Annotated in this window: 52 protein-coding genes (1 of these 52 running past the window's edge); 18 read left to right on the top strand and 34 right to left on the bottom strand. The window is 71.8% G+C overall.

The window, feature by feature from the left end; genetic code table 11:
* Positions 1–35, bottom strand: partial view of an NAD(P)/FAD-dependent oxidoreductase gene (locus tag RUR_RS00805; RefSeq protein WP_283132871.1) — the beginning only. 1117 nt of this gene lie to the left of the window's left edge; the window shows 35 of its 1152 coding nt (coding positions 1–35); it begins with the start codon at positions 33–35; its stop codon lies beyond the left edge, outside the window.
* 191 nt (positions 36–226) lie between these two features.
* Here RUR_RS00805 and RUR_RS00800 point away from each other — a divergent pair, with 191 nt between their 5' ends.
* Positions 227–1225, top strand: coding sequence for a COX15/CtaA family protein (locus RUR_RS00800; protein ID WP_283132870.1), 999 nt, complete (start codon positions 227–229; stop codon positions 1223–1225).
* Between the two features lie 71 nt (positions 1226–1296).
* The gene (locus tag RUR_RS00795; RefSeq protein ID WP_283132869.1) at positions 1297–1887 is read left to right on the top strand and encodes a SanA/YdcF family protein; all 591 of its coding nucleotides are present in this window, start codon (positions 1297–1299) and stop codon (positions 1885–1887) included.
* Between the two features lie 5 nt (positions 1888–1892).
* On the opposite strand, the gene RUR_RS00790 is transcribed toward RUR_RS00795, so the two are convergent.
* The gene (locus RUR_RS00790; RefSeq protein ID WP_283132868.1) at positions 1893–3029 is read right to left on the bottom strand and encodes a PrsW family intramembrane metalloprotease; all 1137 of its coding nucleotides are present in this window, start codon (positions 3027–3029) and stop codon (positions 1893–1895) included.
* A gap of 402 nt (positions 3030–3431) precedes the next feature.
* Here RUR_RS00790 and RUR_RS00785 point away from each other — a divergent pair, with 402 nt between their 5' ends.
* Positions 3432–3779: a PASTA domain-containing protein gene (locus RUR_RS00785; RefSeq protein WP_283132867.1), complete on the top strand. Its 348-nt coding sequence runs from the start codon at positions 3432–3434 to the stop codon at positions 3777–3779.
* Positions 3780–3831: 52 nt separating this feature from the next.
* On the opposite strand, the gene RUR_RS00780 is transcribed toward RUR_RS00785, so the two are convergent.
* The gene (locus tag RUR_RS00780; protein WP_283132866.1) at positions 3832–4812 is read right to left on the bottom strand and encodes a heme o synthase; all 981 of its coding nucleotides are present in this window, start codon (positions 4810–4812) and stop codon (positions 3832–3834) included.
* Between the two features lie 365 nt (positions 4813–5177).
* Here RUR_RS00780 and tkt point away from each other — a divergent pair, with 365 nt between their 5' ends.
* The 9 genes from tkt (at position 5178) to RUR_RS00735 (ending at position 16360) form a co-directional block, all read left to right on the top strand.
* Positions 5178–7211, top strand: a complete 2034-nt coding sequence (gene tkt, locus RUR_RS00775; protein WP_283132924.1) for a transketolase — start codon at positions 5178–5180, stop codon at positions 7209–7211.
* Between the two features lie 117 nt (positions 7212–7328).
* Positions 7329–8459 (top strand): transaldolase, encoded by a 1131-nt coding sequence (gene tal, locus RUR_RS00770; protein ID WP_283132865.1) that lies wholly within the window; start codon positions 7329–7331, stop codon positions 8457–8459.
* A 2-nt stretch (positions 8460–8461) separates the two neighbouring features.
* On the top strand, positions 8462–10015 hold the full coding sequence (locus RUR_RS00765; protein ID WP_283132864.1) for a glucose-6-phosphate isomerase: 1554 nt from the start codon (positions 8462–8464) through the stop codon (positions 10013–10015).
* The gene (gene zwf, locus RUR_RS00760; protein WP_283132863.1) at positions 10012–11535 is read left to right on the top strand and encodes a glucose-6-phosphate dehydrogenase; all 1524 of its coding nucleotides are present in this window, start codon (positions 10012–10014) and stop codon (positions 11533–11535) included. Before RUR_RS00765 ends, zwf begins: the two co-directional genes overlap by 4 nt.
* Positions 11536–11558: 23 nt before the next feature.
* Entirely contained in the window at positions 11559–12479 is a 921-nt protein-coding gene (gene opcA / locus RUR_RS00755) for a glucose-6-phosphate dehydrogenase assembly protein OpcA (protein ID WP_283132862.1), read from the top strand.
* Between the two features lie 70 nt (positions 12480–12549).
* Positions 12550–13308 carry a 6-phosphogluconolactonase gene (gene pgl / locus RUR_RS00750; RefSeq protein ID WP_283132861.1) on the top strand — a complete coding sequence of 253 codons (759 nt, stop codon included), beginning with the start codon at positions 12550–12552 and terminating at the stop codon, positions 13306–13308.
* A gap of 62 nt (positions 13309–13370) precedes the next feature.
* Positions 13371–13970: a Clp protease N-terminal domain-containing protein gene (locus RUR_RS00745; RefSeq protein WP_283132860.1), complete on the top strand. Its 600-nt coding sequence runs from the start codon at positions 13371–13373 to the stop codon at positions 13968–13970.
* Between the two features lie 32 nt (positions 13971–14002).
* Positions 14003–15637 (top strand): amidohydrolase, encoded by a 1635-nt coding sequence (locus RUR_RS00740; protein WP_283132859.1) that lies wholly within the window; start codon positions 14003–14005, stop codon positions 15635–15637.
* A gap of 60 nt (positions 15638–15697) precedes the next feature.
* Positions 15698–16360: a TetR/AcrR family transcriptional regulator gene (locus tag RUR_RS00735; RefSeq protein WP_283132858.1), complete on the top strand. Its 663-nt coding sequence runs from the start codon at positions 15698–15700 to the stop codon at positions 16358–16360.
* Positions 16361–16423: 63 nt separating this feature from the next.
* On the opposite strand, the gene RUR_RS00730 is transcribed toward RUR_RS00735, so the two are convergent.
* The 15 genes from RUR_RS00730 to uvrA form a co-directional block, all read right to left on the bottom strand.
* Positions 16424–17911 carry a glycoside hydrolase family 3 protein gene (locus tag RUR_RS00730; protein ID WP_283132857.1) on the bottom strand — a complete coding sequence of 496 codons (1488 nt, stop codon included), beginning with the start codon at positions 17909–17911 and terminating at the stop codon, positions 16424–16426.
* Positions 17912–18198: 287 nt separating this feature from the next.
* Positions 18199–18543, bottom strand: coding sequence for an RNA polymerase-binding protein RbpA (locus RUR_RS00725; protein WP_283132856.1), 345 nt, complete (start codon positions 18541–18543; stop codon positions 18199–18201).
* A gap of 90 nt (positions 18544–18633) precedes the next feature.
* The gene (gene secG, locus RUR_RS00720) at positions 18634–18864 is read right to left on the bottom strand and encodes a preprotein translocase subunit SecG (RefSeq protein ID WP_283132855.1); all 231 of its coding nucleotides are present in this window, start codon (positions 18862–18864) and stop codon (positions 18634–18636) included.
* 111 nt (positions 18865–18975) lie between these two features.
* A complete protein-coding gene (gene tpiA, locus RUR_RS00715; protein WP_283132854.1) occupies positions 18976–19749 on the bottom strand; it encodes a triose-phosphate isomerase in 774 nt (257 codons plus the stop codon).
* Positions 19749–20903 carry a phosphoglycerate kinase gene (locus RUR_RS00710; protein ID WP_283132923.1) on the bottom strand — a complete coding sequence of 385 codons (1155 nt, stop codon included), beginning with the start codon at positions 20901–20903 and terminating at the stop codon, positions 19749–19751. The genes tpiA and RUR_RS00710 overlap by 1 nt, the downstream gene beginning before the upstream one ends.
* A 54-nt stretch (positions 20904–20957) precedes the next feature.
* Positions 20958–21962, bottom strand: coding sequence for a type I glyceraldehyde-3-phosphate dehydrogenase (gap, locus tag RUR_RS00705; RefSeq protein ID WP_283132853.1), 1005 nt, complete (start codon positions 21960–21962; stop codon positions 20958–20960).
* An 89-nt stretch (positions 21963–22051) separates the two neighbouring features.
* Positions 22052–23443, bottom strand: coding sequence for an MFS transporter (locus RUR_RS00700; RefSeq protein WP_283132852.1), 1392 nt, complete (start codon positions 23441–23443; stop codon positions 22052–22054).
* A complete protein-coding gene (gene whiA / locus RUR_RS00695) occupies positions 23440–24420 on the bottom strand; it encodes a DNA-binding protein WhiA (RefSeq protein WP_283132851.1) in 981 nt (326 codons plus the stop codon). The genes RUR_RS00700 and whiA overlap by 4 nt, the downstream gene beginning before the upstream one ends.
* A 128-nt stretch (positions 24421–24548) precedes the next feature.
* Entirely contained in the window at positions 24549–25466 is a 918-nt protein-coding gene (locus RUR_RS00690; protein WP_283132922.1) for a gluconeogenesis factor YvcK family protein, read from the bottom strand.
* A gap of 8 nt (positions 25467–25474) precedes the next feature.
* On the bottom strand, positions 25475–26350 hold the full coding sequence (gene rapZ, locus RUR_RS00685; RefSeq protein ID WP_283132850.1) for an RNase adapter RapZ: 876 nt from the start codon (positions 26348–26350) through the stop codon (positions 25475–25477).
* Positions 26347–28290 carry an excinuclease ABC subunit UvrC gene (gene uvrC, locus RUR_RS00680; RefSeq protein ID WP_283132849.1) on the bottom strand — a complete coding sequence of 648 codons (1944 nt, stop codon included), beginning with the start codon at positions 28288–28290 and terminating at the stop codon, positions 26347–26349. Before uvrC ends, rapZ begins: the two co-directional genes overlap by 4 nt.
* A gap of 429 nt (positions 28291–28719) precedes the next feature.
* Positions 28720–29205, bottom strand: coding sequence for a Rieske (2Fe-2S) protein (locus RUR_RS00675; protein WP_283132848.1), 486 nt, complete (start codon positions 29203–29205; stop codon positions 28720–28722).
* Positions 29206–29330: 125 nt separating this feature from the next.
* The gene (locus RUR_RS00670; protein ID WP_283132847.1) at positions 29331–29744 is read right to left on the bottom strand and encodes a Rieske (2Fe-2S) protein; all 414 of its coding nucleotides are present in this window, start codon (positions 29742–29744) and stop codon (positions 29331–29333) included.
* A 230-nt stretch (positions 29745–29974) separates the two neighbouring features.
* Positions 29975–31063 carry a threonine aldolase family protein gene (locus RUR_RS00665; protein ID WP_283132846.1) on the bottom strand — a complete coding sequence of 363 codons (1089 nt, stop codon included), beginning with the start codon at positions 31061–31063 and terminating at the stop codon, positions 29975–29977.
* Between the two features lie 16 nt (positions 31064–31079).
* A complete protein-coding gene (uvrA, locus tag RUR_RS00660; protein ID WP_283132845.1) occupies positions 31080–33926 on the bottom strand; it encodes an excinuclease ABC subunit UvrA in 2847 nt (948 codons plus the stop codon).
* 862 nt (positions 33927–34788) lie between these two features.
* On the opposite strand from uvrA, the gene RUR_RS00655 reads away from it, so the two are divergent.
* Positions 34789–35433 carry an MBL fold metallo-hydrolase gene (locus tag RUR_RS00655; protein WP_283132844.1) on the top strand — a complete coding sequence of 215 codons (645 nt, stop codon included), beginning with the start codon at positions 34789–34791 and terminating at the stop codon, positions 35431–35433.
* A 27-nt stretch (positions 35434–35460) separates the two neighbouring features.
* Here the strand turns inward: RUR_RS00655 and pssA are convergent, their stop codons facing one another.
* The 12 genes from pssA to RUR_RS00595 form a co-directional block, all read right to left on the bottom strand.
* Entirely contained in the window at positions 35461–36453 is a 993-nt protein-coding gene (gene pssA, locus RUR_RS00650) for a CDP-diacylglycerol--serine O-phosphatidyltransferase (protein ID WP_283132843.1), read from the bottom strand.
* Positions 36440–37075, bottom strand: a complete 636-nt coding sequence (locus tag RUR_RS00645; protein WP_283132842.1) for a phosphatidylserine decarboxylase — start codon at positions 37073–37075, stop codon at positions 36440–36442. Before RUR_RS00645 ends, pssA begins: the two co-directional genes overlap by 14 nt.
* A gap of 132 nt (positions 37076–37207) precedes the next feature.
* Positions 37208–38200 carry a TerC family protein gene (locus tag RUR_RS00640; protein ID WP_283132841.1) on the bottom strand — a complete coding sequence of 331 codons (993 nt, stop codon included), beginning with the start codon at positions 38198–38200 and terminating at the stop codon, positions 37208–37210.
* 219 nt (positions 38201–38419) lie between these two features.
* Positions 38420–39496 carry a glycosyltransferase gene (locus RUR_RS00635; RefSeq protein ID WP_283132840.1) on the bottom strand — a complete coding sequence of 359 codons (1077 nt, stop codon included), beginning with the start codon at positions 39494–39496 and terminating at the stop codon, positions 38420–38422.
* Between the two features lie 165 nt (positions 39497–39661).
* A complete protein-coding gene (murJ, locus tag RUR_RS00630; RefSeq protein ID WP_283132839.1) occupies positions 39662–41344 on the bottom strand; it encodes a murein biosynthesis integral membrane protein MurJ in 1683 nt (560 codons plus the stop codon).
* The gene (locus RUR_RS00625; protein WP_283132838.1) at positions 41319–42377 is read right to left on the bottom strand and encodes a hypothetical protein; all 1059 of its coding nucleotides are present in this window, start codon (positions 42375–42377) and stop codon (positions 41319–41321) included. Before RUR_RS00625 ends, murJ begins: the two co-directional genes overlap by 26 nt.
* The gene (locus RUR_RS00620) at positions 42374–43342 is read right to left on the bottom strand and encodes a copper transporter (RefSeq protein ID WP_283132837.1); all 969 of its coding nucleotides are present in this window, start codon (positions 43340–43342) and stop codon (positions 42374–42376) included. Before RUR_RS00620 ends, RUR_RS00625 begins: the two co-directional genes overlap by 4 nt.
* Positions 43339–44544: a putative cytokinetic ring protein SteA gene (steA, locus tag RUR_RS00615; RefSeq protein WP_428846886.1), complete on the bottom strand. Its 1206-nt coding sequence runs from the start codon at positions 44542–44544 to the stop codon at positions 43339–43341. Before steA ends, RUR_RS00620 begins: the two co-directional genes overlap by 4 nt.
* A 45-nt stretch (positions 44545–44589) precedes the next feature.
* The gene (recN, locus tag RUR_RS00610; RefSeq protein ID WP_283132835.1) at positions 44590–46308 is read right to left on the bottom strand and encodes a DNA repair protein RecN; all 1719 of its coding nucleotides are present in this window, start codon (positions 46306–46308) and stop codon (positions 44590–44592) included.
* 231 nt (positions 46309–46539) lie between these two features.
* On the bottom strand, positions 46540–47442 hold the full coding sequence (locus RUR_RS00605) for an NAD kinase (protein WP_283132834.1): 903 nt from the start codon (positions 47440–47442) through the stop codon (positions 46540–46542).
* Positions 47439–48257: a TlyA family RNA methyltransferase gene (locus RUR_RS00600; protein ID WP_283132833.1), complete on the bottom strand. Its 819-nt coding sequence runs from the start codon at positions 48255–48257 to the stop codon at positions 47439–47441. Before RUR_RS00600 ends, RUR_RS00605 begins: the two co-directional genes overlap by 4 nt.
* Positions 48254–48475: a hypothetical protein gene (locus RUR_RS00595; RefSeq protein WP_283132832.1), complete on the bottom strand. Its 222-nt coding sequence runs from the start codon at positions 48473–48475 to the stop codon at positions 48254–48256. The genes RUR_RS00600 and RUR_RS00595 overlap by 4 nt, the downstream gene beginning before the upstream one ends.
* A 146-nt stretch (positions 48476–48621) precedes the next feature.
* On the opposite strand from RUR_RS00595, the gene RUR_RS00590 reads away from it, so the two are divergent.
* A complete protein-coding gene (locus tag RUR_RS00590; protein ID WP_283132831.1) occupies positions 48622–48969 on the top strand; it encodes a hypothetical protein in 348 nt (115 codons plus the stop codon).
* On the opposite strand, the gene RUR_RS00585 is transcribed toward RUR_RS00590, so the two are convergent.
* Both RUR_RS00585 and RUR_RS00580 read right to left on the bottom strand, forming a co-directional pair.
* Positions 48966–49979, bottom strand: a complete 1014-nt coding sequence (locus RUR_RS00585; protein ID WP_283132830.1) for an HAD-IIA family hydrolase — start codon at positions 49977–49979, stop codon at positions 48966–48968. The genes RUR_RS00590 and RUR_RS00585 overlap by 4 nt on opposite strands.
* On the bottom strand, positions 49976–50407 hold the full coding sequence (locus tag RUR_RS00580) for a tetratricopeptide repeat protein (RefSeq protein ID WP_283132829.1): 432 nt from the start codon (positions 50405–50407) through the stop codon (positions 49976–49978). The genes RUR_RS00585 and RUR_RS00580 overlap by 4 nt, the downstream gene beginning before the upstream one ends.
* An 84-nt stretch (positions 50408–50491) precedes the next feature.
* On the opposite strand from RUR_RS00580, the gene RUR_RS00575 reads away from it, so the two are divergent.
* Both RUR_RS00575 and RUR_RS00570 read left to right on the top strand, forming a co-directional pair.
* Positions 50492–51862 carry a DUF1015 family protein gene (locus RUR_RS00575; protein WP_283132828.1) on the top strand — a complete coding sequence of 457 codons (1371 nt, stop codon included), beginning with the start codon at positions 50492–50494 and terminating at the stop codon, positions 51860–51862.
* 61 nt (positions 51863–51923) lie between these two features.
* The gene (locus tag RUR_RS00570; RefSeq protein WP_283132827.1) at positions 51924–52850 is read left to right on the top strand and encodes an MBL fold metallo-hydrolase; all 927 of its coding nucleotides are present in this window, start codon (positions 51924–51926) and stop codon (positions 52848–52850) included.
* Here the strand turns inward: RUR_RS00570 and RUR_RS00565 are convergent, their stop codons facing one another.
* Positions 52851–53687, bottom strand: coding sequence for a hypothetical protein (locus RUR_RS00565; RefSeq protein WP_283132826.1), 837 nt, complete (start codon positions 53685–53687; stop codon positions 52851–52853). It abuts the gene before it with no gap.
* A 3-nt stretch (positions 53688–53690) separates the two neighbouring features.
* On the opposite strand from RUR_RS00565, the gene RUR_RS00560 reads away from it, so the two are divergent.
* Complete coding sequence (locus tag RUR_RS00560; RefSeq protein WP_283132825.1) at positions 53691–55319, top strand: hypothetical protein; 1629 nt, start codon at positions 53691–53693, stop codon at positions 55317–55319.
* A 215-nt stretch (positions 55320–55534) separates the two neighbouring features.
* On the opposite strand, the gene RUR_RS00555 is transcribed toward RUR_RS00560, so the two are convergent.
* The gene (locus tag RUR_RS00555; protein WP_283132824.1) at positions 55535–56002 is read right to left on the bottom strand and encodes a MarR family winged helix-turn-helix transcriptional regulator; all 468 of its coding nucleotides are present in this window, start codon (positions 56000–56002) and stop codon (positions 55535–55537) included.
* An 81-nt stretch (positions 56003–56083) separates the two neighbouring features.
* Between RUR_RS00555 and RUR_RS00550 the strand changes: the two genes are divergently transcribed.
* Positions 56084–57502 carry an MFS transporter gene (locus RUR_RS00550; protein ID WP_283132823.1) on the top strand — a complete coding sequence of 473 codons (1419 nt, stop codon included), beginning with the start codon at positions 56084–56086 and terminating at the stop codon, positions 57500–57502.
* Positions 57503–57671 lie beyond the last annotated feature (169 nt).

Here is a 57671-nt window from a genome sequence, read left to right as displayed (position 1 = left end):
ACGACCCCCGATCCGATCACGACGACGTCAGGCACGCTTCCTCGGCTTCCCTCCAGGCGACACACAGTAATATGTCACATAGCGTCTGTCGGATCAACCGGTACCCGCCCAGGTTAAGCAGGGAACACACCCCCGGAACCGGTGAGGGGACGTCCGATTCATCCGGATCCGGGAATCGCCCGGATCGGATCGGTGACCACCGGTCACTCCCCCTACCATGAAGAGCGTGCCCACCCTCACCCGCCTCGCCGCCCCCCTGGTCGCCCTCTGGCTCGCGATCCGATCCGCCGTGTGGAACCCCACCCCGCAGTCCATGCGCCGGATCGCCTTCTGGTCGATCGTGGTCAACGCCGGGATCACCGTCACGGGTGCCGTGGTGCGGGTCTCCAAGTCCGGCCTCGGCTGCCCCACCTGGCCCGGATGCACGGCCGACAGCTACATCCCCGTCGCCCACCCCGAGCATTCGCCGCTCAACATGGCGATCGAGTTCGGGAACCGGCTGCTCACCTTCGTCGTCCTCGCCTTCGCGGTGGCCGCCCTCATCGCCGCGCTCCGACTGGCCCCGCGCCGCCGTACCCTGGTCCGCCTGGCGTCCCTGCAGCCGCTCGGGGTCGCCGTCCAGGGGCTCTGGGGGGGTCTGGTGGTCGGCACCAACCTCAACCCGGTCACCGTGCAGATGCACTTCGTCTTCTCGATCGCTCTCATCGCGGCCTGCGTCGGGCTGTACGTCCGGGCCGGGGAAGGCGACGGGCCGCCCCGGCGGATCGTGCACCAGGACATCCGGCGCCTCGGACACGTCCTGGTCATCGCGGTCTTCGGCCTCCTCCTCGCGGGCACCGTCGTCACCGGCACCGGGCCGCACTCCGGCGACGAGCGGGCCTCCCGCTTCGACTTCGACATCGAGACCGTCGCCAGGATCCACGCCGACTTCGTCTGGGCCGTGGCCGGCCTCACCTTCGCCCTGCTCTTCGCGCTGCACGTGAGCAACGCGCCGGGCCGGGCGAGACAGGCGGCGTTCACCCTGTTCCTGGTGGAACTCAGCCAGGGGGTGATCGGGTACGTGCAGTACTTCACCGCGCTGCCCGCGTTCCTGGCCGGTCTGCACGTGCTCGGCGCGGTCCTGGTCTGGATCGCCACCCTGCGGGTGGTCTACCTGCTCAGAGAGCGCGACCCGGTCGAGGCGGCGGCACCGTCGCGCCCACTCGCGGAGGCGGTGTCCGGCTGAACCCCCGACGCGCCCGCCTCCGCCGCGCCTACCAGGCGTCGGCCGTCCTCAGCGCCCTCGCCCTCACCCCGATGACCTGGGCCTGGCTCACCGGTGCCGCGCACACCCGGCCGGCGGCCGCCGTCCCCGCCACCCCCGTCGCGCTCGTCCTCGGCGCGGGCATCCCGTACGGAACCCCCTCGCCGATGCTCGCCAGGCGGCTCGACCTGGCGGCCGACCTCTACCGGACCGGCAAGGTCCGCGCGATCCTGCTCTCCGGCGACAACGGCCGCAAGGACTACGACGAGCCCACCGTCATGCGCGACTACCTGACCGCCCGGGGCCTGCCCGCGCACAAGCTCGTCCTGGACTACGCGGGATTCGACACCTGGGACTCCTGCGTCCGGGCCCGGGAGGTCTTCGGCGCGCACCGCCTCACCGTGGTCTCCCAGAACTTCCACCTCCCCCGGGCCGTCGCGCTCTGCCGCGCCGCGGGCCTCGAGGCGTACGGCGTGGGCGACGACTCGGCGCGGGTGTGGCCGGAGCTCACGTACGGCTACGCGGCCCGGGAGTTCCTCGCCGCGGGCAAAGGCTTCCTCGACGCGGTGGTCCTCCGCTCCGAACCCCGGTTCCCCGGACCCCCGGAGACCACCCTGACGACGGCGCTGGCCTCCGCCCCCTGAGCCGCCTAGGCGACGTTCGGGAACGCGGCGCGGGCCACGGCCATCGCGTGGAGCAGACCGCTCTGCTGGACGGAGAAGCCCGGCGGGTCGACCACCTTGCGTTCGAGCCGCTGGTGGAGGAGGACCAGCTCGGTCGCGGCCTGCTGGTAGTCGCCCATCGCGCGGGCCGCCGCGACGCCGCCGTGCGCCCGGGCCCACTGCCGGGCCTCGCGCCGGGCCCGGAGCGAGGAGAGCATGAACAGGTCCACCGAGCCGACCAGCCCGGTGCCCTGGTAGGCGGGCATGTAACGGGCGATGAGCCGGAGCAGGCGGCGGCGCTCGGCGATGACGATCGCGATGAGCAGGACGAAGATGACCATCAGGATCAGATAGGCCGTGATGAGCCCGACGTATCCGGCGTAGGAGGCGAGCCCGTTCCAGAGTCCGTGCAGGATCATGGCGCCCGCCCAGCCCGCCGCGATCACCCAGATGCGGATCGGCCCATGACGCTGAGCCGCGTAGGCGACCGCGATGCCGATCAGGGAGGTGAAGAGCGGATGGGCGAACGGGGACAGCAGCCCGCGCAGGACCACGGTGACGGCCAGGTCGGCGGCCCCGGTGTTGAGGGCGGAGGCGTAGTAGCCGACGTTCTCGCTCATGGCGAAGCCGAGCCCCACCATCGAGGCGTAGATGATCCCGTCGGTGGGGCCGTCGAGTTCCTGGCGGCGGAAGCGGAGCATCCCCAGCAGGACCAGGCCCTTGAGGGTCTCCTCGACCACCGGCGCGCCGAAGGTGGCGGCCAGGCTGCGCGCCTGGGTGGGGTTCAAGTCGACCTCTTTGACGAGGTAGAGCAGCCCGAGGGTGTTGAGCAGCCCCGCCACCAGGACCGCGATCCCGGCGCCCCAGGCGAACGCGAAGATCAGATTCCCGCGCGGCTCGGGCTCCAGCCGGTCCAGGGCGAGGACCGCGGCGAGCAGCAGGGGCACCGGCGCCATGGCGAGCGCCAGCGCGATGGTGAAGTTGACCGCCCCGCCGTTGACCACGTCGAAGCCGAGCGAGACCAGCGCGCAGAGTCCGGCGACGACGAGACCGACGATCAGTCTCCGGCTCGGCCGGCGGGAGGGCTGCCCTTCGTCCAGCGCCCGAGATTCGGCTCTCGTCACCAGGCGAGCGTATCGGATACCTCTGACGCCATGCCCTTACGCCAAGGGGATTCTCTTGACTGAGAGGTATTTCACTCAGTCATGTTCTGCTGTGTCGGATGGGACTCGAGGTCCTGGGGAGGTGCGACGACGCGAACCTTCTCCACATACACCGCTGTCAACTGCGGAGAGCAGGCCCATCGCGATGTGACGCGAGGGGTTCCACCGCACGGGTACGGGCGGCGCCTGAGTCCGTACCGCCGGCGGGACCGGCCAGGCGAGGGGGGGACACCTCCGCCGGTGGCGGCGGGATATCGCCGGGTCGACCGTCCCGGCGGGCACCCGGCCGGTCTCGCGACAGCCACCGATAGCGAAAGTGTGCTATTGCTTGAAATTTCCGGACAGGTGTAACAACCATGGACGGTGCAGGAATCGCGGCCTCCCCCGAACGGCGAAGGACGGAAGCCCGGCAAGACGGAGGATCCCGACATCACGGTCCCGGACTTCCGCGGCATGCAGGCGCTGGACGCCTGGCTGGCCGGCCACGAGATCGGCCTGCTCCTCCAAGGTCCCGACCCCGACGGCCCCCAGCCGCTCACCCACGGCCGTGTGGTCGGCCAGCACCCCTTCCCCGGCACCCGGGTCCCCCGCTGGTCCGTGGTCACCGTCACCCTCCGCGACGACCCCGGCAACGCCGGCGTCCGCGAACCCCGCCGCCCGATTCCCCCCGCCGGCGCCATAGGCGCCGAAGCCCTGCCCGAGGCCCCCTGACGCCACGCCCGTCGAGAAGGCGCCGCGCACCCGGCCCGATCGGCCGGGAAGGTCAGGTCAGGAGGGCGTCGACGGCGACGCTGAGGAACAGCAGGGCCAGGTAGGCGTTGGACCAGTGGAAGAACCGCATCGGGCGGAGCGCGACGCCGGTGAGGCCGGCGCGGACCCGGAAGTGGAGGCGGTGGACCTCGACGAGGCAGATCGCGCCGAGCACCGCGGCGACGATCGGGTAGAAGAGGGTGGTGCCCGCGACCGGCCACAGCAGCAGGGAGCAGGCCACGGTCGCCCAGGTGTAGGCGATGCTCTCCAGAACCACCCGGCGGTCGCCGGCGACCACGGGGAGCATCGGTACGGCGGCCGCGGCGTAGTCCTCCCGGTACCGCATCGCCAGGGTCCAGGTGTGCGGCGGCGTCCAGAAGAAGACCACGCCGAACAGGATGAGCGGGGCCCAGTCGAGCCGGCCGGTGATCCCCGCCCAGCCGATCATGACGGGCATGCAGCCCGCGATGCCGCCCCAGACCACGTTCTGGGCGGTGCGGCGCTTGAGCACCATGGAGTAGACGAAGACGTAGAACAGGATCGCGGCGAGCGAGAGCCCGGCGGCGAGCCAGTTCACGGCGAGGCCGAGGCCGAGGGTGGAGAGCACCCCGAGGACGACGCCGAAGACCAGCGCGTTGCGCGGCTCGACCACGTCGCGGGCGAGCGGGCGGCGCCGGGTGCGGCGCATGGCCTTGTCGATGTCCCGGTCGATGTAGCAGTTGAGCACGTTGGCGCTGCCGGCCGAGAGGGTGCCGAAGACCAGGGTGGCGACGGCGGTGCCGAGCGGGGGGAGCCCGCGCGCGGCGAGGAACATCACCGGGAGCGTGGTGATGAGCAGCAGTTCGATGATCCGCGGCTTGGTCAGCGCGACGTAGGTGCGGACCGTGGCGCCGAACGACCGAGGCCCGACCGGCTCCGCGGCCGTCTCGGAGACCTGCTCCGAGCGACTCGCCGTGCCGACGGGGGTCGCGGGTCTGTTGGTGAGCACCGTCACGGGGCGTCCAATACGTGCGGGGTCAACGCGTAACCTCTGAAACGAGCGGTCCATGGAAGAGCGTGGCAGACGCCACGCTTGGAGAGTCACTGTAGTCGGCGAAGGGGTCGGATCCTGAACCGGGGCCGAACGGCCTTCCGGCGCCCTATGCCGATCTTGGCGAATGGGACCTTCCTGTGCCGCCTGCCCCATGTGAACCGACGGAACCGTTAAGGTCCGAGGTGGGGGAACACCGCAATGGCGCGAACCGTGCTTCGAAACCACAATCTAGATCCGGAGATCGAGAGTTGAGCAGCGAACTGGTGTCAGGCTTGGAGTGGACCGACCTCGACAGGCGTTCTGTCGACGTGGTCCGCGCTCTGGCGATGGATGCCGTCGAGAAGGCGGGCTCAGGCCATCCCGGCACCGCGATGAGCCTTGCCCCGGCCGCATACCTGCTATTCCAGCGAGTCATGCGTCACGACCCGTCCGACCCGAAGTGGGTGGGCCGTGACCGCTTCGTCCTGTCGTGCGGGCACTCCAGCCTCACCCTGTACATCCAGCTCTACCTGGCCGGGTACGGCCTGACGCTGGAGGACCTCAGCAGGCTGCGCCAGTGGGGCAGCGTCACCCCCGGGCACCCCGAGTACGGGCACACCGTCGGCGTGGAGACCACCACCGGGCCGCTCGGCCAGGGCATCGGCAACGCGGTCGGCATGGCCATGGCCGCCCGCCGCGAGCGCGGCCTGTTCGACCCCTCCGCGCCGGAGGGCGAGAGCCCGTTCGACCACATGATCTGGTGCGTCGCCTCCGACGGCGACATCGAGGAGGGCATCTCCCACGAGGTCAGCTCGCTCGCCGGCCACCAGCGCCTCGGCAACCTGGTCGTGATCTACGACAGCAACCACATCTCGATCGAGGACGACACCCAGATCGCGCTCTCCGAGGATGTGTCCGCGCGCTACGAGGCGTACGGCTGGCACGTGCAAAGCGTGGACTTCACCGCCACCGGGCGGTACGAGGAGGACGTGCAGGCGCTGTACGCGGCGCTGGAGGAGGCGCGGGCCGAGACCGACCGGCCGTCCCTGATCAAGCTCAGGACCATCATCGGCTGGCCCGCGCCGAACAAGCAGAACACCGGCAAGATCCACGGCTCTGCGCTCGGCGCCGAGGAGGTCGCCGCCACCAAGCGGGTCCTCGGGATGGACCCCACCAAGAGCTTCGACGTCCCCGACGAGGTGATCGAGCACACCCACCGCGCCGTCGCCCGGGGCAGGGCCGAGCGCGCCGAGTGGAATGTGGCCTTCGAGGCGTGGCGGGCGGCCCATCCGGACCGCGCGGCCGAGTTCGACCGGATCTCCCACCGGCACCTTCCCGCCGGCTGGACCGAGGCGTTCCCCCACTTCAAGGAGGGCGCGGACGTCGCCACCCGGAAGGCCTCCGGCGAGGTGCTGAGCGCGCTCGCGCCGGTCCTGCCCGAGCTGTGGGGCGGCTCCGCGGACCTGGCGGAGAGCAACAACACCACGATGAAGGGTGAGCCGTCGTTCATCCCGGAGGAGTTCCAGACCAAGGAGTTCCCGGGGAACCGGTACGGCCGGACGCTGCACTTCGGCATCCGCGAGCACGGGATGGGGGCGATCCTCAACGGCATCGCGCTGCACGGCGGCACCCGCCCGTACGGCGGCACCTTCCTGGTGTTCAGCGACTACATGCGCCCCGCGGTCCGGCTCGCCGCGCTGATGAAGCTGCCGGTGGTCTACGTCTGGACGCACGACTCGATCGGCCTGGGCGAGGACGGGCCGACCCACCAGCCGGTGGAGCACCTGTGGGCGCTCCGGGCGATCCCGGGCCTGGACGTGATCCGGCCGGCGGACGCGAACGAGACGGCGGCGGCCTGGCAGAAGGCGATCGAGCACGTCGACCGGCCGTCGGCGCTCTGCCTCACCCGGCAGAACCTGCCGACCTACGCCGGAACCGCAGATGTCGATAAAGTGGGACGTGGAGGATATGTCCTTGAGGACGCCTCGGACGGGCAGCCCTCGGTGATCCTCATCGCCACCGGCAGCGAGGTCCACCTCGCCCTGGCGGCCCGGGAGCGGCTGGAGGCCGAGGAGATCACCACCAGGGTCGTGTCCATGCCGTGCGTCGAATGGTTCCACGAGCAGGACATCGCCTACCGGCAGACGGTCCTGCCCCCCTCGGTCCGGGCCCGGGTCTCGGTGGAGGCCGGCGTCGCGCTGGGCTGGCGGGAGTTCGTCGGCGAGCACGGGGAATGCGTGAGCCTGGAGCACTTCGGCGCCTCCGCTCCGCAGGCGACCCTGTTCGAGCAGTTCGGCTTCACCGCGGACCGCATCGTGGCCGCCGCGAAGGCGAGTCTGGCCGCACTCGGGACGGATAAGGGCGAGACAACCGGAAACTGAACAAAGTAGCGACGACCAAGCGGCCGGCGTGACCGCCTCACGCCGGCCGGAGATCACTGCAGCGGCCGAGCCGGCCTCCGTCGGCCCGGCCCGGCCGCGGGGAACTGAGGACCTACGATGAGCGACAACCTGAAGCGTCTCTCCGACGAGGGCGTGTCCATCTGGCTCGACGACATCAGCCGGGAGCGGTTGCGCAGCGGCAACCTCGACGAGCTGATCTCCAAAAGGCACGTCGTCGGGGTCACGTCCAACCCCACCATCTTCGCCAAGGCGCTGAGCTCCGGCGACGCCTACGACGCACAGCTGCACGAGCTCCGGCTCGCCGGGGCGACCGTGGAGGAGGCGGTCCGCGCGATCACCACGCACGACATCCGCGAGGCGTGCGACGTGCTCCGCCACGTCTACGACGCCACAGGCGGGGTCGACGGGCGGGTGTCCATCGAGGTCGATCCGAGGCTGGCCCGCGACACCGCGGCGACGGTGGCCGAGGCGCGCGCCCTGTGGGCGGCCGTGGACCGGCCCAACCTGTTCATCAAGATCCCGGCGACGGCCGAGGGCCTGCCCGCGATCAGCGCCGTACTGGCCGAGGGCATCAGCGTCAACGTCACGCTGATCTTCTCCCTGGAGCGGTACGGGGCCGTGATCGACGCCTTCCTGGACGGCCTGGAGCGGGCGAAGGCGAACGGGGTCGACCTCACCGTGCTGGCCTCGGTCGCCTCGTTCTTCGTCAGCCGGGTCGACACCGAGGTGGACAAGCGCCTCAAGGCGATCGTGGAGGGCTTCGCCGCGCCGAGCCCGCGCACCGTTCAGGTGCGGACGCTGCGCGGCAAGGCCGCGGTGGCCAACGCGCGCCTGGCCTTCGAACTGTACGAGGAGCGGTTCTCCACACCGCGCTGGACGGCGCTGGCGGAGGCGGGGGCCCGTCCGCAGCGTCCGCTCTGGGCGTCGACCGGCGTCAAGGACCCGGCCTACCGGGACACCATGTACGTGGACGACCTGGTGGTGCGGGGCACCGTCAACACCATGCCGGAGCCGACGATCGACGCGGTTGCCGACCACGGCCAGATCACCGGCGACACGGTGCACGGCACCTACGAGCAGTCCCGACAGGTCCTCGCCGACCTGGAGGCCCTGGGCGTCTCCTACGCCGACGTGGTGCGGGTCCTGGAGGACGAGGGCGTCGACAAGTTCGAGGTCTCGTGGAAAGAGCTGCTCGACACCGTCTCCTCGGAGCTGGAGAAGGCCTGACCATGGTCGAGATCAACATCGGTGACGCGGACCTGGCGGAGGGCGCCGCGAAGGCCGTAGGGCGACTCGCCGCCGACGGGGTGCCGTCGGCCCTCGCCGCCGGGGATCCGACGCTGTGGGGTCCGGCGGCCCAAGCGGAGGCCGCGATCCGGCTCGGCTGGATCGACCTCGCGCAGACCTCGCGCGACCTGCTGCCGGTGCTCGACCGGGTGAAGGAGGCCAATCGCGGGCTGGACCACGTGGTCCTGTCCGGGATGGGGGGTTCCTCCCTGGCCCCCGAGGTGATCTGCGCCACCGAGGGCGTCCCCCTCACCGTGGTCGACACCACCGACCCGGGGCAGGTACGGCGTGCGCTGGCCGACCGCCTGGACCGCACGGTCCTGGTCGTCTCCAGCAAGAGCGGCGGGACCGTCGAGACCGACAGCCACCGGCGGATCTACGAGCAGGCGTTCCGCGACGCGGGGATCGACCCCGCGGACCGCATCGTGGTGGTCACGGACCCGGGTTCCCCCTTGGAGGAGGAGGCCGAGCGGGCCGGCTACCTGGTCGTGCTCGCCGACCCAAACGTCGGCGGGCGCTACAGCGCGCTCACCGCGTTCGGGCTGGTGCCGAGCGCCCTCGCCGGGGCCGACGTCGCGCGGCTGCTCGACGAGGCGGCCGCCGTACACGCCACCCTGGGCCGGGACGAGGACAACCCGGCCCTGACGCTCGGCGCGGCGCTCGGCGCGTCCGCCCTCGCGGGGCGGGACAAGCTGGTCCTGGCCGACGCGGGGTCGGGCATCACCGGGCTCGGCGACTGGGTCGAGCAGCTCATCGCCGAATCCACCGGAAAGCAGGGCCGGGGGCTGCTCCCCGTGGTCGTGGAGTCGGCCTCCGCGTTCACCGGGGCGCCGGACGCGCTGGAGACCACGATCGGCCGGTCGGCGTCCCCGTTGAGCGTCTCCGGACCGCTCGGCGCACAGTTCCTCGCGTGGGAGTACGCCACCGCGGTGGCGGGGCGGATGCTCGGCATCGACCCCTTCGACCAGCCCAACGTCGCCGAGTCCAAGGAGAACACCGCGCGCCTGCTGGAGTCCGGCTTCCCGGAGGAGGAGCCGGTGCTGACCGACGGGCCCGTCCAGGTGTTCGGGTACGACGGGGACCTCTCCGGCGGACTGCCCGGTGTGCTGCGCGGATTGCTCGGCGCGATCCCCGAACACGGCTACCTGGCGATCATGGCCTATCTCGACCGGCAGGGGGACGCCCAAGCGGCCCGGCTTCGTGCGGCGTTCGCCGACCGCACCCCGCACGCGGTCACCTTCGGGTGGGGGCCCCGGTTCCTCCACTCCACCGGCCAGTACCACAAGGGCGGCCCGCAGAACGGGGTCTTCCTGCAGATCACGGGGGCCGTCGCCGACGACCTGCCGGTACCCGGCCGGCCGTTCACCCTCGGCCGGCTCCAGACGGCCCAGGCCCTGGGGGACCTCGGCGCGCTGCGCGAGCGCGGGCGCCCCGCGGTCCGGCTGCACCTCACCGACCGGGCCGCAGGCCTCGCGCGACTGCTGGAGGCACTGTGACCGTGGAGAACCCGCTCCGAGACCCGCGGGACAAGCGGCTCCCGCGGGTCGCCGGGCCGTCGGTGCTGGTGCTCTTCGGGGTCACCGGCGACCTGGCCCGCCGCAAGCTGCTCCCCGCCATCTACGACCTGGCCAACCGGGGGCTGCTGCCCCCGGGTTTCTCCCTCGTCGGCTTCGCCCGGCGGGAGTGGGCCGACGAGGACTTCGCCCAGGTCACCCATGACGCGGTGAAGGAGCACGCCCGCACCCCCTTCCGGGAGGAGGTGTGGCGTCAGCTCAGCGAGGGCATCCGCTTCTGCCAGGGCGAGTTCACCGACGACGCCGCTTTCGAGGATCTGGCGACGGCGCTTCATGAGATCGACCGGACCCGGGGCACCGGGGGCAACTACGCCTTCTACCTGTCGGTCCCGCCGAAGTTCTTCCCGCTCGTCGTCCAGCAGCTGCGCCGGGTCGGCCTCGCCGACGCCCCGGAGGGATCCTGGCGGCGCGTGGTCATCGAGAAGCCGTTCGGGCACGACCTGGCGAGCGCCCAGGAGCTCAACGCGATCACCAGCGCGGTCTTCCCCGAGACGTCGGTCTTCCGGATCGACCACTACCTCGGCAAGGAGACGGTCCAGAACATCCTCGCGCTGCGCTTCGCCAACACGCTCTTCGAGCCGATCTGGAACCGGCAGTACGTCGACCACGTGCAGATCACCATGGCGGAGGACATCGGGATCGGCGGCCGGGCCGGCTACTACGACGGCATCGGCGCCGCCCGCGACGTGATCCAGAACCACCTCCTGCAGCTGCTCGCGCTCACCGCGATGGAGGACCCGGTCTCCTTCGACGCGAGCTCGCTCCGGCGGGAGAAGGAGAAGGTCCTCAAAGCCGTCCGGCTCCCCGACGACCTCGCGCTCTCCACCGCCCGGGGACAGTACGGGCCGGGATGGCAGGGCGGGGTGCCCGTCCCCGGCTTCCTGGAGGAGGACGGCATCCCGCCCGACTCCGTCACCGAGACCTATGCGGCGATCAAGCTGGAGGTGGCCAACCGGCGGTGGGCCGGGGTCCCCTTCTACCTGCGGACCGGCAAGCGCCTGAGCCGGCGGGTGACCGAGGTGGCGGTGGTCTTCCAGCGCGCCCCGCACCTGCCCTTCACCCAGACCGAGACCGAGATCCTCGGCCAGAACGCCCTCGTCATCCGGGTTCAGCCGGACGAGGGGGTGACGGTGCGGTTCGGGTCGAAGGTGCCCGGCACCGCGATGGAGGTGCGCGACGTCTCGATGGACTTCGCCTACGGCGAGTCGTTCATCGAGTCCTCCCCCGAGGCGTACGAACGCCTGCTCCTGGACGTCCTCGTCGGCGACCCGCCGCTCTTCCCCCACCAGCGGGAGGTCGAGCTGTCCTGGCGGATCCTGGACCCGATCGAGGAGTTCTGGGCGAAGAACGGGCGGCCCGACGCCTACCCGGCGGGTACCTGGGGTCCCCGCTCCGCGGACGAGATGATGTCCCGCGACGGCCGGGCCTGGCGGAGGCTTTAGAGCATGGGCGAACTGGAGACACCGTGACCAACATCGGGCTGACCGACACGACCGCGTCCGCCATCTCCGCGCACCTCACCCAGATCCGGCATCGGATGGGTGCGCCGGCCGTCGGAATGGTCCTCACCCTCGTCGTGCTGTGCGACGAGGCGGACCACTACGACGCGGTGCAGGCCGCCACCGGCGCGGCCAGGGAACACCCCTCACGCATCCTGGTGGTCATCCCGCGGCGGCGGGGCGAGGAGACCCGGCTGGACGCCGAGATCCGTACCGGGGAGTCCGCGCCGGGCGAGGTGGTGCTGCTCCGGCTCTACGGGGAGCTCGTCAACCACGCCGACTCGGTGGTGGCCCCCCTGCTCCTGCCGGACACCCCCGTCGTCGCCTGGTGGCCGGGCGAGGCGCCTGCCGTGCCCGGCGCCGACGCGGTCGGGGCGCTCGCGCAGCGCCGGATCACCGACGCGGCGGCCTGCCCGGACCCGCGTGCCGCCATCGCCTCCCGGGCGCCCGGCTACACCCCCGGCGACACCGATCTGGCCTGGACCCGCCTCACCCGGTGGCGCAGCCTGCTCGCCGCCGCGTTCGACCTGCCGACCGCCCCGGTCGTCGCCGGTGTGGTCGAGGCCGAGGCGGACAATCCCAGCGCCCCGCTGCTGGCCGGCTGGCTGACCGAACGGCTCGCCGTCCCCGTCGAGACGGCCGTCTCGACGGGGCCCGGCATCTCCGCGGTACGGCTCACCCTGGCGGACGGCGAGGTGAGGATCTCCCGCCGGCCGCACACCCGGCTCGCCCAGCTCACCCGGCCGGACCAGCCGGAGCGGACGGTCGCCCTGGCCCGGCGGCCCACCGCCGACCTCCTCGCCGAGGAGCTGCGGCGGCTCGACCCCGACGAGATCTACGCGGTGGCCGTCGCCCGGCTCCCGCGCCCCGATCGGGACCCCGCCTGACGCCGGCGACCGCGCCGCGGGCCGTACCGCGTATCCGCCTGAAGACCCCGATGAGAGAGAGAACCGGTTCGTGACCGCTCCGTCCGTCGTCGTCCACCGCGACGCCGATCTGCTGGCCAAGGCCACCGCCGCCCGATTGATCACGCGGATCCTGGACCTCCAGGCCGAGCGGGGTTTCGCCTCGGTGGTCCTCACCGGAGGCGGCGTGGGGATCGCCGTCCTGGCCGAGGTCGCGGCCTCGCCGCTGCGGGACGCGGTGGACTGGCGGCGGCTGGCGGTCTGGTGGGGCGACGAACGGTACCTGCCGAGCGGGGACGTGGAGCGCAACGAGACCGGCGCGCGCCGGGCGCTCCTGGACCACGTGGACCTGGACCCGGCCCGGGTGCACGCCATGCCCTCGACCGATTCGGGCCTGTCGCCCGAGGACGCCGCGGCGGCCTACGCCGAGGAGCTCCGCCAGGCGGCCGGGCCGGTCCCCTCGTTCGACGTGCTCATGCTGGGGATGGGTCCCGACGCCCATGTGGCCTCGCTCTTCCCCGGTACGCCCGCCACCCACGACCAGCGGCCCGTGGTGGCGGTGCACGACGCGCCCAAGCCCCCGCCGACCCGGATCTCCCTCGGTTTCGCCTCGATCCAGGCCGCCCAGGAGGTCTGGATCATCGCCGCGGGGGCGGAGAAGGCGGAGGCGGTACGGCTGGCGCTGGCCGACTCCGGGCCGGCCCAGGTGCCCGCGTCCGGGGCCCGGGGCCGGCGCGCGACCCGGTTCCTGCTCGATCGGGCCGCCGCCGGAGAGCTCCCCCCGTCCTTTGCCGAATCCCCGGCGCCGTAGCACGCGCGTAACCGCCGTCCGTCGCACAAGATGGAGCTCTCAACCCCTCCTCGGGAGGCTCCATGTTCGAACGGTTCACCGACCAGGCCCGCCGCGTCGTGGTCCTCGCCCAAGAGGAGGCCCGGCAGTACGGGCACACCTACATCGGGACCGAGCACCTGCTGCTCGGCATCCTCGCCGACGCGCCCACCCCCGTCACCGAGGTCCTGAGCGCGGCGGGCGCGGACCCGGCCGCCATCCGGTCCGCGATCGCGGGCGAGGTCGGTGCGGGCGACCACCCGCCGGCCGGACACATCCCCTTCGCGCCGCGGGCGAAGAAAGTGCTCGAGCTCTCCCTTCGCGAAGCCCTGCACCTCGGCCACAATCACATCGGCGTCGAGCACATCCTGCTCGGCCTGATCCAGGAGCGGGAGGGGCTGGCCGCCCAGGTGCTGCGCCGGCTCACCGGTGCTCCGGAGGCACTCCGCGAGCGGATCGTCGAGGCGGCGCGGAACGGGGCGGCGGCCGGGACCGAGGACCCCCGGGTCCGGGTCACCGGCGTGGTGCGCCCGTACAGCATGGCCGACGTCGTCGAACGCCTCGACCGGCTGCAGGAGTCCGTCGCCCGGCTGGAGCGCCGCTTGGACGCCATGGGCGTTCCCCCGGACGCCGAGGCCGGGTGAGGCCTCGTTTCGATCTTGCGGGAGGATGAGGCATGCGCTCCGTGATCTTCCAGGGTGGACGCGTGTTCACCGCCGACCCCTCCCGCCCGTTCGCCGAGGCCGTCCTGGTGTCCGGCGGCCGAATCGCCGCCGTGGGCGGCGCCGCCGAGGTGACCCGGGCGGCACCGGCCCGGACCGAGACCGTCGACCTCGACGGCGGCCTGCTCATCCCCGGATTCACGGACGCCCACATCCACCCGGTGCAGGCCGGGCTGGAACGCTCCCGGTGCGACCTCGCGGAGGACTACGGGGTCGACGCCTATCTGAGCCGCATCCGCCGCTACGCCGACGCGCACCCGGACCGGAGCTGGATCGACGGGGGCGGCTGGGACATGTCCGCCTTCCCGGGCGGACTCCCCCACCGCTCGCAGCTCGACGCGGTCGTCCCCGACCGCCCCGTCTACCTGATCCAGCGCGACCACCACGCCGCCTGGGTCAACACCCGCGCCCTGGAACTGGCGGGGATCGACGCCGGCACCCCCGACCCCGCCGACGGCCGGATCGAGCGCGACCCCGACGGCACCCCGAGCGGCGTCCTGCACGAAGGCGCGATGGACCTGGTGGGCCTGCTCACCCCGCGGCCCACCCGCGCCGACGCCGAGGCCGCGCTCATGGACGCGCAGCGCCACCTGTTCTCCCTGGGCGTCACCGGCTGGCAGGACGCGATCGTCGGCTCCTACGCCGGCTCCGACGACCAGCTCCCGGTGTACCTCGCCGCCGCCGAGTCGGGGCGGCTCCGGGCCCGGGTCGTCGGCGCCCTCTGGTGGGACCGGGCCCGGGGCGCCGAGCAGATCGAGGAGCTGGAGCACCGGCGTTCCCTCGCCCCCGCGGGCGGACGTTTCCAGGCCACCTCGGTGAAGATCATGCAGGACGGCATCCCGGAGAACTTCACCGCCGGGATGATCGAGCCGTATTGCGAATGCGCCCCGCCGAACACCGGACTGTCCTACGTCGACCCCGCCGAACTCCGCTCGCATGTGACCGAGCTCGACCGGCGCGGCTTCCAGGTGCACTTCCACGCGATCGGCGACCGGGCCGTCCGGGAGTCGCTGGACGCGCTCCAGGCGGCCCGGGACGCGGGCGGCACCGGCGAGGCACGGCACCACATCGCGCACGTCCAGATCATCCACCCGGACGACGTGCCGAGGTTCGCCGCCCTCGGCGTCGCGGCCAACATCCAGCCGCTCTGGGCCACCCACCACGCCCAGATGGACGAGCTGTGCATCCCCTTCCTCGGCCCCGAGCGGACGGCGTGGCAGTACCCGTTCGCCGACCTGCTCCGGCACGGGACGCACCTGGCGGCCGGAAGCGACTGGCCGGTGTCGTCCGCCGACCCGATCCAGGGCATCCACGTCGCGGTCAACCGGACCGAACCGGCCGGTTCGGTGCACGCGTCCTACCCGACCGCCGCGGTGCCCTTCCTCCCCGGGCAGCGACTGGAGCTGGCGACCGCGCTCACCGCCTACACGGCCGGGTCGGCGTGGCTCAACCGCTCCCCCGCGGGGGTCATCGCCGCCGGGCGCCCCGCCGACCTGGCCGTCCTCGACCGTGACCTCTTCGAACTGGACCCCGCCGAGATCTGCACCGCCAAGGTGTCGATGACCTTCGTCGACGGCGAGCCCGTCTGACCCCATACCGGATATTCCACGGCAGCCGCGTGCCGCGGACCCACGCCGTATGATCACTGGGTGCCGAAAAAAGCGACGATTCCTCCGACTTCGGAGGACTCCGGCTCCAAATCCGCCCGAACCCGTGAGCGCATCCTCGATGCGACGGCGCATGTGCTCAGTAGGAAGGGCTACTCCGGGACGCGCCTCGGAGACATCGCCGAACAGGCGCAGATCCAGGCACCCGCCATCTACTACTACTTCGGGTCGCGGGAGGAGCTGATCGAGGAGGTCATGTGGACCGGGGTCCACCGCCTGCGCGAGCATGTGACCGACGTCCTCGACGGCCTGCACCCCGAGACCGAGGCGATGGACCGGATCTGCGCCGCCGTCGAAGCCCATCTCCACGTCGAGCTGGAGCTGTCGGACTTCGCGACCGCCGCGATCAGGAACTCGGGCCAGGTCCCCGAAGACCTCCGCGCCCGCCAGCTCGCCGAGGAAGCCGAGTACGGCGCCCTGTGGGCCCAGCTCATCGGCGACCTCGACGCCGCGGGCGGGCTCCGCGCCGAACTCGACCCGCGGATCGCCCAGCTTCTGGTGCTCGGCGCCCTCAACTGGGCCGCGGAGTGGTGGAACCCCGAAGAGGGGTCCTTCGACACCATCAGCACGACCGCGATATCCCTGGTCAGGCATGGGCTCAGCGGCCACTCCCGGCTCATCCCCGGCGACGGGCCGACCGGCTGACCCCGGACACGGTCGAGCCGGGGTGGGGAGACCCCACCCCGGCTCATCCGGTGGAGGAGACGGCTACCAGGTCCGCTCGGGGGTGATCGCCCCGGTGAGGACCTCCGCCGCCACCTGACCGCAGACCCGGGCGGCGCCGTAGGTCGCGATGTGCACCGCGCCCTGGCCCGCCTTGCGGGGCAGCCCCATCTCCACCACGATCGCGTCCTGACGGGAGCGGAGCAGGAACTCCAGCGCCGCCTCCATCCAGTCGAACCGGTGCACGTCCCGGACGACCACCACGAGCGGACGTCCGGCGGCCGGGGTCAGGGCGACCTCGGTCAGCTTGCCGGCGTCGACCTGACCGGCGTGCAGGCGCACCGAGGTCGTCCCCTCCATCAGCGCGGCGAGCGGCTCGGCTACCCCCCAGCGGGTGCCCCGGTCGATGGCGAGGCTCATCACCGGGACCAGCTCCACCACGTGCGGGGCGGTGGGCAGCGGAAGGAAGGCGGATCCCGGGTGGGTGACCACCCGCAGGGCGCGCCGTGCGGCCGCCAGCCCCACCGGGACCGACCCGTTCTGCGACGCGGGCACATGCACCGCGTCCCGGACGGCCTGGGCGTGCCAATCGGCGAGTTCCTTCACCCGGCGGGCCGCGTCGGCGAGGCGCTCCTCGGGCAGCCACCCCTCCACCACCGCGTCGGCGATGGCGTCCCGGAGCGCGGTCGCCGTACCCTCGTCGCTGTGCTCGCCGCCGACGCACACCAGGTCGGCGCCGGCCGCGATGGCCCGGGCGCCGCCGCCGGCGATCCCGTAGGCCGCCGCGATCGCCGCCATCTCGATGCCGTCGGTGATGATGAGCCCGTCGAAGCCCATCTCCTCCCGGAGGAGCTGGAGCATGATCCGCGGGCTGAGCGTCGCCGGGGTGTCCGGGTCGAAGGCGGGGACGACCAGGTGGCCGCTCATGATGGTGCGGACGCCCGCCTCGATCGCGGCGCGGAACGGGAGCAGGGCGACTTCCTCCAGCTCCTCGCGGGAGGCGGTGACCTTGGGCACGGTGTGGTGGGAGTCCACGGAGGTGTCGCCGTGACCGGGGAAGTGCTTGGCGCACGCGGCCACACCCGCCGACTGCAGCCCGCGCACCCACGCGGCGACGTGCCGGGCGACCAGGTCGGGGTTGGGTCCGAAGGACCGCAGGCCGATGACCGGGTTGTCGGGGTTGGAGTTCACGTCGGCGGAGGGCGCGAAGTTGACGGTCAGACCGACCTGCGCGAGGTCCCTGCCGAGGTCACGGGCGATGGACTCGGTGAGGTCGAGGTCGTCGACGACGCCGAGCGCGTAACTTCCGGGGCGTGAGCTGCCGTGGGACGCCTCCAGCCGGGTGACCTCGCCCGACTCCTCGTCCACGCCGATGATCACATCGGGGTTCTCCGCGCGGAGTTCGGCGATGAGTGCGGCGGACTGCGGGAGACCGGCGATGTTGCGGGTGAACAGCGTCACGCCGCCGAGGCCCTCGCCCAGCCGGCGGCGTACCCAGTCGGGGGGAGTGATGCCCTCGAACCCTGGCTGCACAACGTTATCGGCAAGGCGCAGCAACTCGGGGCTACGGTTACCCGCGCGTCGGCCAGCGTCCACGGAACACCTGCTTTCTCCAACTTTTTCATGACAAGGTCGCGTGAGGGATCGCTCACCCGGGCCGGAGTGCGGTTCCTCGGCGTGACGTCCACTCAGCCCCGAAATCTAATAGGAAACTTTCCTATTTTCTAGGGGTCGCCAAAACTTGGTCATGACAAGGGAGTCAGCGAAATGAAAAGGCCCGGTCATCCCCGAACCGGGGTGACCGGGCCTGTCACTCTGCGTCAGTAAAGCGGGCGCGCGTTGCGCAGGCGCTCCAAGGCCTCCGCGAGGATCTGGGCCCCGTCCGCGTCGCTCCGGCGCTCCTTCACATAGGCGAGGTGCGTCTTGTAGGGCTCGTTGCGCGGCGGCGCCGGCGGGTTGTCCTGGTCCTGCCCCGCGGGGAACCCGCAACGCGGGCAGTCCCAGAACTCCGGGATCGCGGCATCGCTGGCGAAGCTGGGCCGAGTCTCGTGCAGGTTCGCGCACCAGAATGCCACCTTGACGCGAGGAGCCGCTTCCCCTCGCTCAGCCTCTCCCATCGGGCCCGCGCCGACGCGGCTTCCACGAATGGCGTTACCACTACCCACGGAACAACTCCTCGCAAGGTCCGCCCCACTCGCGTGGGGCGACCGGTGAACAACAACGTCGGCCACCGCGGTGGCCGGGGACAGGAGCACTCAGGGCTTGAGCACCAAGCCGAGGGCGATGATGCAGACGAACCAGACCACGCCCGTGATGATCGTGAGCCGGTCCAGGTTCCGTTCCACGACCGAGGACGAGCCGAACGAGGAGGAGAACCCTCCGCCGAACAGGTCCGACAGGCCACCGCCCTTGCCCTTGTGCAGCAGCACGAGCAGGATCATGATCGCGCTCGCCAGCATCAGTGCGATGGAGATTCCGATAATCACCGTTGACCAGTTTCCCTAGCAGCCAGTGGTTGCGTGACGATTCAAGCTTGCCTTATGAGCGTACGGCCTCGCGCCCATACGTGCTGCTCGAACCTCGTACTCTAAGGCAGTTTAAGCGCCAAAGCGGCAAATCTTGACGAATTCCTCAGGATCAAGGCTCGCCCCGCCGACAAGAGCCCCGTCCACGTCCGGCTGAGCCATGATGCCCGCGATGTTGTCCGACTTGACCGACCCTCCATAGAGGATACGTACTCGCTCGGCCAGCTCGGCCGTATAGAGGCTGGCGAGTCGCCCGCGGATCGCCCCGCAGACCTCCTGGGCGTCCTCGGGGGTCGCCACCTCGCCGGTTCCGATCGCCCAGACCGGCTCGTAGGCCACCACGATCTTCTTGGCGTGGTCGGCCGAGACTCCGGCCAGGGCGCCGTCGACCTGGGCGAGGGTGTGGGCCACCTGTCCGCCGGCCTTCCGGACGTCCAGCCCCTCCCCGACGCACAGGATCGGCGTCAGGCCGTGCCCGAAGGCCGCCTTCACCTTGGCGTTGACCAGGGCGTCGTCCTCGCGGTGGTACTGGCGCCGCTCCGAATGCCCCACGGCCGCATACGTGCAGCCGAGCTTGGCCAGCATCGACGCCGAGATCTCGCCGGTGTAGGCGCCCTTCTCGAACGCGGAGACGTCCTGCGCCCCGTACACCAGGTGCAGCTTGTCCGCGTCGATCAGGGTCTGCACGCTGCGCAGGTCGGTGAAGGGCGGCAGCACCGCCACCTCCACCGCCTCGTAGTCCCGCGCGTTCAAGCCGAAGGCGAGCTTCTGGACGAGGGCGATGGCCTCAAGATGATTCTTGTTCATCTTCCAGTTGCCGGCCATGAGCGGCTTACGAACCGCCATCATGCCTCCAAGGCGGACAGGCCGGGCAGGGTCTTGCCTTCGAGGTACTCAAGGCTCGCGCCCCCACCCGTCGAAATGTGAGAAAAACCATCCTCGGGCAGACCGAGGGCGCGTACGGCCGCCGCCGAATCCCCTCCGCCGACCACCGTCAGCGCGTCCGACTTCACCAGCGCCTCGGCGACCACCCGGGTGCCGTTGGCGAACGCGTCGAACTCGAACACGCCCATCGGCCCGTTCCAGAAGACGGTACGGGCGTCCGCCAGCCGCTCCGCGAAGAGCGCGGCGGTACGCGGGCCGATGTCCAGCCCCATCCAGCCGTCCGGAATGGCGTCGACGTCCACGACCCGGTGGTCGGCGTCCGCGGCAAACCGGTCGGCCACCACCGTGTCCACCGGCAGCACGATCTTGCCGGACGCCAGGAACTCCCGGCACCGGTCGATCTGATCGGCCTCCAGCAGCGACGACCCCGTCCCGTGGCCCTGCGCCGCCAGGAAGGTGAACATCATCCCGCCGCCGACCAGCAGCAGGTCCACCCGGTCCAGCAGGCTGGCGATCACACCCAGCTTGTCGCTGACCTTGGCCCCGCCCAGGACCACGGCGTACGGCCGCGCCGGGTCCTCGGTGAGCCGGCGCAGCACCTCGACCTCGGCGAGGACCAGCCCGCCCGCGGCGTGCGGCAACCGCCGCGGCACGTCGTACACCGACGCGTGCTTGCGGTGCACCGCCCCGAAGCCGTCGCCGACGTACAGCTCGGCCAGGCCCGCCAGCCGATCGGCGAAGGCGGCCCGCTCGGCGTCGTCCTTGCTCGTCTCGCCCGGCTCGAACCTCAGGTTCTCCAGGAGCGCCACCTCGCCGTCGGCCAGCCCGGCCGCGGCCGCCCGCGCCGACTCGCCCGCCGTGTCGGCGGCGAGCCGCACGGGCCGGCCGAGCAGCTCCGCGAGCCGCTCGGCCACCGGCGCCAAGGACAGCTCCGGCTTGACCTCGCCCTTGGGGCGGCCGAGGTGTGCACAGACGATCACACGGGCGCCGCGCTCGCTCAGCGCCCGGATCGTGGGCAGGGACGCCTTGATCCTGCCGTCGTCGGTGATCTCACCCTGGGAGAGGGGGACGTTGAGGTCGGCGCGCACCAGAACGCGCCGGCCCGCCACATCCATGTCGTCGATCCCCCGAACGCTCACCGTGGTCCTTCCCTTCTCACCCTCCGCGGCTCAGAGGTCGGCGCCGACCAGCTTGATCAGGTCCACGAGACGGTTGGAGTAGCCCCACTCGTTGTCGTACCAGCCGTACACCTTGACCTGGTTGCCGATCACCTTGGTGATCGGGGCGTCGAAGATGCAGGAGGCCGGGTCGGTGACGATGTCGGCCGAGACGATGGGGTCCTCGTTGTAGGTGAGGTAACCGCGCAGCGGGCCTTCGGACGCGGCCTTGAACGCCGCGTTGACCTCGTCCACCGTGGTCTCACGGGAGAGGTCGGCGGTGAGGTCGGTGATCGAGCCGGTGGGCACGGGCACCCGGAGCGAGTAGCCGTCCAGCTTGCCCTTGAGCTCGGGCAGCACCAGCCCGATGGCCTTGGCGGCACCGGTCGAGGTGGGGACGATGTTGAGCGCCGCCGCGCGGGCCCGGCGCAGGTCGGAGTGCGGGGCGTCCTGCAGGTTCTGGTCCTGGGTGTAGGCGTGGATCGTGGTCATCAGGCCGCGCTCGATGCCGAAGGTGTCGTTGAGGACCTTGGCCATCGGCGCCAGGCAGTTGGTGGTGCAGGAGGCGTTGGAGATGATCGTGTGCTTGCCGGGGTCGTAGGCGTCGTGGTTGACGCCCATCACCAGGGTGACGTCCTCGTTCTTGGCGGGCGCGGAGATGATGACCTTCTTGGCGCCGTTCTCGGCGTGCACCCGGGCCTTGTTGGCGTCGGTGAAGAAGCCGGTCGACTCGACGACGACGTCCACGCCCAGGTCACCCCAGGGGAGCTTGGCCGGGTCGCGCTCGGCGAACGCCTTCATCGCCTTGCCGTCGACGGTGATCTCGTCGTCGGTGGCCTTCACCTCACCGGCGAGCCGGCCGAGGATGCTGTCGTACTTGAGCAGCTGCGCGAGCGTCGCGTTGTCGGTGAGGTCGTTGACCGCCACGACCTCGATGTCGGCGCCGCTGGCCTGAACGGCGCGCCAGAAGTTACGGCCGATGCGGCCGAAGCCATTGATGCCTACCCGAATGGTCACGGCTCGGATCTCCTCATGCGTGAAGCGCCGGGGCAACCGGCGGCGGAGCTGGCTGATGCCTCATGGAACCCTATCGGACGCAAATTGGTTTAGACCACTTCACTCCTCCCTCCGATCGTGGCCAGGGAGATCGCCCCCCCGAGGACGAGAAGCCCGGCACAGACGAGGATCGCGACCCGGAAGCCTTGATCGAACACGACCGGATGCTCATAGGCCAGCCCGGCGACCCCGGCCAGCGCGGGGAGCCCGGCCACGGCGAGCAGACCGGCGACCCGCGCCGCCGCGTTGTTGACCCCGCTGGCGATCCCCGCGTAGCGGTCGGGCGCCGCCGCCAGCACCGTCGCGGTGAGCGGGGCCACGGTGGCGGCGAGGCCGAACCCGAAGACCGTCATCGCGGGAAGGACGTGCCCCCAGTAGCCCGCCCCCGGACCGACGCGCAACAGCATCAGGGTACCCGCGGCGCAGACAAGCGGGCCAACGGTCATCTGCAGCCGCGGGCCGATCCGCTGCGACAGCGCCCCCGAGGCCCCCGAGAGCAGCAGCAGGAGCACGGTCGCCGGCAGCATCGCCAGCCCGGCGCGCAGGGCCGAAAAACCCGCCACCACCTGAAGCTCCACCACGAGGAAGAACGAGACACCGCTCAGCGCCCCGTACACGCACAAGGTCGCCAGGTTGGCCCCCGTGAACCTGCGGGAGCGAAAGAGCAGCGGCGGGGTCATCGGCGAAGACGTCCGCCGTTCCCACCGCACGAAGGCGGCGATCGCCGCCAGACCCCCGAAACCGGAGAGCAGTACGGCCGGGGAGCCCCAGCCCGCCTCCGGCGCCTGGATGAGGCAGACGGTCAGCCCGGCCAGCCCCAGCGCCCCCAGCGCCGCCCCGGCGACGTCGAACCTCCCGCCTCCCTCCTCGCTCCGGCTCTCCGGGACGTGCCGGAGCGTGACGGCGACCACGAGCACCGCGAGCGGCAGGTTGATCAGGAACACCCACCGCCAGCTCGCCACGTCGACCAGCCAGCCGCCGAGCAGCGGGCCCGCGACCCCGGCCAGGCCCGAGAAACCCGACCAGATCCCGATCGCCCGGGCCCGTTCCCCCGCCGGAAAGGACGCCTGGATGAGCGCGAGGGAACCCGGGGTGAGCAAGGCTCCGCCGACCCCCTGCAGGGCCCGCGCCAGCGCCAGGACCACGACGTCACCGGCGAGTGCGCAGAGCAGCGAGGCCCCGGCGAACCACACCGTGCCGATCAGGAAGACCAGGCGGCGCCCGTACCGGTCCCCGAGCGCCCCGCCCAGCAGGACCAGCGCGGAGAGCGTGAGCATGTACGCGTTGATCGTCCACTGGAGCCCCGCCATCGGAGCGTTCAGATCCCTGCCCAGATGCGGCAGCGCGACGTTGACGGCGGAACCGTCCAGGAAAACCAGGCCGGAACCGAGGACGGTGGCGAACAGGAGCCATCGCCCCGCCCTCGGGCCGACGACCGTCACTGGGCGAGCATGTCCGCGGTCAGGCTGGCCTCGGTGTTCGGGATGCCGAGCTCGACGGCGCGCTTGTCCGCCATGGCGAGCAACCGCCGGATCCGGCCCGCGATGGCGTCCTTGGTCAGCGGCGGGTCGGCGACCTGCCCCAGCTCCTCCAGCGACGCCTGCTTGTGCTCCAGCCGGAGCCGCCCCGCCACCACCAGGTGCTCCGGCGCGTCCAGCCCGAGGATCTCCAGCGCCCGCTGCACCCGGGCGCCCGCCGCGACCGCGGCCCGGGCCGACCGGCGCAGATTGGCGTCGTCGAAGTTGGCCAGCCGGTTGGCCGTGGCCCGGACCTCCCGCCGCATCCGGCGTTCCTCCCAGGCCAGGACGCTGTCGTGCGCCCCCAGCCGGGTGAGCAGCGCGCTGATCGCGTCGCCGTCCCGGACCACCACCCGGTCGATCCCGCGGACCTCACGCGCCTTGGCGTGGATCTTCAGGCGCCGCGCCGAGCCCACCAGGGCGAGCGCCGCCTCCGGCCCGGGACAGGTCACCTCCAGGGACATGGACCGCCCGGGCTCGGTGAGCGAACCGTGCGCCAGGAACGCCCCCCGCCAGGCCGCCTCGGCGTCGCAGGCCGCCCCGGCGACCACCTGCCGGGGCAGACCCCGGACCGGCCGCCCGTGGTTGTCGATGAGCCCGGTCTGGCGGGCCAGGGCCTCGCCGTCCCGGTAGACCCGCACGATGTACCGGTTGCCCTTGCGGAGTCCGCTCGGCGCGAGCACCACCACATCGGACGAATGGCCGAACACCTCCGCGATGTCCTTGCGCAATCGCGAAGCCGCCACCCTGGTGTCCAGCTCCGCCTCGATCACGATCCGGCCGCCCACCAGGTGCAGGCCGCTCACGAACCGCAGAAGCGTGGACACCTCGGCCTTACGGCAGCACGGCTTCAGGATGGACAAGCGGCTCAGCTCGTCCTTCACCACGCCGGTCATCGCCATTGGACAGATCCTCCCCCTTTACCGGCACCCGGCGGCCGATGTCGCCGGGCTCTCGCACCGCGATCGCCGGGCACCGCGGCCGCCCCCGGGCACAGCTTCTCGCACCCGGGCGCCAGATCGTGCGCTCATCACCGCTGCTCCCGGAAAATCTCGTCCAGGACAACGGCAAGCCGGGGGGCGTCATGCCGCGGTGAACCGTCGGAACTCGCCACGTCGGCGAGGACGAGCCGGGCGCCGAGGGCCTTGGCGGCCCGCTCCAGCGGAATCCGGTCCTCCACCACGCCCCCGTCGGCGAGGACCACGTCCACGGTGAGATCGGGGGCGTGCGCCTGCAACACCTCCAAATGCGCCTGCGGGGAGAATCCGTCGGTCTCCCCCGGCTGCGGCGCGAGGTTCAGCGCCACCAGCCGACGGGCCCGCGTCTCCACCAGCGCCCGCGCCAGCTCGGGCACCATGAGGTGCGGCAGGACGCTGGTGAACCAGGAACCGGGGCCGAAGACCACCCAATCGGCGTCCAGAACGGCTTGCACGGCCTCCGGGGAGGCCGGGGGGTCGGGGGGGATCAGCGAGATGGCCCGGACCCGTCCCGGGGTCAGGGCGCAGGCGACCTGGCCCATCACGGTGGTCACCTCGCCGCCGAGCTCCACCTCCGCCGCCAGGTCCAGCGGCACCGAGGCCATCGGGAGCACCCTGCCGTGCGCGCCGAGGAGCCGCCCCACCCAGTCCAGCCCGGCCACCGGGTCGTCCAGAAGCTCCCACAGCGCCACGATGAGCAGGTTGCCGACCGCGTGCCCGTGCAGCTCGCCCTCGCTCCGGAAGCGGTGCTGGACGACCCTGCTCCAGGTCTGTCCCCAGTCGTCGTCGCCGCAGAGGGCGGCGAGCGCCATCCGCAGGTCGCCGGGGGGCAGCACGCCCAGCTCACGCCGGAGCCGCCCGCTGGAACCCCCGTCGTCGGCGACGGTCACCACGGCGCTGAGACGATCCGTGACCCGGCGCAGCGCGGACAGCGACGCGTAGAGTCCGTGGCCGCCGCCGAGCGCCACCACCTTGACCGTCACTCGCGCCCCACGTCACGGTGGGTGACCTGGACCTCGACTCCCCGATCCCGCAGACGGGCGCCGAGCTGCGCGGCCACCGCCACGCTGCGGTGCCTGCCCCCGGTGCAGCCGACGGCGAGCGTCACGTAGGACTTGCCCTCCCGGCGGTAGCCGGCCTCCACGATCTTCATGACCTCGTCGTAGGAGTCGAGGAACTCCTTCGCCCCCACCTGGGAGAGGACGTAGTCCCGTACCGGCACCTCCAGCCCGGTCATCGGCCGCAGCTCCGGCACCCAGTGCGGATTGGGGATGAACCGGCAGTCCACCACCAGGTCGGCGTCAACCGGCAGGCCGTACTTGAAGCCGAACGAGACCACGGTCACCCGCAGGCTCGAACGCGCCTCCCCGCCGAAGTATCCGACGATCTTCGCGCGGAGCTCGTGCACGTTGAGGTTGCTTGTGTCGATCACCAGGTCGGCGTGGGCCCGGACCTCGCGCAGGATCCCCCGCTCCCGGGCGATCCCGTCCACCAGCCGCCCGTCGCTCTGCAGCGGATGCGGCCGGCGCACGCTCTCGAACCGGCGGACCAGTTCCTCGTCGCTGGCCTCCAGGAACACCACGCGCACGCTGCCGCCGCGCCCCTCCAGCTCCTCGACCGCCGTACGCAGGTCGGTGGTGAAGCCGAGGCTCCGCACGTCGACCACCGCGGCGAGCTTGGTCACCGCGCCGTGGGTGTGCCCGGCCAGGTCGGCCATGGTGGCCAGCAACCCCGGCGGCAGGTTGTCCACGACGAACCAGTCGAGGTCCTCCAGCGACTTGGCCGCCGTGCTGCGGCCCGCCCCCGACATGCCGGTGACGATGACGAACTCCGGAGTTGTGGTCTCGGTACTCACGATCTCTCTCCCCCCAGCGCCGCCACGATGACCTCCGCCGTCGCCCGGCCGATTCCGGGGACCTGAAGGATCTCCGCGATCGTCGCGTTTCGCAGGCGCCGCACCGAACCAAAGTGTTTCAGCAAAGCCTGTTTCCGCGCAGGCCCAAGGCCGGGTACGGAGTCCAGCTCGCTGACCCCAACCGCCTTGGATCGTTTTGCCCGGTGATAGGTGATGGCGAATCGATGTGCTTCGTCCCGGACACGCTGGAGAAGGTACAGAGCCTCACTGGCGCGCGGCAGGATGACCGGATCGGGCTCGGCGGGCAGCCAGACCTCCTCCAGCCGCTTGGCCAGGCCGCAGACGGCCACGTCGTCCACGCCCAGCTCGTCCAGCGCGCGTTGCGCCGCGGCGGCCTGCGCGGGCCCCCCGTCCACCACCAGCAGACCCGGCGGGTAGGCGAACTTCCGCGGCGCCCCCGTGTCCGGGTCGATCGGCATACCCGCCTTCCCCGCGCCGTCGGCCGACTCCTCCGGGGCCGGCTCGGCGCCCAGCTCGCCGGTGGCCGTACGCTCCTCCAGATACCGCTTGAACCGGCGGGACACGACCCCGTGGATCGCGGCGACGTCGTCGACGCCCTCCCGGATCGAGAACCGCCGGTACTCGCCCTTCCTGGCCAGCCCGTCCTCGAACACCACCATCGAGGCCACCACGTCGGTCCCCTGCGTGTGCGAGACGTCGAAGCACTCGATGCGCAGCGGCGCCTGGTCCAGGCCGAGCGCGTCCGCGATCTCCTGCAGCGCCCGGCTGCGCGCGGTCAGGTCGCTCGCCCGCCGCAGCCGGTGCTGGGTCAGCGCCTCCTTGGCGTTGCGCGCCACCGTCTCCATCAGCGACTTCTTGTCGCCCCGCCGGGGCACCCGCACCTCGACCCGCGCCTTGCGGTGCTCGGCCAGCAGCTCGGTCAGCGCATGGACGTCCGGCGGGAGCTCGGGCACCAGGATCTCCCGCGGCACCGCCTCGGCCGGCGCGTCGCCGTACATCTGCAGCAGGAACTGCTCCACCAGCTCCGCCTGGGTGATCTCCTCCACCTTGTCCACGACCCAGCCCCGCTGCCCCCGGATCCGCCCGCCCCGGACGTAGAACACCTGGACGGCCGCCTCCAGCTGGTCCTCCGCCAAGGCGATCATGTCGCAGTCGGTGCTGTCGCCGAGCACCACGGCCTGCTTCTCCAGCGCCCGCTGGAGCGCCTGCAGGTCGTCTCTGAGCCGCGCGGCGCGCTCGTAGTCCTCCACGGCGGCGGCCTCGCGCATCTCGCGCTCCAGCCGCTTGAGGAACCGGCCGGTGTTCCCCGCCATGAAGTCGCAGAAGTCGTCGGCGAGCGCCCGGTGCTCCTCCGGGCTCACCCGCCCCACGCACGGCGCCGAACACTTGCCGATGTAGCCGAGCAGGCACGGCCGGCCGACCTGGTGCGCCCGCTTGAACACCCCCGCCGAGCAGGTCCGCACCGGGAACACCCGCAGCAGCAGGTCGACGGTCTCCCGGATCGCCCAGGCGTGCGAGTACGGCCCGAAGTACCGGGTGCCGCTCCGCCTGGCCCCGCGCATCACCTGGACTCGCGGGAACTCCTCCCCCATCGTCACGGCGAGGTAGGGATAGGACTTGTCATCCCGGTATTTCACGTTGAACCGGGGGTCGAACTCCTTGATCCAGGAGTACTCCAGCTGAAGCGCCTCGACCTCGGTGCCGACCACGGTCCAGTCCACCCGGGCCGCGGTCGTCAGCATCGTCTGCGTCCGGGGGTGCAGCGCCGCGAAGTCGGTGAAGTACGAGTTGAGCCGGGAACGCAGGCTCTTCGCCTTCCCCACGTAGATCACACGGTCGTGCGAATCCCGGAAGCGGTAGACCCCCGGAGAGTCGGGAACCGAGCCGGAGGGGGGTCGGTAAGTCGCCGGATCTGCCACCTCCTCAGCCTAGTGGCTACGGCCTCGGCGTGTTCTCCGCGACCACGGCCGGACCGCCGCCAGGCCGCGACCCCGGTCTCCCGAGAGCGGCCCGGAACACCGGTGCGTGCCTCAGGGCCGGCTCGCCGGACACACCACCGCACCTGTACGGGCGCACGCCTACCGGGCGGGGAAACCGTACCCCGGGCCGCCGTGTACGGGCTCGGCACGACGCTCACGCCGCTCATACCCGGTCGTCGCGGCGTGGCACAGGCCGCGCCGGCGCCTCGGCCCAACGCCGGGGACGTCGGGTGGGGCCGGGCCGCCGACGGTCCGCTCGTCGGCCGACGCGCCGGCCGGCTCCCGGGGGCGGGTGCGGACGGCGGGTACGCGGGGCCGGTGGACGAAGGGATCGCGACGGCGGCCCGGCCGGTCAGGCCGGCGGCCCGGTCAGGCGAGCGCGATCGCGTCGCCGGTGACAGTGATCTTGGCAGGGGGGAGCGGGTCCTTGGCCGGGCCGGCGACCGGAGTACCGTCGGCGATCTTGAACTGGCTCTTGTGGCACGGACAGTGGATCATGCCGTCGGCGATCCGGTCCAAGGCGCACTGCTTGTGGGTGCAGACCGCGGCGAACGCCTTGAACTCCCCCGCGACCGGCTGGGTCACCACCACCTTCTCCGCGGGGAAGATCTTGCCCCCGCCCACCGGGATGTCCGCGGTCTTGGCCAGGGCCGCGGCGTCCGGCGCCGCGGAGGGGTCCGCGGCGACCGGGGCGGAGGCCGAGGAGCCGCCGGTGGAGGCGGCGGGCCCGGGTACGGCCTGGGAGGGCTGCTCGTAGGTGCTGCACCCGGCGAGGACCGCGGTCAGCCCCGCCGCGCCGGCTCCGAACACGACCGTCCTGCGCGTGTGAGCCGCACCGCCGTCAAAGTTCTCCATCAAACTCCACACTCCCCAGCAGTATCCCGGTGTCCCACGGCCTTCACCGGCCGTACCCTCTGATACGGACGAAGCCCGCTTCCGGTTCAGTTCATGAAATATCCGCAAAGGGTGCCTGGGGTAAGTCAGGTCACGATGAGCCCGTCCCCCTCCACCCGCACCGTGAACGAGGCGAGGTTCCCCGACGCCGGGCCCTTGCGCCGCTCACCGGTGTCCGCCGCGAACTCACTCCCGTGACAGGGGCACAGGATCGCGCCGTCCCGGACCCGGTTCACCGCGCACCCCTTGTGCGGGCAGTTGGCGGTGAACGCCTTGAAGACGCCCTGCGTGGGCTGGGTCACGACGACCTTCCACTCGGAGAAGACCTTCCCCCCGCCCACCGGGATGTCGGCGGCCTTGGCGATCTCCTTGCCCTTGATCTCGCCGGGCAGGGTCGCGGGCACGGTCCCGGTCGAGCACGCCGACAGCGCAGCCCCGCACGCGGCGAGCCCCGCGGTGCCGAGAACCCTGCGCCGCGAGGGATTCCCGTCCATCGTCATGAAAACTCCTTCTCTCTGCCGCTCGGGAGCCCGGCGGGTCTCCCGGGGGCACGGACCAGGTACGGCGCGACGGCGCCCGGCCGAATCGGCCGGGCCGTTCGGCTCAGCGTGCCAGACTCGACGTCTGACCGTGATAAGGAACCCGGGCGTACGGCGCTCGCGGCCGGCCCGGCCGCCATCGACCGACTATGTCAGCCTATTTGCCCATACGCCCGGTCCACCCGCACGGGTCAGTTGCCTGCCTGCTCCAGCAGACGCTTCACCAGCACGACCACCTCGTCGTCGGTCAGCGTGGCGGCGCCCTCGTGGATCTCGACCTCCACCGCGGTCAGCCCGGGCGGCTCGGTCTCCGTGAATCGCCCGAAGAGCCAGACCGAGGTCTCCTCGGCAAGCGCCAGATGGGCCCGCTCCAGCGCCGCGGGCTCACCCGGGAGGTACACCCGGAACCCGTTCGTCTGGGGCGGCTCCGGGGCGACCCGGACACCCTCGACCGCGGTGAGCGCGGCGGCGAGGGAGCGCGCCCGCGCCACCCGGGCCGGCATCGCGGGCAGCATGCGGCGAAGGCCGTCCAGCGCCGACAGCGCGTACGGATAGAGGGCGTAGACGCCCGCGCCGTGCCGGTCCAGCCACGGGCCCATCGCCGTGAGCAGGTCCGGCTCCCCGGCGATCGCGCAGCCCGCCAGGCCGCCGATCCCCTTGTAGAAGGAGACGTAGACCGAGTCGGCCAGGTCCGCGATCTCGTGCAGGGGACGCCCGTAGTAGGTCGTGGCCTCCCACATGCGCGCGCCGTCGAAGTGGAGCGGGATCCCCCGGGTGCGGCACCAGGCCGAGATGCCGGTCAGCTCGTCCCAGGTGGGGAGGCGGTACCCGGCTCCCCGGAGCGGCAGCTCCACCGTGACCGCCCCGAGCCGTTCGACCACCCCGTCCAGATCGGCGACCGTGAACGGCCGGGTGTCGCCCAGCCGGACTCCGCGCAGCCCGTGCAGCAGCTCGTAGGCCGACCCCTCGTCGGCGTCGATGTGCGACCTGGGGTGGACGGCCACCAGGCGGGACCCGGACCGATCGCACCAGACCCGCAACGCCGTCTGCTGGGCGATCGTCGCCTTCACCACGAATCTGGCGGCGGGCTTGCCGAGCAGTGCGGCCGTCTCCCGTTCCAGGACGGCGACGGGGCCGCCCTCGCCGTACACGTCCGGCGGCCCGTCCGCCTCCTCCAGTCCGGCGAGCGCGGTGAGCGTCTCGCGCATCGTCCCCGTCTTGTACCAGGACAGGGTCCTGGCGCAGTTCCGCTTGACCGTTGCGGCGTACTCGTCGGTCAAAGTCCGTGTCCTCCGATCAACGCTGATTTGCGAGGATCTTACGGAGGAACAGGCCGGTATGGCTCTCCTCGACCTTGGCGATGTCCTCGGGAGTCCCGGTCGCGACTACGAGACCGCCCCGCGAACCGCCCTCGGGTCCCATATCGACGATCCAGTCCGCGGTCTTGATGACGTCCAGGTTGTGCTCGATGACGATCACCGTGTTCCCGGCGTCGACGAGCCGCCCGAGCACCCCCAGCAGCCTGCGGATGTCCTCGAAGTGCAGGCCCGTGGTGGGCTCGTCCAGGACGTAGACGGTCCGTCCGGTGGATCGCCGCTGGAGCTCGGCGGCGAGCTTGACCCGCTGGGCCTCGCCGCCGGAGAGCGTCGGAGCCGGCTGACCGAGCCGTACGTAGCCAAGACCCACGTCGAAGAGGGTCTGCAGATGCCTGCGGATCGCCGGGATCGCGTCGAAGAAGCCGAGGGCCTCCTCGATCGGCATGTCCAGCACCTCGGAGATCGTCTTCCCCTTGTAGTGGACCTCCAGCGTCTCCCGGTTGTACCGGGCGCCGTGACAGACCTCACAGGGGACGTAGACGTCGGGGAGGAAGTTCATCTCGATCTTGATGGTGCCGTCGCCCGCGCACGCCTCACAGCGCCCGCCCTTGACGTTGAAGCTGAACCTGCCCGGCTGGTACCCGCGGACCTTGGCCTCGGTGGTCTGGGCGAACAGCTTGCGCACATGGTCGAAGACGCCGGTGTAGGTGGCCGGGTTGGAGCGCGGGGTACGGCCGATGGCGGACTGGTCGACGTGCACGACCTTGTCCAGATGGTCCACCCCGTTGATCCGGGAATGCCGCCCGGGCACCGTCCGCGCCCCGTGCAGCTCCTTGGCGAGCGCGGTGTACAGGATGTCGTTCACCAGGGTGGACTTGCCCGAGCCGGAGACACCGGTGACCGCGGTGAAGACCCCGAGCGGAAACTCGACGTCCACGCCCTTGAGGTTGTGCTCCCGGGCGCCCTTGACCACCAGGGACCGGCCCCGCTCCCGCTTGCGCCGCTTGGCCGGGACCGCGATCTCCCGCCGGCCGGACAGGTAGGCGCCGGTCAGCGAGTCCTGGCTGTCCAGCAGCTCCTGCACGGTCCCGGAGACCACGATCTGCCCGCCGTGCTCACCCGCCCCCGGGCCGATGTCCACCACCCAGTCGGCCGCGGCGATGGTGTCCTCGTCGTGCTCCACCACGATGAGCGTGTTCCCGAGGTCGCGGAGCCTGATCAAGGTCTCCAGCAGGCGCATGTTGTCCCGCTGGTGCAGCCCGATGGAGGGCTCGTCCAGCACGTAGAGCACGCCGACCAGCCCCGAGCCGATCTGCGTGGCGAGCCGGATCCGCTGCGCCTCCCCGCCCGCGAGCGTCCCCGCCGCCCGGTCCAGGCTCAAATAGTCGAGACCGACGTCGAGGAGGAAGCCGAGCCGGGCGTTGATCTCCTTGACCACCCGCGCGGCGATCTGGCGGTCCCGATCCGACAGCTGCAGGTCGCCGAGGAAGGACGCGCACTCCCCGATGGACAGCGCGGCCACCTGGGCGATGGACCGGCCGCTCACCGTGACGGCGAGCGAGACCGGCTTGAGCCGGGCCCCGCCGCACTCGGCGCACGGGACCTCCCGCATGAAACCCTCGAACTTCTCCCGGGTCGCGTCGCTCTCGGACTCCGCGTGCCGGCGCTGCACGTAGACGACCGCGCCCTCGAACGTGGTGTAGTACGACCGCTCGCGGCCGTACCGGTTCCGGTACCGGACGTGGACCTGCTCGTCGTGCCCGTGCAGCAGCGCCTTCTGCACCTTCTTGGGGAGCAGCCCGAAGGGGGTGTTCAGCCCGAAGCCGAGCGCGTCCCCGAGCGCCTCGATCAGCCGGAGGAAGTAGTCGCTGACGTGGCCGCCCGCCCACGGGGCGAGCGCGCCCTCGGCGACGGACAGCTCCGGGTCGGGGACGACCAGCTCGGGGTCGACCTCCATCCGGGTGCCGAGCCCGGTGCAGGACGGGCAGGCGCCGAAGGGCGAGTTGAAGGAGAAGGAGCGCGGCTCCAGTTCCTCGAAGGAGAGGTCGTCGTAGGGGCAGTAGAGGTGCTCGGAGTAGAAGCGCTCCCGGTTCGGGTCGCCTTCCGGCAGGTCCACGAAGTCCAGGGTGATCGTCCCGCCGGAGAGCCCGAGCGCGGTCTCCACCGAGTCGGTGAGCCGGCGCCTCGACCCGTCCTTCACCGCGAGCCGGTCGACCACGACCTCGATGTCGTGCTTCTCGTACTTCTTCAGGACCGGCGGCTCCTCCAGCCGGGCCATGACCCCGTCCACCCGGGCCCGGGCGAAGCCCTTGGTCTGCAGCTCGCGGAAGAGCTCGGCGTACTCCCCCTTGCGCCCGCGGACCACCGGCGCGAGCACCTGGAACCGGGTGCCCTCCGGGAGTTCGAGCACCCGGTCGACGATCTGCTCGGGGCTCTGCCGGGCGATCGGGCGGGCGCAGGCGGGACAGTGCGGCTTGCCGATCCGGGCCCAGAGGAGCCGCAGGTAGTCGTAGACCTCGGTGATGGTGCCGACCGTCGAACGGGGGTTGCGGCTGGTCGACTTCTGGTCGATGGAGACCGCCGGGGAGAGCCCCTCGATGAAGTCCACGTCGGGCTTGTCCATCTGACCGAGGAACTGCCGGGCGTAGGCGGAGAGCGACTCCACGTAGCGGCGCTGACCCTCAGCGAAGATCGTGTCGAAGGCCAGGCTCGACTTGCCCGAGCCGGAGAGGCCGGTGAAGACGATCAGAGCGTCCCGCGGAAGGTCCAGCGAGACGTCTTTGAGGTTGTGTTCGCGCGCACCGCGAACGATGAGACGATCAGCCACGGCAGTCTCTCGTGAGTCGAATGGGAGTTCGCCTGCCATGCTAACCGCGGGCTCCGACAACTTTCTCGGAGTCGTCCGAATTTCCAGCGGACCCCGACAGCCGCACCATCCGGCGGGTTATCTGATGAACACCCGTTGACCTGGACTTCTTCCCCCGCAGACCGCGTCTCGGGACCCGATCCCGGAAAATTGAAGATCCTTTTCACGCGTCCGGCCGACCGGACGCCTCCCCGGCCGCCAAACCCCCGATGACCTGGCATTTCACCACTACGCAGGGCAACCGCCGACCGTCCTCGCACGACCCCCGCCCAGCCGAGGGCGATCGGGCACCGCAGATCGAGAAACCCGATCATCAGATCGAGTACTGCAGACCGCCCCCGTACCGGCCCACCGCCCCTCGTCCCCACTTCAACCCCCCAAAAATCCGGACAGACCCCCACAGACGGCCGACAGCAGTACCCCGCTCGATCCAGGACGTGACAATCCCAGACCCCGCCGGTACGGCCTGCGGTCCACCGCGAAACCCTCCAAACCGACCGGCGAAGCAGGCACGGCCCCAGGCGGCCCCGGCACAGCCCGTACCCCAACACTCAGATGATCCTTGCGCTCTGCGCACCCCCCGGGGAACGCACACCACAACGATCACCCAGACAACCCACGGGCCACAGCCGCCCGGCACCGGGAACACCGCCAAGCCCGACCCGGCGCAGCCCGTACCCCCACCAGCAGATGATCGTTGCGCTGTGCGAACCCGCACCGGTGCGCGCAGCGCAACGATCACGTGCGGGTACGGCCGGTACGGCGGGCGACGGCTACGGTGATACCAGTGATGCCCCAGAGACGGCGTGACCCAGGAGGAAATATGGCTTATTCCGGAAATGTGACCGTGGGCGGTCCGCCCGACGTGCGCGAACTGCCCGGGCTCACCGTCAGCAAGGTGGCCGTCGGCCCGTTCGACAACAACGCCTACTTCCTCACCTGCCGGGCGACCGGGGAGACCCTCCTGATCGACGCGGCCAACGAGGCCGGGCGGCTGCTCGCGCTGGGCACGCCATCGAAGATCGTCACCACCCACGCCCACCAGGATCACTGGATGGCGTTGGAGGAGGTCGTCGCCGCCACCGGCGCCCGCACGATCGCCCACCCCCGGGACGCCGAGGCCCTCCCGGTCCCGGTCACCGACCCCGTCGAGCACGGCGACACGGTGACCGTGGGCGAGACGACGCTGGAGGTCGTCCACCTGCGCGGGCACACCCCGGGTTCCGTCGCCCTGCTCCTGCGGTCCCCCGAGGGGCCGCACCTGTTCACCGGTGACTCCCTCTTCCCGGGCGGGGTCGGCAACACCCAGGGTGACGCGGCCAGGTTCACCAGCCTCTTCACCGACGTGGTGGAGCGGATCTTCGACCGGCTGCCCGACGAGACCTGGGTCTACCCGGGGCACGGAAAGGACACCACCCTCGGCGCCGAGCGCCCGTCGCTGCCCGAATGGGAGCAACGCGGCTGGTAGACCCGGCGCCGGGGCGGCGTGGGGAGATCAGCCGTTGCGGCGCCGGGGCCGTACCCGGGAGAGCATGCTGCGCCGCATGCGCGGGGCGGCCTGCACGGTCCGGCGGCCGACCCGGGTGGCCAGGGCGCGGCGCCACCGGTGGGTCCGTCCCGAGGGTGCCTCGACTCCGGCGGGCACCCCGTTCACCGGTCCGTCCACGTCCCCGACGGCGAACTCCTGGCGCTCGTTGCGCCGCCGCTCCCGGCGGAACATCACCGCGCGGAGCGGGATCACCGTCACCAGGGCGATCTGCAGGCTCGCGCCCACCTTGATGAGCTGGTCGCCGCCCGCGAGGTTGGCCGCCCAAATCACCAGGCAGGCCACGTTCACCATGATCCAGGCCAGGACGATCGCCGCGAGGTTCCCCTTCGGCTTGGGGTACTCGATCCGGCTGACCATCAGCCACGCCACCAGGAAGATCCCGGTGATCGTCAGGTAGGAGGGCTCGGCGAGCAGCACGATGGCGACGACGGTCATCGCACCCATGGGGATGGGGAGCCCCATGAAGTCGCCGCTCTTCGTCTTGACGCAGGCGAAACGCGCCAGCCGGACGACCCCGGCGAGCAGCACGGCGCCCGCGGCGGTGACGGCGACGGTGATGGGCAGTTTGTTGGAGAACCCCGCCCAGGCGACGACCATGAACGCGGGGGCGAAACCGAAGCTGATCACGTCGGCCAGGTTGTCGAGCTCGGCGCCCATCGCCGAGGCCCGGAACCGCCGTGCCACCAGGCCGTCGAAGAGGTCGCAGGTGGCGCCGATGAGCAGCAGGACCACGGCGGTGGCGAAGTAGCGCGGGTCCACCACGAGGTCTCCGCCCTCGCGGAGCTGGTTGATGGCGGAGGCCGCCATCACGCAGACCGCGAGGAAGCCGGAGACGGCGTTGCCGAGGGAGAGCGCGTCGGCTCCGGAGAGCCGGAACGCCTTGCCGACCGGGCCCCTCAGCTCCTCGCCCTGGTCCGGGGCCGCCTCAGCCGCGGTCAAGGCGGGTCTGCCCGGCTATGGTCCGCTGCCCGACCGTCACCGCGGGGGCGATGCCGTCCGGGAGATAGACGTCCACGCGGGAGCCGAACCGGATCAGGCCGATCCGCTCGCCCCGCCGTACCTTCGTGCCGGCGGTGAGGTACGGCACGATGCGCCGGGCGACCGCACCGGCGATCTGCACGAGCTCGATGTCGCCGAGTTCGGTCGCCAGGTGCCAGACGACCCGCTCGTTGCGCTCGCTGTCCTTGTTGAACGCGGGCAGGTAGCCACCGGAGACGTGCTCGATCGAGGTGACGGTCCCGCTCAGGGGCGCCCGGTTGACGTGGACGTTGAGGGGGCTCATGAAGATGGCCACCCGGGTGCGCCCGTCCGCCCGGGAGTCGATGCTCTGCACCACACCGTCGGCGGGTGAGAGCAGCCGGCCTTCCCCGGGGGTCCGCTCAGGGTCGCGGAAGAACCACAACATTCCCCCCGTCAGTGCGACCAGGGGTACGGCGACCGCCGCCCACCTCCGGGAACGTCGCGCTTTGGCCGTGGCGATCGCGGCGGCCGCGACCACCGGCAGCAACCAGGGCGACGTGCCTTTTGCCAGCTTTATGGGAGGTTGTGAATCATTCGACACGGAGAACCTTTTGTTGTTCTTAGCCGCAATGGGCCTGTATGCGCTTGCCTGTCTGATCAAGGATCGTACAGACCCGGCAGCGTTGGTACGAGAACAACGAACTAAGGAAACCGCGTCGTCTCCCGGATTTCGTCAGCCTCGCTTGGAGGTGATCGAGGCGGCTTCCGACGCCGCCGCCTTGTTGTCCCGCCGCAGCTTGATGAGGCTGGCCACGGTCGTGACCACCATCGTGAGACCGATCACCGACAGAGACACCCAGATGGAGATCTCCGGAGCCCAGTGCACCCCACTGGTGTGCAAGGCCTCCAAAATCAGCTTAACCCCAATGAAACCCAAAATGAACGCAAGGCCGTAGCTGAGGTAGGTCAGGCGCTCCAAAAGCCCGCCGAGCAGGAAGTACAGCTGCCGCAACCCCATAAGGGCGAAGGCGTTCGCCGTGAAGACGATGAAGGGGTCGGTGGTGAGCCCGAAAATCGCGGGGATCGAGTCGATGGCGAAAAGCAGGTCGGTGGTCCCGATCGCGATCATGACGATGAGCATCGGGGTGACCAGACGCTTGCCGTCGATCTTCACGAAGATCTTCGCGCCGTGGTAGTCGGGGGTGCTGGGGAGGGCGCGACGGGCGAAACGCAGGATCGCGTTCTCCGGGACGTCGTCCTCCTTGTTGTGGCTCAGGATCATCTGCACGGCGGTGTAGATGAGGAAGATCCCGAAGATGTAGAAGAGCCAGCTGAACCGGGCGATCGCGGCGGCGCCGACGGCGATGAAGGCCCCTCGCATGACCAGCGCGATCAGGATGCCGATGAGCAGCACCTTGTGCTGATGGGCCCGTGGCACCGCGAACCTGGTCATGATGATGTAGAAGACGAACAGGTTGTCGACGCTGAGACTGTATTCCGTCAGGTACCCGGCGAAGAACTTCGCCGAGACGTCGCCTCCGCCGGCTATCAGGAGCCCGATGCCGAAGAGCACGGCGAGGGTGACGTAGAACGAAACCCAGAAACCCGCCTGACGCATCGTGAACTCGCGGGGTTCACCGCGGTCGACGATCCACAGGTCGAAGGCGAGAACGACGATCAACCCGATGATGACGGCCGCCCACACCCAGGGCGCTACATCCAGCATCGACAAACCTCCGGCCTATTTCGAATGAAGCCGGAGGTCTCTCCCGCCCGGACGACTCCGGACCGACAGCGCCGGATCCGGTCTCACTGAGATCGTGAGGCCCGAGATCGTGATGACGACGCTGCCGCGAAGGGATACTCCCCTCCCCGACGAACGGAGTATACAGAGATACGGTTACGTGCGCCGGTACCGATCTTGCAACCGCGCGGGAGACCTTGCTCACCCTCCGACGTCGGCGAACCCGTAGGCCCGTCCGGCCGCGTCCAGCGCCTCCGGCCGCCCCGGAAGCGCCGCCCCGCGCCGCGCGGCGGCCGCCGCCAGGCGGTCGCGGAGGGCCGGATCGGCCGCGAACCGGCCGACCGCCTCCGCCAGGGCGGCCGGGTCGCCCGGCGGCACCAGCAGCGCCGCGTCGCCCACCAGGTCCGGAACACCCCCCACCCGGGTCGCCACCACGGGCACGCCCGCCCGCAACGCCTCCTGGACGCTCAGCGGCTGCCCCTCCCACAGGCTCGGCACGACCAGGCCGTCGGCCGCCGCCAGCAGGTCGGCCATGTCGTGGCGCTCGCCCAGGAACCGGACCGGGAGCCCCTCCGCCTCGGCCCGCCGCCGCAGCGTCCCCTCCAGCGGTCCGCCCCCCGCGACGACGATCGACGCGCCCCGGATCCGGGCCGCCGCGTCGAGCAGGACGTCCAGCCCCTTCTGCTGGGCCAGCCTCGCCACGACCAGCAGGAGCGGCCGATCCGCCGGGCCGAGCTCGGCGCGGACCTCCGCCGGCTTCCGCGACGCCGCGCCGAGCGGCGGCGCCGGGACGATCGCGGCCTCCACCACCCGAGCGCCGCAGGCCCGCATCCGCTCCCCCAGATCCGGCGAGACGACGAGCACCCGCGCGGCCCGGGCCGCGACGATCCGCTCCAGCACCCGGTAGACGGCCCCCACCGCCCCCCCGGCCGTCGAGGCGTTGTGCAGGGTCACCACCAGGGCCGGGCCGCGCACCCCGATGAGGGCGAGTCCGGCCAGGGCCCCGGCCCGCAGACCGTGGGCGTGTACGGCGTGCGCGTGCCGCAGCACCGTGCGCAGCCGCAGGACCGCCCGCGCGTCCGCGGCCGGACGCGGCCGATCGGAGATCTCGACCTCGGCGAAGCGGGCTCCGCCGGCGGTGAACCCGAACCGCTCCTCGGTCGACGCCGGACCCGCAACGACCACGTCGGCCCCGCGCCCGGCCATCCCCTCGGCGAGCATCCGGACATGCCGCCCGACCCCGCCCGCGCTGGTCCCGAGCACCAATGCCAGTCTCATCGCCCCACACCCTCCTCCGACGTCGGCGTCCCGCACCCCGCGAAGGCACGGCCGCCTGCTAACGACATCCCGTCAATCCCGATCATTCAGACCCGGCCCCGTCGCCAGGCGCCGGCCCGCCGGCGACCGTCCGAACGCGGCCCGCACGGGGATCGGGGGTTCGGTTCACCGGGTTCCTCCGGCGAATCGCCGGAGCAGTGCGCGGAGGTCGCGGGGGTCGACGAGGTACGCCACCGCCACGAAGGCCGCGCCGGAGACCAGGGCCGCCCCTGCGGCGGCGAAGACCGAGGTCACCGGACCGGCCCCGGCGAACAGCCCGGCCACGGCGTAGCCCGTACCGAACGCGGCGGATCCGCCGAGCACGGCGGCGAGGCCGGCGCGGGCGAGCCCGGCGAGCGCCGGGCGACCGCAGGCCCGGGCGACGGAGACCAGGAGCAGCCCGCCTCCGACGGTCATGCCGGCCGTCATCCCGAGCGCGAGACCGCCGACCGTCCATTCCCGCGGCAGGGTGAGGGTGAGCGCGGTCTGCACGGCGATCACCGCGCACCAGCCGGCCACGGTTCCGACGGCGGCGGTACGGCCCCGCCCCCGGGCGTACAGCACCCGCCCGAGATGTGTGACGAGCCCGTACCCGACCAGCCCGGGTGCGAAGAGGGCGACGGCCGCGGCGAAGTTCCCCGGGTCGACCTGGCTGTGGGTTCCGTCGAGGAACACCCGTGCCACCGGGGCCGACACGGCGGCGAGGATCCCGGCCGCGGCGGCCGAGACGAGGACGACGGCGCGGGTGGCGGACGCCGTCAGCGTGGCGAAACCGTCCTCCTCACCTGCCGAGGCGCGGGCCGAGAGCACCGGGAAGGCGCTGGTCGCGATCGGGACGGCGAGGACGGCGTAGGGCACCATGAAGATCGCCCACGCATAGTTGTAGGCGGTGAGCGCCCCCGCGCCGCCTTCGGCGTTGGCCAGCCGGACCACCACGACCGTCGACACCTGCTGGGCGAGGAGCGCGGCGAGCCCGGCGAGCGCGAGACGCCGTACCCGGGTGCCGACCCCCGGGGGAAAGGCGAGCGCCGGGCGGATCCGCGGACGGAGCCCGGCCGTCGCCGGCAGGACGGTGAGCACGAGCGCGGCGACCCCCAGGGTGGTGCCGACGGAGAGTGCCAGCTCGGCCGGCCGGGGTACCCCGGCCGGGTCGTCCACCCCCCCGCTCAGCGGGACGAAGACCACATACGCCGCCATCACCACAAGGCTGGAGACGAGGGGGGCGAGGGCGGGTCCCGCGAACCGGCGGTGGGCCTGCAGCACCCCGTAGAGCACCACGGCGAGGCCGTAGAGCGGGATCTGCGGGGCGAAGACCACCAGCATCCGGGCCGTGACCTCGACCGTCGCCGCGGGGTCGCACCCCGGCGGGCTACCGACGAGGAAGGACGCGATCGGGCTCGCAAACACGATCACCAGCAGGGTGAACGGCACCAGCAGGAGCAGGACCCAGGTGAGCAGGGCCGAGGTGACCCGGTCCACCTCGGTGCGGGCGTCCGCCTCGCCGGGCGACCGGGAGGCGGCGGACGCGAGCACCGGCACCACGGCCCCGGCCAGCGCACCCCCGGCCACCACCTCGAAGACGATGTTGGGCACCTGGTTGGCGGTGAAGTAGGCCGTGGACAGGCAGCCGGTCTCCACCGTCCGCGCGAAAACCAGATAGCGGCCGAACCCGGCGGCTCGCGCCAGAATCGTGACGAGGCCGATGAGGACGGCCGCTCCGGCTACCCCTCTGCCCAGACGTTCCCAGCGTGCCGGGTGCGTCCTTCCGCCGGGCGGGGACGGTTCACGCGGGTGAGACGTCGGGCTCACGGATCTCCGGGAGGGGAGAGATCACCGTGCTCGGTACGGCGGTGGCGGCCACCGGACCCCGGATCGCGGCGGACCCGGGTTCGGCCGACGCGGCCGGCTCCACCGGGGGCGAGGCCTGCGCCCGGGTGTCCTCCGGCGCGGCGGGGGCCGGGTCGGTCGGTACGGCCGGGGCGCTCGCGGGGGCACGCCGGCCGAGCATGTCGATCCGGTTCAGCACCGGATTGGCGGCGATGACCTTCGTGAAGCTCACCTTCTCGCTCGCCGCGGTGAGCCCGGCCACCACGGCGAGCGTGGCGATCCGGCCCTTGGCGCCGAGCCTGGTGACGGCCGCCAGCCCGAGGAGCGCGCCGAGCGCGTTGGCCCCGCCGTCGCCGAGCATCGCCCGCTCACCGAGGTCCTCGGGGAGCAGCGCGGCCGCGGCGCCGAGCGGGATCGCGGTCAGCGCCGCCGTCCGGGGGTCGCGCAGGCTCGCCGCGAGCAGGGGCGCCCCGGCGAGCAGGCCCACCTTGATGGCGCGCCCCGGACGCAGGTCGAAGAGGTTGGCGAGGTTGGCGCTCCCGGCGATGAGCGCCCCGCTGACGAGGGTGTCGGCGGCCTTGGCGACGGGCCCGCCGCCGGTCCGTCCGCCCGCCAGCGCCGCGGCGGCGACCCCGGTGGCGCCGATTCCGACGATCTTGACGGCTCCGCTGGTCACCTCACCGCGGGCGAGCGCCGACAGATGGCCGCGAAAGCCCCGGGAGGAGCCCGAGCCCGCGAGGTCGTCGTAGACCCCGAGCGCACCCCCGCCGAGACCGGCCAGGACCGCGCCCGTCCGGATCCGCGCGGGCAGACCCGGCATCGCCGCGGCCGCCGTACACGCCCCCACGACGAAGGCCGGGCCCTCCAGCAGGGTCACCGGCTCCTTGCGGTGGTTCATCCGGTCCCAGTCCCCGAACCGCGGAGGTTTGCGCGTCAGCGCCGCGTAGGCCGTACGGGCTGCGACGGCGCCGAGGGCGGCGCCCGCCAGGGCGCCGAGGAGAGCTCTCACGATCATCCTCCGGAATCGGGGGTCGGGGTGGCTGCGGGAGCGGGGGCGGGCGCGAAGGCCGTCGTCCCGTCACCGAGCCCGTAGTGGCCGGTGACTCCCTCGATCTGGTCGTGCAGGGCGAAGTCCATGGCGAGCTGCCCCGAGGCCATGTCGATGTTGTCCACGGTGGAGACGGCGGACTTGGCCTCCGCGTCCCGCAGGAGGGCGATCGGCCCGCCCTCCGCCGCGGCGGCCTGCTGGCCGACGAGCACCGCGCCGCGGCTCGCCGTGTCCAGCCCCACGGCGAGGGAGACGACCGCCGCGGTCTGCTCGGCGGCGGTCTCGCCCTCGTAGGGGAGCGCGGAGGCGACGACCACGGCGAGGGTGGCCCGCTGCTCCCGGTTCTCGCCGAGGGTCAGCCAGCCCGCCTCCTCGAAGGTGGCCAGGATCGTCTTGCTCGGCGGCGTCTCCTTCCCCTCCGGCAGGACCGTGGGGAGCATGAGCGCGCCGGCGAGGACGGTCGCGGCCTTGTCGTAGGGGGTGGCGGCCGGGGGGAACGTCATGGACGAGGGCCGGAGCCGGGTGCTCATCTCGTCGACGACACCGGCGTCGGCCTTGGTCAGGAACTTCTCCGTGAAGCTCACCCGGCCCACCACCGTGCCGCCCGCGGCCTCGATGGCCGCCCCGATCGACTCCCGCTGGGCCGAACCGGCGCCGGGGGCCTCCACGAGGAGGACCCGCTGGCCGGTGAGCTTCTCCTTCACCAGCGGCCCCATCGCGCTCTGGATGAAGGTCTGGGCGCCCTGGGACTGCGCCTCCAGCCCGCGAACCTGCTCCCTCAGCTCCTCGTTGGTCTGGGAGAGCTGGTTGCTGGTCGCCTCGGCCGACCGGATGAGCGGGTCCTCCAGCACCGTGCTGCCGAGCACGATGCCCAGGGTCAGCGCGAGGAAGATCGCGATGATGGAGACGAGGTGATAGCGGAAGTCAATCACGAGAAGAGTCCGACCAGCCAGAAGACGAAGCCGTTCCAGGTGTCCTTGAGCCCGTCCAGCCAGACCGAGCCGACGGGGGACACCGAGAAGACGGCGAGGACGACGCCGAAGGTGAGCAAGGTGCTGGCGACCAGCAGCAGCAGCGAGGAGGTGGAGATCCGGCTCCGGTAGAGGAGACTTACCCCCTTCGCGTCGACCAGCTTGCTCCCCAGGCGCAACCGGGTGAGAAACGTGCTGGACATCCCGGAGCGGCCCTTGTCCAGGAATTCCAGCAGGGTGTTGTGGGTGCCGACGGCGACGATCAGGCTCGCCCCCTTGTCGTCGGCGAGCAGCATCGCGATGTCCTCGCTGGTCCCGGCGGCGGGGAAGACCACCGCCTCCCGCCCGAGCGCGTGCACCCGCTCCAGTCCGGGGGCCCGGCCGTCCCGGTAGGCGTGCACGACCAGCTCCGCGCCGCAGGTCAGCGCCCTGGTGGAGACCGAGTCGAAGTCGCCGACGATGACGTCGGGGAGGTAGCCCGCCTCCAGGAGGGCGTCGGCACCCCCGTCGACCCCGAGCAGGATCGGGCGGTACTCCCGGATGTAGGGCCGGAGGGTGGCGAGGTCCTCCCGGTAGTGGTAGCCGCGGACCACGATGAGGACGTGCCGTCCCTCCATCGTCGTCCTGATGTCGGGGACGCCGACCCCGTCGATGAGCAGCTCCCGCTCCCTGCGGACATACTCCATGGTGTTCGCGGCGAACGCGTCGATCTGGATGGAGAGGCCGGCCTTGGCCTCCTCGACCGCGGCCTCGATCATCTCGGCGCTCTGCACGACGCCCTTGCCCACGATCTCCTCGCCCAGGTACAGCGCCCCGTCGTGGAGGCGCACCTCCTGGCCTTCGCGCACCCGTTCGAAGACCTCGCCGGAGACGTCGTCGATCAGCGGGATCCCCGCCTCGACGAGAATCTGGGGGCCGAGGTTGGGATAGCGTCCGCTGATGCTGGCCGCGACGTTCAGCACCGCCGCCGGGGCACACGCGACGAGAGCCTCCGCGCTGACCCGGTCCACGTCCACGTGGTCGATGACCGCGATCTCGCCGGAGCGCAAGCGTTTGGTCAGCCGCTTCGTCCGTCGGTCGAGTCTCACCACACCCGTGACACCGGGCAGATCAGGCGTCTTGCCCCGGCGGAGGCCCGGAACCTTCATGGCTGGGACCTTCATCGACGTCCATCCTGCCAGAGGTCGGCACCTGAGATGGGCTTCACGTCACTGCGTGTTCGCCTTATCACTCGCCGCAATGGCCAAAAGCTCCTCGGCGTGCGCCCGGCCCAGCTCGGAATCCTCCAGTCCGGCGAGCATCCTGGAGAGCTCCCGGACCCGTCCCGGCCGATCAAGGGTGACGACTCCGCTCCTGGTCACCCGGCCGTCGCCGGCCTTCTCCACCACCAGATGCTGGTCCGCGAACGCGGCGACCTGGGGGAGGTGGGTGACCACGATGACCTGGGCGCCGCGGGCGAGCCGGGCCAGGCGCCGCCCGATCTCCACCGCCGCCTTGCCGCCTACCCCGGCGTCCACCTCGTCGAACACGAATGTGGGCACCGGATCGGCGCCCGCGAAGACCACCTCGATCGCGAGCATCACCCGGCTCAGCTCACCGCCGGAGGCCCCCCGGTGCAGCGGAAGCGCGGGGGCACCCGGGTGGGCGACCAGCCGCAGCTCCACGTCGTCCACCCCGAACGGGCCGAAATCCTCGGTGCGCGCCAGCGTCACCTCGACCCGCGCGTGCGGCATGGCCAGCGCCGTCAGCTCCTCGGTCACCGCCAGCCCGAACCGCGCGCCCGCCTCGGTGCGGATCCGGGTCAGCTCCCCGGCGAGCTCCGTCATCGTGGCGAGCAGCTCGTCCCGCTCGCGGGTCAGCCCGTCGATCCGCTCGTCGTCGCCGGCGAGCTCGGTCAGCCGCGCCGCGGCCCGCTCGGCCCAGGCCAGCACCGCCGTCACGTCCTCGCCGTACTTGCGGGTCAGGCCGCCGAGCAGCGCCCTGCGCTCCTGTACGGCGGCCAGCCGCGCCGGGTCGGCCTCCACCGACTCGCCGTACGCCGCCAGCTCCGTCGCCACGTCGGACAACAGGTACCCGGCCTCGGCGAGACGATCGGCGAGCTCGGCCAGCGCCGGGTCGTGCTCGCGCACCGCCTCCACCGCCGACCGGGCCCGCCCGGTCAGGCCGACCGCGTCGGGGGCGTCCGAGGCGTTCATCGGATCGCCGAGCAGCGCCGCGTGCGCCGTGGTGGCGGCGATCCGCAGCGCGTCGGCGTGGGCGAGCCGCTCCTCCTCGGCGCGCAGGTCCACGTCCTCCCCGGCGCGCGGCTCCGCCTTCTCGATCTCCTCCAGGCCGAACCGCAGCGAATCGGCCTCGCGCTCGCGTTCCCGGGCCTGGGTGGTGAGCTCGGCGAGCAGGGAGACGACCTCCCGGTGCCGCCGGTAGGCCGCCGCGTAGTCCCGCAGCGGTTTCTGCAGGGCCTCGCCCGCGTACCGGTCCAGCGCGGCCCGCTGCCTGCCCGCCTGGAGCAGCCGCTGCTGATCCGACTGCCCGTGCACGGCGACCAGGTCGTCGGCGAGATAGGTCAGGGTCCCGACCGGGACCGTCCGCCCGCCGAGCCAGGCGCGCGAGCGGCCCTCCGCCGACACCGTCCTGGAGATGATCAGCTCGCCGTCCTCGACCGCGCCGCCGGACTCCAGCACCTGGGCGGCCACCCGGCCCGCCGGGTCGACCACGAGGGTGCCCTCGACCGTGGCCCGATCGGCCCCCGGCCTGACCCGGGCGGGGTCCGCCCGCCCGCCGAACAGCAGGCCGAGCCCGGTCACCACCATCGTCTTGCCCGCACCGGTCTCGCCGGTGACCACGGTGAATCCGGCGGAGAGCTCAAGCACCGCCTCGTCGATCACTCCGAGACCCCGGATACGGACCTCTTCGACCCTGGGCCGCACGCGGTGCCTCCCTGTGTGGTCCTCGTGAAACGCCGCGGTGTACGGCGTGCGCCGGGACGATCCTATGCCGAATCGCCCCACCGCGCTCCCGGGGCACACCCGATCACCCCGCCCTGTGTCGGAAGGGAGGACTCCGCGGTGAAAGCGGGTTTCCGGGGGATTCCCGTGGCGTGTCCGGGGCGAGCGGACACCGCCGTCCGCAGGCCGTACCCGCGCCGGAGGGCTTTCCGGCTACGGGCGCGCCCGGCCGCGCCAGCCCTGGACCGGCAGGTCGAACTTGGCCACCAGGCGGTCGGTGAACGGCGCGCCCGTCGACTCCACCCCGTGCAGCCGCGCCAGCCGTACGGGCTGCGCGGCGCGCCGTACCTCGACCCGCGCGCCCGGCGGCAGGTCGAAGCGGCGGCGGCCGTCGCACCACATGATCCCGGGAGGCCCTTCGGGGAGGAGTTCCACCGCGAGCACCGAACGCGGCGAGACCGCCATCGGCCGGGCGAAGAGGGCGTGCGCGCTGATCGGGACGAGCAGGAGCGCCTCGACCTCCGGCCAGACGACGGGGCCGCCCGCGGAGAACGCGTACGCGGTCGAGCCGGTGGGTGTGGCGAGAATCACCCCGTCGCACCCCCAGCGGGAGAGCGGGCGCCCGTCGATCTCCGCGACCACCTCCAGCATCCGCTCGCGCTTCTCCACCGAGGCCTCGTTCAGCGCCCAGGTGGAGCAGACGAGCGTACCGTTCACCCGGACCAGGACCTCGATCGTCATCCGCTCCTCGACGTCGTACCTGCGGTCCAGGACCCGGTCCACGGTCTCGGCGAGATCCTCGATCTCCGCCTCGGCGAGAAATCCGACATGGCCGAGATTGACCCCGAGCAGCGGCGCACCGGCCGGGCGGGCGAGCTCCGCCGCGCGCAGCAGCGTCCCGTCGCCGCCGAGCACGATCACGAGCTCGGCGTCCCGGGCGGCCTCCTCGCCCACCGGCACCCGCTCGACGTCCGCGGAGTCCAGCTCGTCGGCCTCCTGCTCCAGGACCCGCACCCGGACGCCGGCCTCCTGAAGTCTCTTGATCACCAGCTGGGCGCTCTCCCGCGCGGCGCCCCGGCCCGTATGTGTGATCACCATCGCCGTGCGCCTGCTCATCGCGGTCCCTCCGCCACAGCTCGGCCGATCTCGGCTTCGACGTCGTCCACCGGCGGCGCGTCCGGGTCCCCGCTGAGCCACAGCAGGTACTCCACGTTGCCCGAAGGCCCCGGGAGCGGGCTCGCCGTCACCCCGCGCACCCCGAGCCCGAGACCGGCGGCGGAGTGCGCCACCTCCCGGACCGCCCCGGCGCGCAGCTCCGGATCGCGGACGACACCGCCCGCGCCCACCAGACCCTTGCCCACCTCGAACTGGGGTTTCACCAGCAGCACGAAGTCCGCGCCGGGCGCGGCCACCGCGCGCAGCGCCGGGAGCACCAGCCGCAGCGAGATGAAGGACAGATCCCCCACCACCAGGCTCGGCGGCTCCCCCACCTGCTCCGGCGACAGGTCGCGGACGTTCACGCGCTCCAGGACGGTGACCCGCGCGTCGGTCCGCAGCGACCACGCCAGCTGGCCGTACCCCACGTCGACCGCGACCACGTGGGCCGCCCCGGCGCGGAGCAGGACGTCGGTGAAGCCGCCGGTCGAGGCGCCCGCGTCCAGGCATCGCCGGCCCGCCGGCGTGAGCCCCGCCGGTGCGAAGGCGGCGAGCGCCCCCAGCAGCTTGTGCGCGCCCCGGGACACGTACTCCGGCCCGGAGTCCGCCGCCGCCACCACGATCGCCGCCGCGGTGTCCACCTGGGTGGCCGGTTTCACCGCGGTCCGGCCCGCCACCAGGACCCGGCCGTCGCCGATCAGCTGCGCCGCCTGCTCCCGCGAGCGCGCCAGCCCCCGGCGCACCAGCTCGCTGTCGAGCCTGCCCCGGCGGGTCACCGCGGAAGCGCCGCGGGGATCGCGTCCGGGGCCGCCTCGTCCCGCGTCTCGTCGAGCGCGGCCACCAGCTCCCCGTGCACCGCCGTGAAGACGCCGACGTGCTCCGCCGTGCCGAGCCCGTCCAGCTCGCCGAGCCGGGCGAGCGCCGCGTCGATCCGCTCCTCGCCGGTCGGCTCGACACCGGTGGGTTCGGCCGTCCGCTCCCTCCATGCCGTCATGACGCCTGACTCCTCTTCCTCGCTTCGCCGAACACCGTGTTCCGGACGCCCTCGCCGTGCGCATCCGGCGTGCACAGGGAACGCTACCGCCCGGGCCACGCCGGGGTGGCACCACGCACCTGCGGTTTATCGGGAAGAATGGTCGCATGGCGACCGTGGAGGAGTGCAGGACCGCACTGAGCAGCCTCGTCGATCAGCTCGCGGAGCTCGATCCGGCGACCAGGCGCAAGCATGTGATCGAGCGGACGGTCGGCTGCCGGGTGACCGACCTCGACGTGACGTTCACCGGCCGGATCCACGCGCACGGCGCCGACGGAATGGCCGAACACCCCGGCGGCGGGGCGCCGGCCACCGACATCCGCTTCACGATCGGCAGCGACGACCTGGTCGCGTTCGCCGACGGCCGGCTCGACTTCGGCCGGGCCCTGCTCACCGGGCGCATCAAGGTGGAGGCGAGCTTCGGCGACCTGCTCCGGCTGCGCAAGGCCTTCTAGACCGGGAGGTTCAGCGTGGCCAGCGCGGACTTGACCGCCCCCTCGTCGGCCCGCCCGTCGCCGACCGCCGCGTAGGTGGCCGCGCACGCCGTACGGAGCCCGGCGATCGGGTCGCCCAGCCCGGTGAGCGCCAGCGCGCCGTCGCTCCAGCGCGCCTCCCAGCCGCCGCCCCGCCACACCCCGTCCGCCGACGTCACCGCCGGCTGCGGGGTCAGCAGTGCCGCCAGATCCGCCCCGATGAAGGTCGGGCGCCATCGCGGCGGCGCGCACAGCGCGTCGATCGGTCTCGCCACCCCGGTCAGGACCAGGAGACTGTCCACCGCCGCGTTGTTCGCCCCCTCCACGTCGGTGTCGAGCCGATCCCCGATCACCAGGGGACGCCGCGCCCCGGTGCGGAGAATCGTCTCCCGGTGCAGCGGAAGCCGCGGTTTGCCGGCGATGAGCGGGTCGGCCCCCGTCGCCGTCCGCATCGCCTGCACCAGCGCCCCGTTGCCCGGCAGTTCGCCCCGCCCCGTCGGCATCGTGGCGTCCACGTTCGCCGCCACGAAGAGCGCGCCCCGGCGGATCGCCAGCGCGCCCTCGGCGAGGAGCCCGTACGACATCCCGGGGGTCATCCCCTGCACCACCGCGACCGGGGACTCCCCCGCGGTGGAGACCGGCCGCAGGCCGAGGGCCCGTACCGCCAGCCGCAGTCCCATGCCGCCGAGGACCAGCACCGGCGACCCGGCGGGGACCCGCTCGGCCACCAGCCGCGCCGCGGCCTGGGCCGAGGTCACCACGTCCGCGGCCGTCGCCGGCACGCCGAGCGAGGTGAGGTGCTCGGCGATCGCGTTCGGGGTCCGGGAGGCGTTGTTGGTCACATAGGCCAGGCGTGTCCCGCGCCGACGGGCCTCGGCGAGCGCCTCGACCGCGCCGGGTACGGCCGCGGGCCCCAGGTAGACCACCCCGTCGAGGTCGAGGAGGAGCACGTCGTAGTCGTCGGCGAGCACCGAGGGGGTCGCACCCGTCACCGCTGCCTCGCCCGCAGGGTGGCCCGGACGCTGCGCAGTGCGTTCACGTAGTGCCGGACGTCGGGTCGCATCGCCACCGCCAGCGCCAGCGACTCCTGGGCGCCCTCGATGTCACCGGTGCGCCACAGCGACATGCCCAGTCCGAAATGGGCGTAGTCCTCGGCCGGATTGGCCTCGACGATCACCCGGAAGTTGTCGGCCGCCTCCGCGTACCGCCGTGAGTCGAACTGCGCCCGCGCGAGGGCCTCCCGGATGCTCCGGGACCCGGGCTCCGCCTCGGCGGCACGGGCGAGGAGCGACGCGGCGGCCGCGGGGCTTCCCTCGCGGAGAAACTTGCAGCCACGCCGGTACCACTCGTAGATCCCCCCCTCGGGGGCTCCACCCTCAAGATCTGGGGAATCAGACGAACCGTTCCGTCCTTGGGTCATAGTGTGTGGCCTCTTTCATCGACAGACGGCGAGCGGGAGTTCGGGGACCGGGCCGATATAACCTTGATTCCCACCATGACCGATATGAACTCTGAGGTACCGGTCCCAGAAGGACTTCACCTGCGTCCCATCCGCGGTGTCCGGTTTACCGTGCCCGACATCGCCGCGATCACCTCACCGCCGTATGACCTGATCGACACCGAAACGGTGCGGAACCTCCTCGACGCTCATCCCAACAACGTCGTCCGGCTCATCCTTCCGGGCACCCATTACGCCGAGGCCAGGACCACCCTCGACGAATGGCTCGCCGCGGGGATCCTCACCGTCGACGAACGCCCCGCCCTGTACCTCTACGAGCAGCAGGGCCCGTCCGGGCCGCCCCAGCGCGGGCTCATCGGCGCCGTCGGCCTGGCCGACCCCGCGCAAGGCGTCATCCTCCCCCACGAGAACGTCTTCCCCGGTCCCGTCGCCGACCGGCTCGCCCTCATGCGCACCACCGAGGCGAACCTCGAACCGATCTTCCTCCTCTACGAGGGCGGCGGGGAGACCTCCCGGATCGTCGAAGCGGTCGCCGGAACCCCCGCCGGCGGCCCGGAGCCGGACACCGGCGACTCCCTCGCCCCCTTCGGCATCCCCGGCGGAGCCGAACCCCCGGCCGGCGACTCCCCCGACGAGCCGCTGACCGAGGCCGTCCTCGGCACCGCCGGCGAGCCGCTGACCGAAACCGTCACCGACGACGGGATCAGGCACCGGCTCTGGTCGATCGCCGACCCGGAACTGCTCGCCCGCATCGACCGCGACCTCGGCGGCCGCCGGGCCCTCATCGCCGACGGACACCACCGCTACGCCACGTACCGGGCACTCCAGCGCGAACGGCACGAGGCCGGCGAGGGTACGGGGCCCTGGGACTACGGCCTCGCGCTCCTGGTCGACTCGACCGTGCACCCGCCCGGGCTGCAGGCCATCCACCGGGTCGTCCCCGGCCTGACCGTCGAGGAAGCCGCCGCCAAAGCGCAGGGGGTCTTCCGGATCCGCGAATTCCCCGGCCTGCCGCAGGCGCTGGAGGCGATGGGCGACCCCTCCTTCCTGCTCGCCGGAGACGGGCGCGTGCTGCTCCTGGACGAGCCGGACCCCCTGGTGCTCGCCGAGGCGATGCCGCGGGAGCGGTCGTCGCGCTGGCGGGCCCTCGGCACCTCGATCCTGCACGAGCTGCTCATCCCCCGGCTCTGGGGGATCGAAGAGGACGAAGGCTCCGTGCTCATGGTGCATCACGACCCCGAGGCGGCCGTACGGCTCGCCGAACGGACCGCCGGCGTCGCCGTCGTCCTCCGGCCCCTGCTCATCCGGGACGTCCTCGACGTCGCCGCGCGAGGCGAACGGGTGATCCGCAAATCCACCTCGTTCAGCCCCAAACCCCGGACCGGCTTCGTCATGCGAACCTTCTCCGCCGGCTGATCCCCGGCTCCGGGACCCTTCTACGATGGAAGGGAGGTCACCGGGAGCGGGAGGATCGCCAGTGGAGAACGTGCGAGCGCTGGGCAACGACATCTACGAGATCGACACCCGGATGGCCGGGTACCGGGGAATCACCGCCGGTTACCTGATCCTCGGGGACCACCCGTGCCTCGTCGAAACCGGGACGTCCACCTCGGCGCCGATCGTCCGCGACGCCCTCACCCACCTCGGGGTCGGACCCGCCGACCTCGCCACCGTCGTCGTCACCCACATCCACCTCGACCACGCCGGCGGCGTCGGCGACATCGCCGGCTTCTACCCGAAGGCCCAGATCGTCGTGCACGAGAAGGGCGCCCGGCACCTCGCCGACCCCGCCCGGCTGATGGCGAGCGCCCGGATGGTGTACGGCGACCGCCTCGACACCCTGTTCGGCACCCTCTCGCCCACCGACGCCCACCGCATCCGCGCCCTCGGCGACACCGGCGCGATCGACCTCGGCGGCGGACGCCGCCTGGAGAGCCACCATTCCCCCGGACACGCCAAACACCACGTCGGACTGGTCGACACCGTCAGCGGAGACCTCTACGTCGGCGACGCGGCCGGTGTGTACCTTCCCGAGACCGGGGACCTGCGCCCCGCCACACCGCCCCCGGACTTCGACCTGGAGACGGCGCTCAACTCACTGTCCCTCTTCCAGGCGCTCGCCCCGCAGCGGCTGCTCTTCAGCCACTACGGGCCCGTCGACGCCGTCCGCGACACCCTCGACCGCTCGGCGGAAGAGCTCCGCGTCTGGGTGGATCTGACGCGCGAGGCCCAGGCCGACGGCCTGGACCTCGATCACGCGGTCGCCATGGTGCGCGAACGGACCCGGACCCGCTACCGGGCCCTCGACGGCGACGAGGAGAACAGGGAGAGGTTCGAGCTGCTCAGCGGAGCGGAGTCCAACGTCGCGGGCATCCTCCACTGGCTCGACCGCGTCCCCTCCTGATCAGTCCTTCTCCCCCTCGGCCGGCACGGCCTCGGCGGCCGCCGGACCCGGCTCGGCGGCTTCGCCCGTACCGGCCTCCGGAGACGACTCGTCGCCTTCGTCGGTCTCGTCGACCTCGTCGGTCTCTTCGTCTTCGTCGTCTTCGTCTGACTCATCGACCTCATCGACCTCGTCGTCTTCGTCTGACTCATCGACCTCATCGTCCGCTTCGGACACGTCCGACTCGTCGTCGAGTTCCTCGATGTCCTCAAGGTCGCCGAAGTCCTCGCCGTCCCCCAGCGGGGTACCGGAGAGCTCGGCGTACCGCTCCTCCGCGTCGGTCTCGCCGTCCTCGTCCGCGGCGCTCGCCCGGGCGAACCAATCCGCCGCGGCGTCCGAGTGACCGGCGCCGAGCAGCGCGTCCGCGTAGGCGTAGAACAGCCGCGCCGACCACGGGTGGGGCCGCTGGTCGCGGAGCTCGGGGATCCGCTGCAAGGTGAGGACCGCCGCGTCGTGCTGACCCAGGTCACGCCGGGCGCCCGACTCCACGATAGCCAGTTCGATCACCCCGGCGCGGTCGAGCCGCTCGGCCTCCTTGGCCTTCGCCAGATCAAGCGCGCGCTCCGGACGTCCCAGACCACGCTCACAGTCCGCCATCACCGGGAGGAAGGACTCCGAACCCGTCAGGCGCTTCGCCGCGCGCAGATCGCTCAGCGCCTCGGCGTAGTGCCCGGCGTGGTACGCGGCCATCCCGACCGCCTCCCGCACGACACCGATCCGCGCCGCGAACCGGCGGGCCACCTTGGCGTGCTCGTACGCGGCCTCGGGGTCCTCCGGCAGCGCACGCGTCGCGGCCACCAGATGGCAGCAGATCAGATCGGCGAGGTCCGGCGGAAGCGCGCGGAGCTCGTCGCGAACCTCCTTGTCCAGCTCGTCCGCCGTGACATCGGGCGGCAGCTCCGGAAGCCCCTCGCGCACGCCCGGAGCGCGACCCTCGTCGCGACGGTCGCCGTACGGCCTGCGGTCCCCGGAAGGACGGTCCCCGTACGGACGGCGCTCGCCGTAGGACGGGCGGTCGCCGCGGTCGCCGTACGAGGGGCGGTCACCACGGTCGCGGGGCGGGTACGGGCGGTCGCCGCGGTCGCCGTACGGCCTGCGGTCCCCCGAAGGACGGTCCCCGTACGGGCGACGCTCGCCGTGCGGCGGCCGATCGCCGTACGGACGACGCTCACCCTGCGGACGGTCACCGCGGTCGCCGAACGAGCGGCGTTCACCCTGCGGGCGATCCCCGCGGTCGCCGTAAGGCCGACGCTCACCCGAAGGCCGGTCACCGCGATCACCGAAGGAACGACGCTCACCCTGGGGACGGTCACCCTGGGGACGGTCGCCATACGGACGACGGTCGCCGGACGGCCGATCCCCGTACGGACGACGGTCACCCTGCGGACGATCCCCGCGGTCGCCGTAAGGCCGACGATCCCCATAAGAGGGCCGGTCCCCACCGAAGGAACGACGTTCACCCTGCGGACGGTCACCGTACGGACGACGCTCACCCTGCGGACGGTCACCGTACGGACGACGCTCACCCTGCGGACGGTCACCGTACGGACGACGCTCACCCTGCGGACGGTCACCGCGGTCGCCGTACGGACGACGGTCACCCGACGGGCGATCCCCGCGATCACCGAAGGAACGACGCTCACCCTGGGGACGGTCGCCATACGGACGACGCTCACCCTGGGGACGGTCGCCATACGGACGACGGTCACCCTGCGGACGATCCCCGCGGTCGCCGTAAGGCCGACGATCCCCATAAGAGGGCCGGTCCCCACCGAAGGAACGACGCTCACCCTGCGGACGATCCCCATACGGACGACGCTCACCCTGCGGACGGTCACCGCGATCGCCGTACGGACGACGGTCACCCGACGGGCGATCCCCGCGATCACCGAAGGAACGACGCTCACCCTGGGGACGGTCGCCATACGGACGGCGGTCGCCGGACGGCCGATCCCCACGGTCTCGAGGCGGGAACGGCCGCCCACCGCGATCACCCGACGGGCGATCCGACTGGCCGCGCGAGACATAGGGACGGTCGCCTCGGTCACGCGGCGGGAAACGCCGCTCACCGCGGTCGCCGGAGAAGCCGCCGCGATCCCGCGAACCGTGGCCGCCGCGCTCGTCGTTCTCCCGATCACCGCGCGGGCCGCGGGACCAGCTCTCCCGGTCCCCGGAACGACTCTCGCCCTGGTCGTCTCCGGACCTGCGATCCCGATACGGAGCCCGCTCGCCCTCGTGGTGGGGCCTGCCCTGTCCGCCCCGGTCACCCTGATAGCCACGACCCTGTCCGCCGGATCGGCCACCCGAGCCGGAGCCACCCTGACGGTAACCGCCACCCTGGCGCGGACCGTCGCCGTCGCGCCGATTGTCTCTGTTCACTTTGTTCCATTCATAGGTAGCTCACCACGCGGTCGCGCTACGCCTGGCTGAGCAGCGGCCGAGGCCACACCCCGGCACCGGATTCGGGCGCCGGGCTCCCCGGCTTTTCATGCCCCGCATCGCCGCCTCGTACGCGATGACCCTCGTACGCGACGAAGGCCACCCACTCAGGATGGCCCGCTTTTCCTGTAGCCTACCAAGCGTTCTCGGTGAACCGTCCCACTTGGGAATTCCCGGCCTCGCCGGATGTTCCGGCCCCGTGGTCGTCAGGGTCTGCCGATCTCCAGCGCCGTCCGGTGGACGATCTCGTTCGCCCGGCGGGCGAAGTCCAGCAGCACGGCGAGCTCCTCGTCGGTGTACTCCTCGATCAGGGCGGTGTACGCCGCGCCGAAGTCGTCGAAGGTCTTCTGGAACCCGGTGTAGGCGCCGTCGCGGACCAGCTCGACGATGACCTGACGCCGGTCGGCGGCGTCCCTGCGGCGCCGGACGAACCCGGCCTTCTCCAACCGGTCGATGACCGCGGTCACCGCGCCCCCTCGGGACAGACCCATCCACCGCGCGAGCTCCCCCGCCGTCATCGGCCCCTCCTTGTCCAGAAGCGCGATGCAGTTCACATCGGTGACGTTGAGCCCGGCTCTGGCGGCCACCGCCGCATGGAACTGAACCGCGCGGCCGGCTGCGAGCCGCTTCTCGTCGTACAAGGCCGAGACGACCCGAGCACGTTGTGTCGACATGATGATAATCTCTCTAAAATCGAGATACTCGAATCTCGTGAAACTCAAAATCTGTGCTGTTGATAGTATACGGAGACCTCCTTGACGACCTCCGCCGTGGCGCACGACGCCCCGCCCCACCGCCGGCTCGCCCTCGGCGTGGTGCTCGCCGCCGTCTTCATGGACCTGGTCGACGGCACCATCGTCGCCATCGTGCTTCCCCGCATCCAATCCGACCTCGCCGCCTCCTTCGCCGCGGCGCAGTGGATCCTGGCCGGCTACTCCCTCACCTTCGCGCTGACCCTCATCCCCGGAGGCCGCCTCGGCGACGTCTACGGGCGCAAGCGGATCTTCCTGATCGGTCTCGCCGGATTCACCCTCACCTCGGTCGTCTGCGGCGCCGCCGCCGATCCGGCCCTCCTCATCGGCGCCCGGCTCGCGCAAGGCGCCATGGCCGCCCTCATGGTGCCGCAGGCCATCTCGATCATCACGATCATGTTCGACCCCGGGAGCAGAGCCAAGGCGTTCGGACTGTACGGGGCGGTGCTCAGCCTGGCCAACGTCAGCGGGCCGCTGCTGGGCGCCCTGCTCACCCAGAACGACCTCCTCGGACTGGGCTGGCGCGCCATCTTCTACGTCAACGTCCCCATCGGCCTCATCGCCTTCGCGGGCGCCGTCCGGTACATGCCCGAGTCCCGCGCCGAACAGCCACTCCGCATCGACATACCGGGCATCGCACTCATCGGCCTGGCCTCGTTCACCCTGATGTTCCCGCTCATCCAAGGCCAGGAGTCGGGCCGGCCGCTCTGGGCGATCCTCATGCCGATCGCGGCGGCGCCGATCCTCGTCCTCTTCGCCCGCTGTCAGCGGCGGGCGGACTCCCCGCTGGTCCCACCCGGGCTGTTCAGGGAACGGACGTTCACCGTCGGGCTCGTCCTGATGCTCATCCTGTTCACCGGTCCGGCCTCGCTCTTCCTGATCCTCAACTACGGGCTTCAGCAAGGCCTGGGCTGGACGCTCACCACCACCGCGCTCACCGGCCTCGGCTGGCCGATCGGAATCACCCTCACCACCGGGATCGCCCAGCGTTTCGCCTCCACCCACGGCCGGCTGCTGATCGGCTCAGGGCTGCTCGTCATGGCCGCCTCGACGACGGTGCTCATCTCCGTCATGACCGCGCGGGGAACAGCGGTCTCCGCGTGGGAGATCGCCCTCCCCCTCCTCGCCGCCGGGCTCGGCATGGGCATGTGCGTCTCCCTCCTCACCGATGTGATCGTCGCCGACATACCGGCCGACAGCGCGGGAGCCGGGTCCGGCGTGCTCAACGCCGTACTGCAGCTCGGAACCGCGATCGGAATCGCCCTGGTGGGCCTCATCTACGCCGGCCTGGCCGACCCCTCCGGCGGCGCACACCCCGTCACCGCCGCCCCGACGACCCTCTGGTACAACGCGGCCGCGTTCCTGGTCGCAGCCCTGCTCACCCCATTGCTGCCGCGCACGGCCAGGAGAACGCCGTCGTGATCCTGAACAGCCCGTGCACCTAGGGGCACTTCCGCCCAGCTCAATCTGCACCAGCACCACCAAAACAAGAGGGTTGCCTCGCCAGGCGACCCCGGACATACGACACCCGAACAACAACCAGCCAAACCAAGACCACGAAAACGCGGACCCCGCCAGAAGACCCAGCCAC

Origin of the sequence: Rhizohabitans arisaemae (genome assembly GCF_025996515.1) — a bacterium.
GTDB classification, from domain to species: Bacteria; Actinomycetota; Actinomycetes; order Streptosporangiales; family Streptosporangiaceae; genus Rhizohabitans; species Rhizohabitans arisaemae.
This window is presented reverse-complemented; position numbering and strand designations above follow the sequence as displayed.

Bases quoted from the DNA above. Each gene is read 5' to 3' on its own strand.
- RUR_RS00595 (WP_283132832.1), bottom strand. From the start codon at position 48,475: ATGACGGCATGGAGGGAGCGGACGGCCGAACCCACCGGTGTCGAGCCG.
- RUR_RS00710 (WP_283132923.1), bottom strand. From the start codon at position 20,903: ATGGATGTGGCGGGCCGGCGCGTTCTGGTGCGCGCCGACCTCAACGTC.
- RUR_RS00560 (WP_283132825.1), top strand. From the start codon at position 53,691: ATGGCAGCAGATCAGATCGGCGAGGTCCGGCGGAAGCGCGCGGAGCTC.
- RUR_RS00555 (WP_283132824.1), bottom strand. From the start codon at position 56,002: ATGTCGACACAACGTGCTCGGGTCGTCTCGGCCTTGTACGACGAGAAG.
- whiA (WP_283132851.1), bottom strand. From the start codon at position 24,420: ATGGCGATGACCGGCGTGGTGAAGGACGAGCTGAGCCGCTTGTCCATC.
- RUR_RS00635 (WP_283132840.1), bottom strand. From the start codon at position 39,496: ATGAGACTGGCATTGGTGCTCGGGACCAGCGCGGGCGGGGTCGGGCGG.
- RUR_RS00740 (WP_283132859.1), top strand. From the start codon at position 14,003: ATGCGCTCCGTGATCTTCCAGGGTGGACGCGTGTTCACCGCCGACCCC.
- RUR_RS00655 (WP_283132844.1), top strand. From the start codon at position 34,789: ATGGCTTATTCCGGAAATGTGACCGTGGGCGGTCCGCCCGACGTGCGC.
- RUR_RS00745 (WP_283132860.1), top strand. From the start codon at position 13,371: ATGTTCGAACGGTTCACCGACCAGGCCCGCCGCGTCGTGGTCCTCGCC.
- RUR_RS00795 (WP_283132869.1), top strand. From the start codon at position 1,297: ATGACCTGGGCCTGGCTCACCGGTGCCGCGCACACCCGGCCGGCGGCC.
- RUR_RS00640 (WP_283132841.1), bottom strand. From the start codon at position 38,200: ATGCTGGATGTAGCGCCCTGGGTGTGGGCGGCCGTCATCATCGGGTTG.
- tpiA (WP_283132854.1), bottom strand. From the start codon at position 19,749: ATGGCGGTTCGTAAGCCGCTCATGGCCGGCAACTGGAAGATGAACAAG.
- RUR_RS00580 (WP_283132829.1), bottom strand. From the start codon at position 50,407: ATGACCCAAGGACGGAACGGTTCGTCTGATTCCCCAGATCTTGAGGGT.
- RUR_RS00670 (WP_283132847.1), bottom strand. From the start codon at position 29,744: ATGACGATGGACGGGAATCCCTCGCGGCGCAGGGTTCTCGGCACCGCG.
- tkt (WP_283132924.1), top strand. From the start codon at position 5,178: ATGGATGCCGTCGAGAAGGCGGGCTCAGGCCATCCCGGCACCGCGATG.
- RUR_RS00575 (WP_283132828.1), top strand. From the start codon at position 50,492: ATGAACTCTGAGGTACCGGTCCCAGAAGGACTTCACCTGCGTCCCATC.
- steA (WP_428846886.1), bottom strand. From the start codon at position 44,544: ATGAAGGTCCCAGCCATGAAGGTTCCGGGCCTCCGCCGGGGCAAGACG.
- RUR_RS00605 (WP_283132834.1), bottom strand. From the start codon at position 47,442: ATGAGCAGGCGCACGGCGATGGTGATCACACATACGGGCCGGGGCGCC.
- tal (WP_283132865.1), top strand. From the start codon at position 7,329: ATGAGCGACAACCTGAAGCGTCTCTCCGACGAGGGCGTGTCCATCTGG.
- RUR_RS00625 (WP_283132838.1), bottom strand. From the start codon at position 42,377: ATGATCGTGAGAGCTCTCCTCGGCGCCCTGGCGGGCGCCGCCCTCGGC.
- RUR_RS00590 (WP_283132831.1), top strand. From the start codon at position 48,622: ATGGCGACCGTGGAGGAGTGCAGGACCGCACTGAGCAGCCTCGTCGAT.
- RUR_RS00765 (WP_283132864.1), top strand. From the start codon at position 8,462: ATGGTCGAGATCAACATCGGTGACGCGGACCTGGCGGAGGGCGCCGCG.
- RUR_RS00675 (WP_283132848.1), bottom strand. From the start codon at position 29,205: ATGGAGAACTTTGACGGCGGTGCGGCTCACACGCGCAGGACGGTCGTG.